50 protein-coding genes, 4 tRNA genes and 1 pseudogene (1 of these 55 running past the window's edge) are annotated in these 57185 nt (G+C 67.1%); 41 read left to right on the plus strand and 14 right to left on the minus strand.

Annotated features, from left to right (window positions below):
• The first annotated feature begins 110 nt into the window (after positions 1–110).
• The 10 genes from ACFVWR_RS07280 to ACFVWR_RS07325 all read left to right on the plus strand — a co-directional run bounded on the left by ACFVWR_RS07280 (position 111) and on the right by ACFVWR_RS07325 (position 16900).
• A complete protein-coding gene (locus ACFVWR_RS07280; protein ID WP_387209564.1) occupies positions 111–2825 on the plus strand; it encodes a hypothetical protein in 2715 nt (904 codons plus the stop codon).
• The gene (locus ACFVWR_RS07285) at positions 2822–4759 is read left to right on the plus strand and encodes a hypothetical protein (protein WP_387209566.1); all 1938 of its coding nucleotides are present in this window, start codon (positions 2822–2824) and stop codon (positions 4757–4759) included. Before ACFVWR_RS07280 ends, ACFVWR_RS07285 begins: the two co-directional genes overlap by 4 nt.
• Before the next feature lie 65 nt (positions 4760–4824).
• On the plus strand, positions 4825–7500 hold the full coding sequence (locus ACFVWR_RS07290; protein ID WP_387209568.1) for a glycosyl hydrolase: 2676 nt from the start codon (positions 4825–4827) through the stop codon (positions 7498–7500).
• Entirely contained in the window at positions 7497–8768 is a 1272-nt protein-coding gene (locus tag ACFVWR_RS07295) for a CaiB/BaiF CoA transferase family protein (RefSeq protein WP_387209570.1), read from the plus strand. Before ACFVWR_RS07290 ends, ACFVWR_RS07295 begins: the two co-directional genes overlap by 4 nt.
• Entirely contained in the window at positions 8761–9900 is a 1140-nt protein-coding gene (locus ACFVWR_RS07300) for a GDSL-type esterase/lipase family protein (RefSeq protein ID WP_387209572.1), read from the plus strand. The genes ACFVWR_RS07295 and ACFVWR_RS07300 overlap by 8 nt, the downstream gene beginning before the upstream one ends.
• A 73-nt stretch (positions 9901–9973) precedes the next feature.
• Positions 9974–11137 carry an L-rhamnose isomerase gene (rhaI, locus tag ACFVWR_RS07305; protein ID WP_387209574.1) on the plus strand — a complete coding sequence of 388 codons (1164 nt, stop codon included), beginning with the start codon at positions 9974–9976 and terminating at the stop codon, positions 11135–11137.
• Complete coding sequence (locus ACFVWR_RS07310) at positions 11137–13173, plus strand: bifunctional aldolase/short-chain dehydrogenase (RefSeq protein WP_387209576.1); 2037 nt, start codon at positions 11137–11139, stop codon at positions 13171–13173. The genes rhaI and ACFVWR_RS07310 overlap by 1 nt, the downstream gene beginning before the upstream one ends.
• Entirely contained in the window at positions 13170–14612 is a 1443-nt protein-coding gene (locus ACFVWR_RS07315) for a rhamnulokinase family protein (RefSeq protein WP_387209578.1), read from the plus strand. The genes ACFVWR_RS07310 and ACFVWR_RS07315 overlap by 4 nt, the downstream gene beginning before the upstream one ends.
• A gap of 33 nt (positions 14613–14645) precedes the next feature.
• Positions 14646–15713 carry a LacI family DNA-binding transcriptional regulator gene (locus ACFVWR_RS07320; RefSeq protein ID WP_387209580.1) on the plus strand — a complete coding sequence of 356 codons (1068 nt, stop codon included), beginning with the start codon at positions 14646–14648 and terminating at the stop codon, positions 15711–15713.
• Between the two features lie 317 nt (positions 15714–16030).
• On the plus strand, positions 16031–16900 hold the full coding sequence (locus tag ACFVWR_RS07325) for an alpha/beta hydrolase (RefSeq protein ID WP_387209582.1): 870 nt from the start codon (positions 16031–16033) through the stop codon (positions 16898–16900).
• 305 nt (positions 16901–17205) lie between these two features.
• Here ACFVWR_RS07325 and ACFVWR_RS07330 read toward each other — a convergent pair whose 3' ends face one another.
• Entirely contained in the window at positions 17206–18387 is a 1182-nt protein-coding gene (locus ACFVWR_RS07330) for an epoxide hydrolase family protein (RefSeq protein WP_387209584.1), read from the minus strand.
• Between the two features lie 108 nt (positions 18388–18495).
• On the opposite strand from ACFVWR_RS07330, the gene ACFVWR_RS07335 reads away from it, so the two are divergent.
• Both ACFVWR_RS07335 and ACFVWR_RS07340 read left to right on the plus strand, forming a co-directional pair.
• Entirely contained in the window at positions 18496–19098 is a 603-nt protein-coding gene (locus ACFVWR_RS07335) for a TetR/AcrR family transcriptional regulator (protein WP_387209586.1), read from the plus strand.
• A gap of 83 nt (positions 19099–19181) precedes the next feature.
• On the plus strand, positions 19182–20306 hold the full coding sequence (locus ACFVWR_RS07340; RefSeq protein WP_387209588.1) for an epoxide hydrolase family protein: 1125 nt from the start codon (positions 19182–19184) through the stop codon (positions 20304–20306).
• A 269-nt stretch (positions 20307–20575) separates the two neighbouring features.
• On the opposite strand, the gene ACFVWR_RS07345 is transcribed toward ACFVWR_RS07340, so the two are convergent.
• Positions 20576–21238 carry a TetR/AcrR family transcriptional regulator gene (locus ACFVWR_RS07345; RefSeq protein ID WP_387209590.1) on the minus strand — a complete coding sequence of 221 codons (663 nt, stop codon included), beginning with the start codon at positions 21236–21238 and terminating at the stop codon, positions 20576–20578.
• A 231-nt stretch (positions 21239–21469) separates the two neighbouring features.
• Between ACFVWR_RS07345 and ACFVWR_RS07350 the strand changes: the two genes are divergently transcribed.
• The 4 genes from ACFVWR_RS07350 to ACFVWR_RS07365 all read left to right on the plus strand — a co-directional run bounded on the left by ACFVWR_RS07350 (position 21470) and on the right by ACFVWR_RS07365 (position 26198).
• Entirely contained in the window at positions 21470–22096 is a 627-nt protein-coding gene (locus ACFVWR_RS07350; RefSeq protein WP_387209592.1) for an NADPH-dependent F420 reductase, read from the plus strand.
• Positions 22097–22098: 2 nt separating this feature from the next.
• A complete protein-coding gene (locus ACFVWR_RS07355; RefSeq protein WP_387209594.1) occupies positions 22099–22833 on the plus strand; it encodes an SDR family NAD(P)-dependent oxidoreductase in 735 nt (244 codons plus the stop codon).
• A gap of 99 nt (positions 22834–22932) precedes the next feature.
• Positions 22933–23700, plus strand: a complete 768-nt coding sequence (locus ACFVWR_RS07360) for an ABC transporter ATP-binding protein (RefSeq protein ID WP_387209596.1) — start codon at positions 22933–22935, stop codon at positions 23698–23700.
• Positions 23694–26198, plus strand: coding sequence for an ABC transporter permease (locus tag ACFVWR_RS07365; protein WP_387209598.1), 2505 nt, complete (start codon positions 23694–23696; stop codon positions 26196–26198). Before ACFVWR_RS07360 ends, ACFVWR_RS07365 begins: the two co-directional genes overlap by 7 nt.
• A 244-nt stretch (positions 26199–26442) precedes the next feature.
• Here ACFVWR_RS07365 and ACFVWR_RS07370 read toward each other — a convergent pair.
• The 4 genes and pseudogenes from ACFVWR_RS07370 to ACFVWR_RS07385 form a co-directional block, all read right to left on the minus strand.
• Positions 26443–26724: pseudogene (locus ACFVWR_RS07370) on the minus strand (cation transporter); the annotation flags it as partial.
• Between the two features lie 24 nt (positions 26725–26748).
• Positions 26749–26821, minus strand: a tRNA-Phe gene (locus tag ACFVWR_RS07375).
• 59 nt (positions 26822–26880) lie between these two features.
• Positions 26881–26957: transfer RNA gene (locus tag ACFVWR_RS07380), tRNA-Asp, on the minus strand.
• 35 nt (positions 26958–26992) lie between these two features.
• A tRNA-Glu gene (locus ACFVWR_RS07385) sits at positions 26993–27065 on the minus strand.
• A gap of 373 nt (positions 27066–27438) precedes the next feature.
• Between ACFVWR_RS07385 and ACFVWR_RS07390 the strand changes: the two genes are divergently transcribed.
• Together ACFVWR_RS07390 and ACFVWR_RS07395 are read left to right on the plus strand one after the other, a co-directional pair.
• The gene (locus ACFVWR_RS07390) at positions 27439–28737 is read left to right on the plus strand and encodes a peptidoglycan DD-metalloendopeptidase family protein (protein ID WP_387209600.1); all 1299 of its coding nucleotides are present in this window, start codon (positions 27439–27441) and stop codon (positions 28735–28737) included.
• Positions 28730–30046, plus strand: coding sequence for an NlpC/P60 family protein (locus ACFVWR_RS07395; protein WP_387209602.1), 1317 nt, complete (start codon positions 28730–28732; stop codon positions 30044–30046). The genes ACFVWR_RS07390 and ACFVWR_RS07395 overlap by 8 nt, the downstream gene beginning before the upstream one ends.
• Before the next feature lie 95 nt (positions 30047–30141).
• Here ACFVWR_RS07395 and ppa read toward each other — a convergent pair whose 3' ends face one another.
• Positions 30142–30639 (minus strand): inorganic diphosphatase, encoded by a 498-nt coding sequence (ppa, locus tag ACFVWR_RS07400; RefSeq protein ID WP_387209604.1) that lies wholly within the window; start codon positions 30637–30639, stop codon positions 30142–30144.
• Between the two features lie 46 nt (positions 30640–30685).
• On the opposite strand from ppa, the gene tilS reads away from it, so the two are divergent.
• The 15 genes from tilS to cls all read left to right on the plus strand — a co-directional run bounded on the left by tilS (position 30686) and on the right by cls (position 44620).
• Positions 30686–31807, plus strand: coding sequence for a tRNA lysidine(34) synthetase TilS (gene tilS / locus ACFVWR_RS07405; protein WP_387209606.1), 1122 nt, complete (start codon positions 30686–30688; stop codon positions 31805–31807).
• A 16-nt stretch (positions 31808–31823) separates the two neighbouring features.
• Positions 31824–32375: a hypoxanthine phosphoribosyltransferase gene (gene hpt, locus ACFVWR_RS07410; protein ID WP_387209608.1), complete on the plus strand. Its 552-nt coding sequence runs from the start codon at positions 31824–31826 to the stop codon at positions 32373–32375.
• 82 nt (positions 32376–32457) lie between these two features.
• Positions 32458–34464, plus strand: coding sequence for an ATP-dependent zinc metalloprotease FtsH (gene ftsH, locus ACFVWR_RS07415; protein WP_387209610.1), 2007 nt, complete (start codon positions 32458–32460; stop codon positions 34462–34464).
• A 13-nt stretch (positions 34465–34477) separates the two neighbouring features.
• Entirely contained in the window at positions 34478–35053 is a 576-nt protein-coding gene (folE, locus tag ACFVWR_RS07420) for a GTP cyclohydrolase I FolE (RefSeq protein ID WP_387209612.1), read from the plus strand.
• An 8-nt stretch (positions 35054–35061) separates the two neighbouring features.
• Entirely contained in the window at positions 35062–35853 is a 792-nt protein-coding gene (folP, locus tag ACFVWR_RS07425) for a dihydropteroate synthase (RefSeq protein ID WP_387209614.1), read from the plus strand.
• Positions 35846–36232, plus strand: coding sequence for a dihydroneopterin aldolase (folB, locus tag ACFVWR_RS07430; RefSeq protein ID WP_387209616.1), 387 nt, complete (start codon positions 35846–35848; stop codon positions 36230–36232). The genes folP and folB overlap by 8 nt, the downstream gene beginning before the upstream one ends.
• Before the next feature lie 29 nt (positions 36233–36261).
• On the plus strand, positions 36262–36831 hold the full coding sequence (gene folK / locus ACFVWR_RS07435) for a 2-amino-4-hydroxy-6-hydroxymethyldihydropteridine diphosphokinase (protein ID WP_387209761.1): 570 nt from the start codon (positions 36262–36264) through the stop codon (positions 36829–36831).
• Positions 36828–37316, plus strand: a complete 489-nt coding sequence (locus ACFVWR_RS07440; protein WP_387209618.1) for a DUF3180 domain-containing protein — start codon at positions 36828–36830, stop codon at positions 37314–37316. The genes folK and ACFVWR_RS07440 overlap by 4 nt, the downstream gene beginning before the upstream one ends.
• Complete coding sequence (locus tag ACFVWR_RS07445; RefSeq protein ID WP_387209620.1) at positions 37300–37785, plus strand: PH domain-containing protein; 486 nt, start codon at positions 37300–37302, stop codon at positions 37783–37785. The genes ACFVWR_RS07440 and ACFVWR_RS07445 overlap by 17 nt, the downstream gene beginning before the upstream one ends.
• A complete protein-coding gene (locus tag ACFVWR_RS07450; protein ID WP_387209622.1) occupies positions 37782–39494 on the plus strand; it encodes a PH domain-containing protein in 1713 nt (570 codons plus the stop codon). The genes ACFVWR_RS07445 and ACFVWR_RS07450 overlap by 4 nt, the downstream gene beginning before the upstream one ends.
• A complete protein-coding gene (locus ACFVWR_RS07455; RefSeq protein ID WP_387209624.1) occupies positions 39491–40264 on the plus strand; it encodes a Rossmann-like and DUF2520 domain-containing protein in 774 nt (257 codons plus the stop codon). Before ACFVWR_RS07450 ends, ACFVWR_RS07455 begins: the two co-directional genes overlap by 4 nt.
• Before the next feature lie 61 nt (positions 40265–40325).
• Positions 40326–41201, plus strand: a complete 876-nt coding sequence (gene panC, locus ACFVWR_RS07460) for a pantoate--beta-alanine ligase (RefSeq protein ID WP_387209626.1) — start codon at positions 40326–40328, stop codon at positions 41199–41201.
• 34 nt (positions 41202–41235) lie between these two features.
• Entirely contained in the window at positions 41236–42750 is a 1515-nt protein-coding gene (gene lysS, locus ACFVWR_RS07465; protein WP_387209628.1) for a lysine--tRNA ligase, read from the plus strand.
• A gap of 53 nt (positions 42751–42803) precedes the next feature.
• Positions 42804–42977, plus strand: a complete 174-nt coding sequence (locus tag ACFVWR_RS07470) for a hypothetical protein (RefSeq protein WP_387209630.1) — start codon at positions 42804–42806, stop codon at positions 42975–42977.
• 179 nt (positions 42978–43156) lie between these two features.
• Positions 43157–44620, plus strand: a complete 1464-nt coding sequence (cls, locus tag ACFVWR_RS07475) for a cardiolipin synthase (RefSeq protein WP_387209632.1) — start codon at positions 43157–43159, stop codon at positions 44618–44620.
• Here the strand turns inward: cls and ACFVWR_RS07480 are convergent.
• The 3 genes from ACFVWR_RS07480 to ACFVWR_RS07490 form a co-directional block, all read right to left on the minus strand.
• Positions 44606–45013, minus strand: a complete 408-nt coding sequence (locus ACFVWR_RS07480; RefSeq protein WP_387209634.1) for a type II toxin-antitoxin system VapC family toxin — start codon at positions 45011–45013, stop codon at positions 44606–44608. The genes cls and ACFVWR_RS07480 overlap by 15 nt on opposite strands.
• Positions 45013–45297 carry a hypothetical protein gene (locus ACFVWR_RS07485; RefSeq protein ID WP_387209636.1) on the minus strand — a complete coding sequence of 95 codons (285 nt, stop codon included), beginning with the start codon at positions 45295–45297 and terminating at the stop codon, positions 45013–45015. The genes ACFVWR_RS07480 and ACFVWR_RS07485 overlap by 1 nt, the downstream gene beginning before the upstream one ends.
• A gap of 154 nt (positions 45298–45451) precedes the next feature.
• Positions 45452–46432 carry a pirin family protein gene (locus ACFVWR_RS07490; RefSeq protein WP_387209638.1) on the minus strand — a complete coding sequence of 327 codons (981 nt, stop codon included), beginning with the start codon at positions 46430–46432 and terminating at the stop codon, positions 45452–45454.
• Between the two features lie 57 nt (positions 46433–46489).
• Here ACFVWR_RS07490 and ACFVWR_RS07495 point away from each other — a divergent pair, with 57 nt between their 5' ends.
• The 4 genes from ACFVWR_RS07495 (at position 46490) to ACFVWR_RS07510 (ending at position 50905) form a co-directional block, all read left to right on the plus strand.
• A complete protein-coding gene (locus tag ACFVWR_RS07495; RefSeq protein WP_387209640.1) occupies positions 46490–46942 on the plus strand; it encodes a hypothetical protein in 453 nt (150 codons plus the stop codon).
• Positions 46943–47072: 130 nt separating this feature from the next.
• A complete protein-coding gene (locus tag ACFVWR_RS07500; RefSeq protein WP_387209642.1) occupies positions 47073–49598 on the plus strand; it encodes an ATP-dependent Clp protease ATP-binding subunit in 2526 nt (841 codons plus the stop codon).
• A gap of 108 nt (positions 49599–49706) precedes the next feature.
• Complete coding sequence (locus ACFVWR_RS07505; protein WP_387209644.1) at positions 49707–50222, plus strand: amino-acid N-acetyltransferase; 516 nt, start codon at positions 49707–49709, stop codon at positions 50220–50222.
• A gap of 44 nt (positions 50223–50266) precedes the next feature.
• Positions 50267–50905 carry a hypothetical protein gene (locus ACFVWR_RS07510; protein ID WP_387209646.1) on the plus strand — a complete coding sequence of 213 codons (639 nt, stop codon included), beginning with the start codon at positions 50267–50269 and terminating at the stop codon, positions 50903–50905.
• A gap of 146 nt (positions 50906–51051) precedes the next feature.
• On the opposite strand, the gene radA is transcribed toward ACFVWR_RS07510, so the two are convergent.
• On the minus strand, positions 51052–52413 hold the full coding sequence (gene radA, locus ACFVWR_RS07515; RefSeq protein ID WP_387209648.1) for a DNA repair protein RadA: 1362 nt from the start codon (positions 52411–52413) through the stop codon (positions 51052–51054).
• A 133-nt stretch (positions 52414–52546) separates the two neighbouring features.
• Here radA and ACFVWR_RS07520 point away from each other — a divergent pair, with 133 nt between their 5' ends.
• The gene (locus ACFVWR_RS07520) at positions 52547–53473 is read left to right on the plus strand and encodes an alpha/beta fold hydrolase (protein WP_387209650.1); all 927 of its coding nucleotides are present in this window, start codon (positions 52547–52549) and stop codon (positions 53471–53473) included.
• On the opposite strand, the gene ACFVWR_RS07525 is transcribed toward ACFVWR_RS07520, so the two are convergent.
• Complete coding sequence (locus tag ACFVWR_RS07525) at positions 53463–54299, minus strand: SGNH/GDSL hydrolase family protein (RefSeq protein ID WP_387209652.1); 837 nt, start codon at positions 54297–54299, stop codon at positions 53463–53465. The two genes, ACFVWR_RS07520 and ACFVWR_RS07525, sit on opposite strands and share 11 nt — an antisense overlap.
• Positions 54300–54404: 105 nt before the next feature.
• On the opposite strand from ACFVWR_RS07525, the gene ACFVWR_RS07530 reads away from it, so the two are divergent.
• A tRNA-Ser gene (locus tag ACFVWR_RS07530) sits at positions 54405–54494 on the plus strand.
• 389 nt (positions 54495–54883) lie between these two features.
• Entirely contained in the window at positions 54884–55411 is a 528-nt protein-coding gene (locus ACFVWR_RS07535; RefSeq protein ID WP_387209654.1) for a hypothetical protein, read from the plus strand.
• 333 nt (positions 55412–55744) lie between these two features.
• Here the strand turns inward: ACFVWR_RS07535 and ACFVWR_RS07540 are convergent, their stop codons facing one another.
• Positions 55745–56332: an AAA family ATPase gene (locus tag ACFVWR_RS07540; RefSeq protein WP_387209656.1), complete on the minus strand. Its 588-nt coding sequence runs from the start codon at positions 56330–56332 to the stop codon at positions 55745–55747.
• Positions 56329–56982, minus strand: a complete 654-nt coding sequence (locus tag ACFVWR_RS07545) for a bifunctional 4-hydroxy-2-oxoglutarate aldolase/2-dehydro-3-deoxy-phosphogluconate aldolase (RefSeq protein WP_387209658.1) — start codon at positions 56980–56982, stop codon at positions 56329–56331. Before ACFVWR_RS07545 ends, ACFVWR_RS07540 begins: the two co-directional genes overlap by 4 nt.
• 91 nt (positions 56983–57073) lie before the next feature.
• Here ACFVWR_RS07545 and ACFVWR_RS07550 point away from each other — a divergent pair, with 91 nt between their 5' ends.
• Positions 57074–57185, plus strand: partial view of an ABC transporter substrate-binding protein gene (locus ACFVWR_RS07550; RefSeq protein WP_387209660.1) — the 5' portion only. It continues 1202 nt past the right edge of the window; only the first 112 of its 1314 coding nucleotides appear in the window; its start codon is at positions 57074–57076; the stop codon falls past the right edge of the window.

Below are 57185 nucleotides of genomic sequence, written 5' to 3' on the forward strand. Positions count from 1 at the left end.
GCGCAGCCCTTCGAGCCCGGCGGGCGGGACGACCGAGGAGAGTGCGGCCCGCACCTCGCCCTGGCCCGCCGTCTTTCCACCACTCGTCGCGTATGAGAAGGAAGAACGTCATGAAGAGAAGGATGATCGCGCTCGCGTCAGCCGGGGCACTGCTCGCCTTGACGCTGACAGGAATCAGCCAGCCCGCCTGGGCGAGCAACACCACGTACTACGTGAACAATCAAGCAGGCTCCAACTGCAGCGACACCGGCTCTGCCACCCTCGCGCAGCCCTGGTGCACGTTTACTCCGATCAACGCGCACGGAGCATTCGGGCCGGGTGACCGCATCCTTCTCGCGAAGGGCGCCACCTGGAACCAGCAGATGAATCTCTCCGGCACGGGTACATCGACCAACGGCATCTCGGTCAGCGCCTACGGCACAGGCGCCAACCCGGTCATCAGCAGGAACGACTCGGTCGACGACCGTGGCATCAAGCTCGTCGACGGCGACTACTGGAGTTTCAGCCACCTCGAGGTGGCCCATGCCGCATCCGGCATCCTGGCGTTCTATGACACCACAGGCCACAACGGCTTGAGCTTCACCGACGTCTACGTGCACGACATCAAGGGGCTCATCTTCTTCACGAACGGCTCCACCAACTCTCAGGTGCCGAGCGCGATCGCGGACAATGTGCGCAACTCGTCTGGAATCCAGATCACCGGAAAGTACACCACCTTCTCCGCCAGCGACTATTTTCTCAAGGGCGTCCGGATGGACGAGATCAGCGGTGACCACAACCTCAACACCATCGGCATCGACATGCTCGGGCCGATGGAACAGCTGCAGTCCAACGTCGGAGGCAGCGGCGGAGCCGGCGCCAACATGGTTCAGAATGTCGTCATCGACCACCTCACCAGCCACGACGACAACTGGGGCTGTGACGAAGCGCTCCGCCTGTTCACTGTGAAGCACGCGGTCGTCATGAATTCCGCACTCAACAACGAAGCTCCTTGCGCGAACGCCGGAGGCACGACAGCAGTCATTCTCGGGCACCTCGAAGACGTCTCCATCGTCAACTCCGAGTTCACCAATGTCATGGATACGGGCTCGAACGACGAGAACGCCCTCGACTTCGAGATCTTCAACAACAATGTGAGGGCGCGCAACTCTCTGTTCCAGAACACCGCGGGCTCCGCGATGTCGTTCCTCCGCTTGGGCGGCCGCCCCGGCGACTACTCCACGAACAACGAGTCGTCGTCCAACGTGATGATCAACAACGGTGCGGTCAAGGGATTCGGACCCGTTCTGGCACTCAACCTGGCCAGCTCGACCTCGTTCATCACCGGCACGATCAAAGACAACATCAACGTCAACTCGAACTTCCTCTTCGATCAGGGCGGCGGTTTCGCCGGGTTCTCGACCACGAACAACCAGACGCTGGCCAACGGTTCGGGTGCCGTGTACTTCGCCGCGGCAGACTTCAGCGGCACTCAGGGCGAGAACGGATGGTCGTACCAGATGTACAACGGGTCGGCATATTCCAACCTGGTCTACAACACGGCGGCCGAGAAGTGGACGCCGGCTGGGCAGTCGGTTCCTGAGATCCGGCAGTTCGACCAGCACCCCGACACGACGAGCACCGGTTGGGTCGCCCGGGCATGGACGGCGCCGACCAGCGGCACGGTGAGCCTGCGCGGGCGGATCCTCAAGTCGGACAACACCGGGGGCGGAAACGGGATCCTCGCAAGGATCACGAAGAACGGCAGCCAGATCTGGCCGGCGACTGGCACCCAGACCATCGCCGCGGGTGACGAGTACACCGGGGTGGGCTACGCGCTCGACGGCGTGTCCGTCAACGCCGGGGACGTGCTTCGGTTCGAGACGAACGAGAACGGCGAGTCCTCCAACGACAAGGCGAGCTGGACGCCCAGCGTGGCATACGTCTCGACGCCGAGCGAGGCGTACGACTGGGGCTTCAACGCCGGTCACGAAGGAGGGTGGGGCGTCTTCGGCGCGACGGTGAGCAGCGCGACGGGTTCCGACCCTCACGCCATCAACCTCACGTCGACGGGCACGGATCCGCGCCTGCAGTCCCCTGACCAGCTGCACCTCAACGCAGCTGCCGCCACGACCGTGACAGTCAGGATGAGCAACGCGACCAGCAACACCGCTGGACGGATCTACTTCACGACCCCAGCGTCGCCGTCGCCGACCGAGGCGATGTCGGTGCCGTTCGCGGTGGCGCCGAACAGCGGATACACCACGTATGCCGTTAACATGGCGGCCAACCCGCTGTGGGCGGGCGAGATCAAGTCTCTGAGAGTCGATCCGATCGAGGCGGCGGGCGCGGTGAACGTCGACAGTGTCTCCGTCACCGGGACCGGACCGCTCTACATCAACAGGGTGCTCGACGCCGGCTTCGAGGACCCGTCGGCGAACTTCTACAGCTATGCCCCCGCCGGCGTCTGGCAGTACCTCGGCTCGGCCGGCGTGCAGCGCAACACGAGTGCGTTCAGCGGAACGCAGAAGGCGCCGAGCGGGCAGCAGACGGCGTTCATCCAAGGGACCGACTCCGTGAAGCAGACGCTGAACCTATCGGCCGGCTCCCACACGGTGACCTTCTCCGCCGCTCAGCGCACGAACAATGGCGGTGCGCAGGCCCTGAACTTCTTCGTCGACGGAACGAAGGTGAGCACCTCGGCGTTCGCGATGGCCTCCGGCGGAGCGTTCCAGAGCTTCACGACGCCGAGCTTCACGACCACAGCGGGGTCGCACACGATTCAGTTCACGGGCGCCAACGTGGGAGACAACACGGCGTTCGTGGATCAGGTGGCCATCAAGTGACAGCTCGCTGGGTCTGGAGGAGCGAGGGGAGCCTCGCGCCGACGAACACGTTCACCTGGTTCCGGGCGACCGTTGAGTTGGACGAGCCTCCGGTGGATGCGTCTGTCGGCTTCGCAGCGGACAGCGCAGCCCAGCTCCGGCTGAACGGGCAGGCCTTGCGCCGCAAGGTCACCCGCCTCCACGAGCCGGAGCTGCGAGCGAAGAGCGTACAGGCGGCGCCCCTGCTGCGCCAGGGGCGCAACGTCGGTACCGTGCTCCATCACTATTGGGGTGCGGTCACCACTTTCCAGAGAACCAGCAACGCACACGCCGGCCTCTTCTTCGACAGCTCCTGGCTGGTGAGCGGTGAGGGCTGGCAATGGAAGGCCGCCGAGGAGTTCGAGCGGCACGACGGCCAGTTCCTCGGGCTCGCGGAGGCGGCGGCGCGCCTGCGCTTCCCCGTTAATTGGAACGCGAAAGTTGCCCCCGACCTGCGAGCGGACTCCGGCTTGCTCGCCGTGAGCGGAGAGGGCTGGGAGCGGGGCGTGGTCGTCGACGACGGCCCCTGGCCGGCTGCGCGGGAACCCGTCGAGACGCCGGCGCAGCGGGAGAGCGAGCAGCTTCCTCTCGCCGTGCTGGCGGCCGGCCGAGCGGAGCGTGCCGCCGACTCGGGTGAGGCGCCGACCTCGCCCTCCGTGCTGGCCGCATCGCGCGTGCTCCCCGACGAAGCGATGCGCGTCCACGTCGGTGGGCTGACCGACCGTCAGGAGGTGGTCGTCGGCGGACGAGAAGGGGAGACCCGCTATCTCACCGTCGACTTCGGGCGGCCAGGGCACGGGTTCCCGTTCCTCGAATTGTCGGCCGATGCTGCTGCCGATGTCCAGGTCGACCTCGGCTACGGTGAACTCGCGATCTCGCCATACGACGGCCGTGACCTCGTCACCGAGGACGGCTGGGTCGATGTCGACGGGGTCGCAGCGCGCGGCTACTCCGACCATCTGCGACCGGCAACCGAGCGCAGACGCTACGAATTCCCCGATGAGCGCACGGCCCGCTGGATGACGGTGCACCTCACCTTCGCTGCCGAAGGGTCAGTCGTCCTCCACAGCCTGGGCATCGTGAAGTCGCAGTACGCGCCGCGAGGGTCGTTCCGCTCGGGCGACGAGCGGCTGGACCAGATCGTCAAGCTGTGCGAAATCCACGCCGAAGTGACGATGTCGGATGCCTTCGTCGACATCCCTGGACGGGAAGACGGCCAGTGGATCGAGGATGCTCGACCGCGCGCACAGCTCGCGGAGCGCTGGTACGGCGACACGCGGCTCAGACGGCTGGCGATCAGGACCCTCGCGGAAGGGCAGAGGGCGGACGGTCAGCTCCATCCCTTCTTCCCGAGCAATTTTCCGGCGTATCCGGCGCCGTGGGACTGGTCTGTGCAATGGGTCGCGATGCTCTACGACGACTTCGTCTGGCACAGTGACCTCGACTTCCTGGCGAGCCACTGGCCGACCGTGCTGCGCTTCTGGGACAGGCTTCTGCAGGATGTCGGCGACGACGGCGTCTGGCGTTCCGCTTCGGTGCTCGGGGATGTCCGCAACTCGGTGCTGCCGCAGGAGGGCACGTCGAGCGGGCTGGTCACCCCCTGGATCATCGAGCGGCTCCGGTGGAGTGCGGACATGGCCGACGCGCTGCGGGATGCTCGACACGCGTCGATGTGGCGGGCCGCAGCGGAGCGCATGGCCGAGAGCTTCCGTCAGCTGCACGTCGTCCGCGCGCGCGACGAGGTGTCCGCCATCGTGGCCGATGGCTGTGTCGCGACGCTCGTGTTCCCGCACGAGTTCCACGGCCTGCGGCTTCAGGATGTCGATGGGCCAGGCGAACCGTTCGCCGGCTCGGAGAGCGTGACACTGGCGGGCTCCGGGCGATACACCTTCGAGAGCGTCGGGCCGCTGTGGTGAGCGCGAGGCTCGAACCACTCAGTCCTCAGCGATTCGCCGAGCCGGAGCCTGACGACCGTCCAGGCGTGCGCTGGTGGTGGCAGAGCCGGGTGCCCGTCGAAGAACTGATCAGACAACTCGGCGCGATCTCCGACGCGGGTTTCCGCGAGGTGGAGGTCGCCTTCAGCACGGGAGTCTGGGGCGACGAGTGGCAGCGCCAGGCGCTCGGCGCCGTCCTGGGCGAGGCCGACAGGATCGGCGTTCGCGTCGCGATGACGCTTGGCGCATCCTGGCCGATCAGAACCCCGAACACCGGAGTGGGCACGGAGTTCGTCGCCACGGAGCTGCAGTACGGGATGCTGAGACTCGCCAGCGACACTGCGGGGCCCCTGCGGCTGCCCCTTCCGTTCGACGACGACGGAGCCGGCGGCGGACGCACGCTGACGCTCGAACGCGTGACGGCCGCACGGGTCGTGCAGTGGGCCGATCCACCCACCGTCACCCCCGACGGAATCGTTCCCCCGCTCCACTCCACCGTGCTTCAGATGGACCCGCTCATCGACCTGACGCCGTTCGTGGCCGACTCCATGATTCCGTGGTCACCGCGTGGCGGCGAGTGGGCAGTCTTCGCCTTCTGGGCACGCGACTGCGTCCAGGGCGCGACGAGCTTCCTCGACCGTCGCGCGGTCGCCGCCGCTGCCCGGTATATCGAGAAGCATCAGGTCGGCGCCGGCAATGTCGAGCTGTTGCGCAAGACGGGGTCGGAGTTCTTCGAGGACTCCCTGGAGTTCAACGCCGATTCATTGTTCTGGACGTCTGGCATCGTTGAACGATTCATCGACCGTCACGGATACAACCCGACGCCGTACCTCCCTGTTCTGTTCGCGCACGGGATGTGCCGCTACTGGGTGCCGAACGAGGAGCCTGTGCCCGACTTCGAGTTCGATACAGGGTCCGGCGCGCGAGTGCGCCGCGACTACCACCGCCTGTTGACCGACCTCTACATCTCCGAACGCCTGCTCCCGTTGCAGGCGTGGTCGGTCGATCACGGGATGCGGCACAAGGCGCAGGTCGCCTTCGGGCAGAACCTCGAACCGGTGCGGAGCAACCGCGAGTTCGTGCGGGTCGGCGGCCGGGCGGAGGGGGAGTCGCTGAACTCCGGCGATCGGGCCCCGATGAGCCGCTCCGATGCCACCTGGCGCTTCGCGCTGGACTGGCAACGGTCCGTCGTCGGTGGTGCGCACCAGGGCGGCGCCGTTCGCGTCAGCACGGAACTGGGAGCCCAGTTTCGTGCGGCCTACGCGCTGACTCTCGGGGACCTGCAGCAGTTGCTCGCAAAGGAGTGGGCAGCCGGGCTCACCAAACCGTTCGTCCACGGCGTCGCGACGCAGGCGCCGGGCGTCGCGTGGCCGACGCAGACCCGCTTTCAGAACATCGTCTCCGACAGCTGGAACGACCTCCACTTCCCCGAATGGGCCAACTGGCGCCCGCTCACCGACTACTGGGCTCGGGGCACAGTCGTCCTCGAGACGGGTGTGCCTCGCACGGACATCGCCATCCTTCGTGACGGCTTTCTCACGACGGCCGCGCGGGGAGTGATCGACGACACGCGGGACGCCACCGCACCTGACCGCCTTGCCGACACCGAGGCACTCGAGCGGGCGGGCTTCACCGTGCAGTTCGTCGATCCGATCGGGCTCGCCGGCCAGGAAACGGTCGGAGACGACAGGACGCTGTTCCCCGACGGACCTGCCTACCGCGGACTGATCGTGGATGAGCGGTCCCTTCCTCCCGAGACGGCCGAAGCGATCGCACGCGCAGCGGAGCACGGCGTGCGCGTCGTCATCGTCGGTGAGCCGCCGTCCGCCGATTCGGGTTTCGCAAACGGTGCGGCCGGCGACGAACGCGTGCGCGTCGCGATCGCCCGCGCTCTCGCGCATCCCTCGACGGTGCGGGTCGATCACCAAGCATCGGCGGCGGATGCCTTCGCTCGGCTCGGACTCGTCCCCCGCGCAGAGGCCGGTGGCGAGCCGCTGCTCACCCAGTGGCGCGAGGCCGGGCGGGTCCGATACATCCTCGCCTACAATCCGCTCCCGGGTGCGGTGACCACACGATTGTCGTTCGAGGGCGTCGGCCGCGTGCGCGAACTCGACCTGACGAGCGGTCGCATCGTCCCTGTTCCGCACACGGCGCTGCGGAGTCGCACCGCTGTCCCGACGCTCATCCCCGCCCTCGGCGTGCGGCTCTTCGAGTTGGACGTGTCCGTCGAACCAGAGCAGATCATCGCCGAGCCACCGGTGGAGCAGACCGTCGTGCAGCTCGAAGGCTGGCGCCTCGATGTCGTCAGTGAGGAACCGGGCGGCCCCCGCGACATCGGACTCGACGGTGTCGGCCCAGGGGATTGGCGCACTGTGGAGGCGCTGTGCACCGTCTCCGGAACCGGGCGGTACACCGCTCGCGTCGCGCTTCGGGATGCGCGGCTCGCCAACCAACACGCCGTAATCCTTCTCGGCGGCCTCGCCGGATCGGCGGTGGTGCGCATCGACGGCCGGATCGCCGGAACGGCCTATGTGGACGACACGGTCATCGACCTCGGCGACTCCCTGGTGCACGGTGCCGAGCTCGAGATCATCGTCAGTACGCCGCTCCGCAACGCGGTGATCGCGAGCGGCATCTCACCGCACATAGGTCGTGAGACGTCCCGCGCGCAGGGCTTGATCGGTCCTGTCACGATCCTCGTCTCCGAGCGGAGCGGCTCATGACGATCGCAGCGCGGGCGGATGCTGACGGGACCGCGCCCGGATCGTTGGCGGGTCTCCTGGTCATCGACCTCAGCCGTGCACTGGCGGGACCGCACGCCGCCATGATGCTCGGCGACCTCGGCGCCCGTGTGATCAAGGTCGAAGCGGAGGGAACGGGCGACGACAGTCGCGGCTGGGGTCCGCCGTTCGTCGGCACGGCAGATGACCCGCAGGCGACCTACTTCCTCGCCTGCAACAGAAACAAGGAGTCGATCTGCCTCGACCTCCGGTCGGACGATGGTCGACGGACGCTGGAGCGTCTCGTCGCGCGCGCCGATGTGCTGGTCGAGAACTTCAGAGCGGGCGTCATGGATCGACTCGGTCTCTCGACTGGGCGACTTCACGCGCTGAATCCGCGCCTCGTCGTCCTGTCGATCACCGGTTTCGGCCATGACGGACCAGAGGGCGGCCGCGCCGGCTACGACCAGATCGCTCAGGGCGAGGCAGGCTTGATGTCGATGACGGGGTCGGCGCCGGACGACCCTCAACGGGTAGGCGTGCCGATCGCCGACCTGTTGGCCGGGATCTATGGTGCGTACGGTGTGCTCGCCGGGCTGCATCGGCGGGAGGCAACTGGTTGTGGAGAAGTCGTGCGCACCTCTCTGCTCGCCGCTCTGGTCGGGGCGCACGCCTTCCAGGGCACGCGCGCGACGGTGGCGGGCGACACGCCGCGGGCGCAGGGAAACCACCACCCTTCGATCGCGCCGTACGGGCTCTTCGCATGCCAGGACGGCTCCGTGCAGATCAGCGTAGGCAATGACAAGTTGTGGCACCGGTTCTGCGAAGCGTTCGGGCTCGATCCCGCGGCCCCCGGCTTCGAGACCAATGCGGAGCGGGTCGGTCAGCGCGCAGAGACGACCCGAATGGTCGAGCGAGCGTTCGCCGCATATCCCGCGGAGCGATTGCTCATCCTCCTCGACGAAGCCGGGATCCCTGCGGGTCGCGTGCGCACCCTGGACGAGGTGTACGCCTGGGATCAGGTCGCCTCCCAGGGCCTGCTGGTCGAAGTGGAGCACACGATTCTCGGCACGATCACCCTGCCGGGGCCGCCGCTGAGATTCTTCGAGAGCGACGGGGGCGGCGAGACGGAGACCACCCGCCGACAGCACGAGCCTCCGCCGGCGTTGAACCAGCACGAGGAGCTTATCCGGGCCTGGCTCGACCGGACGGAGCCGGGAGGTCAGGGGTCGGCGATCCACCCCGTACGGAACGAGTCGATCGATGTATGAGCTCACGCGAACGTCCATCGCGAAGGCGCTGGCCGGTGCTCCGGGCGCCGCCGTGCTCGGCTGGGGAGTATCGGTCACGCGGCTACCGGAGTGGGCCAGTCGACAGAGCGGGAACAAGCCTGCGGTCGACTCGTCGGCGAGCAAGCCGTCCGGAGCGCGTTTGCGGTTCAGCACGCGCGCGAGCTGGATCGAGCTGACGGCGATCTTCACGGTCGTGACGGACGGGAGCGCGAACGCCCGAATGGCCGAACCGGTGCTGGCCCTCACGACCGCGACGACCGAGCAGGTCGTTCCGGTGCGCGATGTCGTCGTCCGTCTCGTCCCCGCGGGCGCTGTGCTCGAACTGAAGGAAGAGGGGGCGACCTCCATCCGCTTCGACGTGCCAGAGGCCGGCGGCGAACAGGCGCTCTCACTGTGGCTGCCGCACAACTGCGCCGTCGTCATCACCTCCATCACCGCGGACGAGCCGCTGAAACCCGCGCGTCCGTCCGGACCGCTCTGGACCCACTACGGAAGCTCGATCAGCCAGTGCGACGGGACCTCGACTCCGCTGGGCGTCTGGCCCGTCATCGCGGCCCGCGAGCTGGGCCTCGATCTCACGAGCTTTGCGCTCGCCGGCCAGGCGCACCTCGATCAGTTCGTAGCACGCGCTCTCCGCGAGGTGCCGGCGGATCTGATCTCCCTCAAGCTCGGAATCAACATCGTGAATGCCGCGTCGATGCGGTTGAGGGCCTTCGTGCCGGCCGTGCACGGCTTCCTCGACACCGTCCGTGAGCGACAGCCGTTAACGCCGATCCTCATCATCTCCCCCATCTTCTGCCCAGCCCATGAGGACGCCCCCGGCCCGTCGATCGGCATCGACGGGTACGCGTATTCCGCCGGACTCCCTTTCGTTCCGGGCGACGGGCAGCTGACGCTTCGCGAGATCCGCCGCCTGTTGATGGAGGTCGTGGAAGAGCGCTCGGCCTCGGATGCGAACATTCACTATCTGGATGGTCTCGGGCTTTTCGGCCCCGAGGATGCGGACCTCCTGCTCGACGGCCTGCACCCGAACGAAGAAGGGTATCGGCTCATCGGCTCGAGATTCGTGGACGCAGTCGGCGCACAGATTGCCGGGTGGGTCGAAAGATGAGGGCGGCTCGATGCTAGGGTGAAACGATTCATTGACCCAGGTCCCGGTCAGCTCCACGGAAGAAAGCGAAACAATGACATTCACCGACGACACCGGCTCGCAGCTCGCGCAGCAGGCGATCGAGTTGCCCTCGTGGGCTTTTGGTAATTCGGGAACCCGATTCAAGGTGTTCGGGTCCGCGGGGACTCCACGGGACCCGTTCGAGAAGATCGCGGACGCGGCGCAGGTGCATCAGTACACGGGTCTCGCCCCGTCGGTGGCGCTGCATATTCCGTGGGACGTCGTGGAGTCGTTCTCCGATCTGCGGAAGCATGCGGAGGACCACGGTGTGTCGCTGGGGACGGTGAACTCGAACACTTTCCAGGACGATGACTTCAAGTTGGGGTCAGTGACCCACAGTGACCCCGCGGTTCGGCGGAAAGCGATCGATCACCACTTCCGGTGCATCGACGTCATGGGCGAGACCGGCAGCCGCGACCTCAAAATATGGTTGGCGGATGGGACGAACTATCCGGGCCAGGACGACATCCGGGCCAGGCAGGACCGGCTGGCCGAGTCGTTGGCTGCGATCTATGCCCGGTTGGGTGATGAGCAGCGAATGGTGTTGGAGTACAAGTTCTTCGAGCCGGCGTTTTATCACACGGATGTGCCGGACTGGGGGACAAGCTACGCGCACACCGTCGCCCTCGGTGAAAAGGCCTTCGTCTGTCTCGACACCGGTCATCACGCCCCGGGCACGAACATCGAGTTCATCGTCGCCCAACTATTGCGCCTGGGGAAGCTGGGCTCGTTCGATTTCAACTCGAGGTTCTACGCGGACGACGACCTGATCGTGGGGGCGGCGGACCCATTCCAGTTGTTCCGGATCCTAGCCGAGGTGGTGCGTGGGGGCGGGCTGAACAATCCAGAGGTGGCGTTCATGCTCGATCAGTGCCACAACATTGAGAAGAAGATCCCGGGCCAGATCCGGTCCGTGCTGAATGTGCAGGAGATGACGGCCCGCGCCCTTCTGATCGACCGGGATGCGCTCTCCGCCGCCCAGGCCGCCGGGGATGTGCTGGGTGCGAACGGCATCCTGATGGACGCGTTCTACACGGATGTGCGCCCCGGTCTCGCAGAGTGGCGGGTATCCCGCGGGTTACCGGCGGACCCGATGACCGCGTATGTCGCATCCGGTTACCAGGAGAAGATCGAGGCGGACCGCGTCGGCGGCGCCCAGGCAGGGTGGGGCGCCTGATGACCAACGACACAGCGAAAGCGCTCATCGGCCGGTCGAACCGGCTCGGCGCGGACCCTCGCAACACTAACTACGCCGGCGGCAACACGTCCGCCAAAGGCACGGACATCGACCCTGTGACCGGGGAGCCGGTCGAACTGTTGTGGGTGAAAGGCTCGGGCGGTGACCTAGGCACCCTGAGCGAGGCGGGTCTTGCGGTGCTGCGGCTGGACCGGATGCGCGCGCTCGCGGGTGTGTATCCGGGGGCGGAGCGGGAGGACGAGATGGTGGCGGCGTTCGACTACGCGCTGCACGGCAAAGGTGGGGCGGCACCGTCGATCGACACCGCCATGCACGGCCTTGTGGGCGCAGCGCACGTCGACCATCTGCATCCCGACTCCGGGATCGCGTTCGCGACCGCCGCCGACGGCGAACGGCTCACCGAGGACGCGTTCGGCGGCCGGGTGCTGTGGGTGCCCTGGCGGCGCCCCGGCTTCCAACTCGGGTTGGAAATCGCCGAGCTGCAAGCGGTCAACCCGGACGCGATCGGCTGCATCCTCGGCGGCCACGGCATCACCGCCTGGGGCGACACGTCGGAGGAGGCCGAAACGAACTCGCTGTGGATCATCAAGGCCGCCACCGCATACATCGCCGAGCACGGCAGGCCGGACCCGTTCGGAGGGCAGCTTCCCGGCTTCACGCCTCTGCCCGCCGAGGAGCGACGCGCGAAGGCCGCCGCTCTCGCGCCGACCATACGCGGACTCGCCTCGCATGACCTCGCGCAGGTGGGGTCGTTCACCGATGCCCAGGTCGTGCTGGACTTCCTCGCCTCCGAGGAGCACTCAAGACTCGGCGCTCTCGGCACCTCGTGTCCCGACCACTTCCTGCGCACCAAGGTGAAGCCGCTCATCCTCGACCTGCCGGCGACCGCCTCCATCGAGGAGTCCATCGCCCGGCTGAAGGCACTGCACGTGCAGTACCGGGCCGAGTACCAGGCGTACTACGACCGCTATGCAACGCCCGCGTCTCCCGCGATCCGCGGAGCAGACCCCGCGATCGTGCTCATCCCCGGCGTGGGGATGTTCTCCTACGGCGCGAGCAAGCAGACCGCCCGCGTCGCCGGTGAGTTCTATGTCAACGCCATCAACGTGATGCGCGGAGCCGAAGCACTCTCCACCTACGCGCCGATCAGCGACGCGGAGAAGTTTCGCATCGAATACTGGGCGCTCGAAGAGGCGAAGCTGCAGCGGCTGCCGATGCCTAAATCGCACGCCACCCGCGTGGCGCTCGTGACGGGCGCCGCATCCGGGATCGGCAAGGCCATCGCCACCCGACTCGCGGCGGAGGGCGCGTGCGTCGTCATCGCCGACCTCAACCTCGAGAAAGCGAAGGCCGCGGCCGCCGAGCTCGGATCGACGGATGTCGCGATCGGCGTTCAGGCGGATGTCACCAGCGAGAAGGACATCCTCGCCGGGATCGATGCGGCGCTCCTGCAGTTCGGCGGGCTGGACCTGGTGGTGAACAACGCCGGTCTCTCCATCTCGAAACCACTGCTGGAGACCACCGCAGCCGACTGGGACCTGCAGCACAACGTCATGGCGAAGGGTTCCTTCCTGGTCTCTCGCGCCGCGGCCAAGGTGCTCATCGAGCAGGAGATGGGCGGCGACATCGTCTACATCTCGTCGAAGAACTCGGTGTTCGCTGGTCCGAACAACATCGCGTACTCGGCCACGAAAGCCGACCAGGCGCACCAGGTGCGGCTGCTGGCTGCCGAGCTCGGCGAGCACGGCGTGAAAGTCAACGGGATCAATCCGGACGGCGTCGTGCGTGGGTCCGGGATCTTCGCGGGAGGCTGGGGAGCAAAACGCGCTGCGGTCTACGGAGTGCCCGAAGACGAGTTGGGCCAGTACTACGCCCAGCGCACTCTGCTCAAGCGGGAGGTATTGCCCGACCACGTGGCCAACGCCGTCGCCGTCCTCACCGGAAGCGACCTCACCCACACGACCGGGCTGCACATCCCTGTCGACGCGGGCGTCGCCGCCGCATTCCTCCGATGACGGAAGCTGGCGTCGTCGCCGCCATCGACCTCGGGGCCGCCAGCGGCCGCGTGATGCTCGGCTACGTCGGAGACGACGAGCTCCGCCTGGTGCCTGTCACCCGTTTTCCCAACATTCCTGTGCGCACCATCGACGGTCTCCACTGGAACATCCTGGAGCTCTACAACGGCATCGGCGCCGGACTGAGCGCTGCCGCACGCCTGGAGCCCGAGGTCCGCAGCATCGGCATCGACAGCTGGGCCGTCGACTACGCACTGCTCTCCGGTGGGCGGATGTTGGGAAACCCGTATCACTATCGTGACGAACGGTCGTCGCGCGGGGTCGCAGCAACGCACGAGCGCGTGCCTGCCGCCGACCTGTTCCGGCGGAACGGCCTGCAGTTCCTGCCGTTCAACACGCTCTACCAGCTGGTCTCCGACCAACAGGGCGGCTGGCTGGACCACTCGGACACGATGCTCCTGATCCCCGACCTGATCGGCTACTGGCTCACCGGCGAGCCGACCGCCGAGCGCACGAACGCGTCGACCACCGGGTTGCTCAACATCCACACGCAGCGCTGGGACGAGCAATTGCTTGATGTGCTCGGAATCCCCTGGTCCCTCATGCCGCGACTCGTTGATTCCGGCACAACGATCGGGATGCTCGAGGCCGGTGCGGCGAACAGGCTCGGCTTCCGTACCCCGCCCGCCGTCACCGCTGTCGGCTCGCACGACACGGCCTCTGCGGTGGTCGCCGTCCCGACGCGCACGGAGAACTTCGCGTACATCTCGAGCGGCACTTGGTCGCTCGTAGGAGTCGAGCTCGACCATCCGGTGGTCACCGAGGCGAGCAGAGAAGCGAACTTCACCAACGAGCGCGGCGTAGACGACCGTGTCCGGTTCCTGACGAACGTCTCGGGCCTGTGGCTGCTCACGGAATCGATCAGGACGTGGGAACGCGAAGACTCGACCAGGATCGAGCTCGCCCCCCTGCTGCGGCAGGCCGCCGACGTCACTGATCCGATGCCGCGCTTCGACGTGGGCGACCCCGTGTTCATCGCGCAGGGCGACATGCCCCTGCGCATCGCCGAGTGGTGCACGAACAGGGGGCGCCGGCCTCCGCAAACGCGTGCTGAGTTCGTGCGCAGCATTCTCGAGAGCCTCGCGGACGCATACGCCGACGCACTCGAACAGGCGAGCCAGCTGTCTGGACACCGCATCGACGTCATCCACATCGTCGGGGGAGGGTCGCAGAACGAACTGCTCTGCCAGCTCACCGCCGACAGGGCAGGCCGCCCGGTCATCGCGGGGCCCGTCGAGGCCACGGCGATCGGCAACGTGCTCGTGCAGGCGCGATCCCAGGGGCTCATCCACGGGCCACTGGAAGTGCTCCGCAGTAGAGTCGCCTCCGCCACGTCGCTGCAGCGTTTCGCACCGAGGACAGTGGGTGCTTTGCGATGACGACCATCGTGATGCGGAGGCCGTGATGACGTCATGAGCTCACGTGTCGGCGGAAGGGTTCCCGGGATCACCGACGTCGCCCGCCTGGCGGCCGTGTCTGTCGGGACGGTCTCGAACGTGCTCAACAACCCGAGGAAGGTCGCGCCGCATACGCTGACGCGGGTTGTCGACGCGATCGAGACGCTCGGATTTGTCCGCAACACCAATGCGCGCAACCTCGCACAGGGGACCTCCCAGGCGATCGGACTGTCGCTGATCGACATCAGCAACACGCTGTTCGTCGACATCGCGCGAGGCGCCCAGGAGGCTGCGGCGGAAGCAGGGCTCAACCTGCTGCTCGCCAATGCCGACAACGACTTCGAGACCCAGAACAAGAACCTCGCCTTCCTGGACGGCGCACGCGTCGACGGGATGCTCCTGGCGCCCATGCAGGACTCGCAGGCCAGCATCGAACGGGTGCGCCGACGGGGCCGTCCCGTCGTCGTCATCAACTACGTCTCTGACGTGCAGGACGCCTGCACTGTCTTGGTCGACAACGAACTCGTCGGCTACCTGGCCGCACGTCACCTGTTGGATCTGGGACGCACCAGGATCGCCTTTGTCGGCGGCAGCGACGACCTGCAACCCGTTCACCTTCGCCGTGCAGGAGCTAGGAGGGCGATCGAGGAGGAAGCAGGGCGCATCAGCCTCGAAGAGCTCTCGACGAGCGACCTCAACGAGGCCGGTGGACGAAAGGCGGGCATCACACTGGCCGAGCGGCCACCCGACACTCGACCGGACGGCGTGATTGCCGTCACCGATCTCGTGGGCGCCGGCGCTATCGAGGAGCTCTATCGGCGCGGGATCGCGGTTCCCGGTGACATCGCGGTCATGGGCTGCGACTACAACTCCGGTGCCTGGGGTGGCTCCGTTCCGCTGACCACCGTCAGTATGCGCGGATACGACATCGGCCGTGAGTCGGCTCGCCTCCTCATCGAGGAGATCACGTCCCCGCCTGCGGCGCACATCCATCGGACCGTGATGCTCCAACCCGACCTCATCGAACGGGAGAGCACCGTCGGACGACCGCACCCAGCCCGGGGGAAAGGACGAGGCTTGTGACGGACCACACCGATGACACGATCGACCCGGAAGCCTCACCGGCCCCGACCACCCTTCGAGCGGACGGCCTCTCCCCGTCATCGCCCAGCGACCGGCCACTCAGAATCGTCACCACCGATCGGCCGCGCCTGTCGTGGGTGGTGCCGCTCGTCCGCACGGGACAGAAGCAGCCCGAGTACCGGGTCGTTGCAGCGTCGCACGCGCATCCGGCGAGAACTGCGGCATTGTCTGGGGCGGGCGCGCGCAGCTCGAGGTCGCCCCCGGCCGCTATGTCGGTCACCCCTATTGAATCGTTCCATTCCAGTGAAAGGCGCTCCATGCTCGGATCGATCACCCAACTCGTCATCCCCGGCCCGTCCGGACCGATCGGCGCGCGGCTCTACGCGCCCACGGCATCCGGTGCTGCGGAGGGGGACGCGCCCCCGCCCGCGCTCGTCTGGCTGCACGGAGGCGGGTTCTCCGGCGGCGATCTCGACATGCCGGAAGCGCACTGGGTCGGGACGGCGCTGGCCGAACGCGGGCACCCCGTCGTCACGGTCGACTACCGGCTGGTGACGGACACCGTGCGCTATCCCGTCCCATCGAACGACGTCCTCGCCGCGTGGGCTTGGGTGCTCGACCACCGCTCTGAACTGAACATCACAGGCACGGTACACCTTGGTGGGGCCAGCGCGGGAGGCAACCTCGCCGCAGGAGCGGCGCTGCGTCTCAGGGACAAGGACCCCAGCGCAGTGAGCGCGGAAGTCCCGAAGACCGTGATCCTGGCTTACCCGACTCTGCACTCCGTCCAACCGGAACCATCGGACGAGCTGGCCGCGCACCTGCAGACGATTCCAGTGGAGCGCCGGAACGCTCCCGGCTACGTGAAAGCGATGTACGCCCGCTTTCTGCCTGCGCTGGATGCGGACGCCGGGCCGGCGCTCTATGCCGCGGTTCCCGGCGCCGCCGATCCGAGCGGACTGCCGCCCATCCTGATCGCTGGGAGCACGGTCGACATGCTTCGCGCATCGGCGGAAGATTTTGTCGCATCGCTCGCCGCGCACGGCGTCCAGCACGAGTATTTCGTGGAGGCGGACACGGAGCATGGGCATCTGAATCGGCCAGAGGCGCCGGCAGCGACGGCCACGATCGACCGGTTCCATTCCTGGCTGTCCAGCCACGCCGTGCGCGGGGCAACGGACAGCTGACAATTCGCAACCCAGCTTCCGCTGCACCAAGCACGCCCCGGATTGAGCGGGCTGGTGCGGTCGCATCGTGGACTGGACGCCGGGTCGCCAAGCTCAGGCGGACAGCCTGCCGAACACCTCGTTGGATGCCGACGGGTACGTCTGTTCGTGGTCTGATTCTCAGAGATGGCCGTTTCCCGATCCCGCACTCTGCGACGGCTCTTCACTTCTAATGCGATGTACATCCTGCGCGCCTGGCGCTATGTCGCATGGACGGGCGAAGCCCTGCGCAGGCGCCGAGCTCGGCGTGAAGTGACGCTCGACCGTCACGACCCGGTCTGCAGTGCCCCTCGCAATGACCGGAGGCCGACCCGGATCTCGTCGACCAAGATCTCAGGCTGTTCAAGGGCGGCGAAGTGTCCGCCCTTGTCGGCCTCGGCGTAGTGGATGAGGTTGGTGTACTTGTCCTCGATCCAGCTCCGTGGAAGCAGCGGGATGTCCTTCGGGAAGACTGTGACGGCGACCGGGAGCGTCAGTGCCGGACCGGCCATCGTTGCCGCACGGTTCTCCCAGTAGATGCGCGCTGAGGATGCCGCCGAGTTGGTGAACCAGTAGAGCGAGATGGTATCGAGGATTGTCTCAAGGGGGATCGCATCCTCCGCAAAGCCTGCATTGTCCGTCTTGGACTGGAACTTTTCGTAGATCCAGGCAGCCTGACCGGCGGGCGAGTCGGCCAGCGCGAACCCCGGTGTTTCCGGCTTCGTGCCCTGCAGGTGGTTCGATCCGCCAAGCACGCCGCCGTACAGGGTAAGGGTGTCCATAGCGTGCTGCTCCTCCGGGGACAGCTTCTTGGGGATCTCCTCGGGGAATGCGTACGGCGTGTTGAGATGGATACCGAGCAAACCGTCAGGCTGCGCCTTCGCGAGCATGGTCGTCACCACGGAACCCCAGTCGCCGCCGTGCGCCGCCCAGCGGGTGTACCCGAGCCGGCGCATCAACTCTGTCCACGCTGCGGCAATCCGATCCACGTTCCATCCGATACCCGTCGGCTTGCCGGAGAACCCGAAACCGGGCAGCGACGGGATCACGACGTCGAATGCGTCCTCGGCCCGGCCGCCGTGAGCGACGGGATCGGTGAGTGGGTCGATCATCCGCAGGAAGTCGATCACCGAGCCCGGCCAACCATGGGTCAGGAGCAGCGGCATGGCGTCGGGGTGGGGAGATCGTACGTGGATGAAGTGGATGTCGAGGCCGTCGATTTCCGTGAGGAACTGCGGGTGACGATTGAGTGCTGTCTCGAAGCGGCGCCAGTCGTAGTCGTGCTCCCAATGGTCGACCAGCGCCCTGGCGTGATCCGACCGCACCCCCTGGGACCAGTCGGCGACCGTTTCCGGATTCGGCCAGCGAGTCCGCCGGAGCCGGTCCCGGAGGTCGCGGATGTCGTCGTCCGGGATGGCGACAGAGAAGGTCCGAACGGGTGTGGCAGTGTCAGGCGGTTGAGTGGTCACGCGGGAACCTCCTGGGGTGTCTGAAGCATGGGGTCTCAATGCACATACATGTGCAACGGAACACTCTGGACCCTACTCGGTTGCACAACTATGTGCAACCATGGGCTTATGGCGTTGGATGCGGCTCGTGAGCGGGCAATGCAGGAGACCAGGACCCGGATCCTCGACGTCGCGCGCGACCTGCTCGGACAGCATCCGAATTCAGGGATGGGCGAGATCGCTCGTGCCGCCGGCGTCGTCCGTCGGACCGTGTACGGCTACTTCCCCGCACGCGGCGACCTCGTGCGAGCCCTTGCGACCCAGGCAGCGGGCGAGATCTCTGCCGTGTTGACCGACGTCGATCGCCCCGGGCTGTCCGCGGATGAGGCGTGGGCACGGTTCGTCCGGGAGCTGTGGCCGCTCGCGCACCGGTACCGCGTGCTGCTGGCGCTGCGCCGCGGCGACCACGGCGACGAGATCCACGCTGTGTTGCGCTCCGTCGACGCAAAGCTCGCGACCCTGATCCAGCGCGGCCAAAATGACGGCGTGATCGGTACCCACCTACCTCCCGACGTCCTCGCACGCCTCAGCTACGCGACGGTATTCGCGATCGCCGACGACCGGCGCGGCGATCCGACTCTCGATGCCCGTGCAGCGACCATTACCAGCCTGTTGATGCTCGGCGTGACAGCCGAACGCGCGCATGAGATCCTGCGTCGCGCCTCGCTCTGAGGACGAGCAGCGCATCGAGCGACAGTGCGTTGCGGGGCAAGATGGGGAAGCACAGTGCGTGCCGGCCCTGACTACGGAGAATCATGACTAACCTTTTCGACATCCGGGTGCCTGCCGAGGATGTGGATGACCTGCGGAGCCGGATCCGCCGTACGCGATGGTCGCCGACCTGGCCGGTCGAGGGATGGGAAGCAGGGACGGATCAGGGCACGTTGCGTCGCCTGGCCGAGCGTTGGGCGAACGACTTCGACTGGGACGCCCGTCAGCGTGAGATCCGCGCGCTACCCTGGGCGAGCGTCTCGCTGGACGGGACACCGCTGTCATACCTCCGCTTCGACGCGGAGCGGCCGGGCCGCCTTCCTCTCGTTCTGACCAACGGCTGGCCCAGCTCAGCCCTCGAGCTCGTCGACCTCGCAAGGCGTCTCGCTTCGCCCTCCATCCATGGAGGAGATGCGGCGGACGCCGTGACGGTCATCGTGCCCGCCCTGCCGGGGTTCCCGTTCTCGCCTCAGCGGCCCACCCTCGATGATCAGACCCATGAGCTCTGGCACCGTCTGATGACCGACGAACTGGGCTTCGAGAGATACACCGCGCACGGAGGCGATCTCGGAGCGGGCATCACCTCGCGCCTCGCCGAGAGCCATCCGGACTCCGTCGCGGGCATCCATCTCCTCGCCGTCGCGGGCCCGCCCCAGGTCGATGCGGCGACGGTGACCGCCGAGGAGCGCGCGTACCTTGACGAGGTGCAGGCGTGGACGGCGGCCGAGGGCGGGTACCAGCATCAGCAGCAGACTCGCCCGCTCACTCTCGCCCCTGCCCTCTCGGACTCGCCGGTCGGATTGCTGTCCTGGATCCTCGAGAAGCACCGCGCCTGGAGTGACAGCGGCGGCGACGTCTCACGCCGCTTCAGCGACGACTACCTCTTGACTCTCGCGTCGCTGTACTGGTTCAGCGGCTCCATCTCCACCTCGCTCCGCCCCTATTTCGAATACGCATCCGGGCACACGATCCGAGTGACGAGAGTGGATGTGCCCACCGCCGTCGCGGTCTTCCCACACGACCTGACGCATCCGCCTCGCAGCTGGGCGGAGCGAACCTACAACATCGTTCGGTATGCCGTCATGCCCCGCGGTGGCCACTTCGCCCCGCACGAAGAACCCGGACTCCTCGCGGCTGACATCACCGCGTTTCACCGCCTCCTGTCCTGACCGAACCCTCCGAAGGGAGATGCGGCACAGGGTTGCGCCCCTTCTACGGAGCGCCATGACGTCGATCCGAATCTGTTCTAGCTCGACGGCCGCCGGCTGTACGGTGCGGATGACGCGGACCGATCGCCGTTGTCGGACGCGCTGCATCCGGATGCCGAGACCCACCGCCTGATAGGGGAGCGGTTTGCGCAGCTGACATTAGCGGAAGGCGGCCTGTTCGCGGATGGTGGCGCGCTGGGTCTGTTGCGCAGCTCAAGGCTGCGTGGTGTCTAATCCGCCGTGCTGAGATGGACCATGGCGTCGTAGAGCTGCTCGTCCGTCATCGGCGGCTCCGGGAGCGGATGCGCAGCTTGCGCTCGATACGCGTCGAGCATGAGGTGGAGCTGGCGCTGCCATGCATTGGGCGCGGAGGCGCTGGTGGCGTCGATCATCCGGCCGTTGGACCAGATGAGATTCACGATGTCGGCCAGCGTGATGTCGGGGCGTACCACGCCGGCTTCTTGGGCTCGGGTGAGCACGTCGTCGATCTGTCGACACATCTCGTCGTGTATGCGCTCGGTTTCCGGACTGCCGGGAAAGCGGCGGGAGAGGAAGTCGTTGAAGCCTCGGTCGCCCGCCTGCACGCGGAACAGATTTTCCAGGTAGGAGACGAAGCCGTCCCACGGATCGTCGACCTCCAGAGCCTTCTCGGACCCGTCGAGGAACTCCCGGAGGCGGGGCTCGAAGGCGGCCAGGAGAAGGTGCAGGCGGGTGGGGAAGTGGCGGTACAGGGTTCCGATGGCGACCCCGGCCTGGCGGGCGATCCTCTCCAATGAGGCATCCACCCCGCGGGCGGCGAACTCACTGCGCGCGGCGGCGACGAGCCGGTCATAGCGCTCCTGCGCGTCGCGTCGCCGGGGCATCCGGGTGCGCACGACGTCGTTGATGCTCATCTGGCCGATTCTACCTTCGAAACCGAGGGTGCCCTCCGGTTTGTGCAGCAGCGCCGCACGAGCGTCGAGAGCAGAATGCGCTGCGCCAACATTCTTGCCATCGTCCGGAATAGATGAGGCACCCCTCCGGTTCCAGTCACTAACCGGAGGGGTGCCTCACTCTAGCGTTCGAGTCGAACGCTCAGCGAGTACCCACGGCGAACCGAAACAGACACCAACAAGGAGCACCTCATGACAAGCGTCAGCATCATCGGCTCGGGGAACATGGCAAGCGCTATCGGCACCCTGGCCCTCAAGGGCGGCAACACCCTCGAGATCATCAGCCGGAATCCGGACAAGGCCGCAGCCCTGGCACAGGCGCTCGGCAAGGGCGCTACGACGGGAAGGTGGGGCGCGAAGCCGAGTGGGGACGTCGTCATCCTGGCGGTGCTGTTCGAAGCCGCCGTGTCGGTGGCCAGCGAGTTCGGAGAGGCACTGGCCGGCAAGATCGTCGTCGACATCACGAATCCCTTCAACCCGAGCTCCACAGGCCTGGCCATCCCTGAAGACACGTCCATCGCGCAGATGGTCGCTGAGGCGGCTCCTGCGAGCACACACGTCGTGAAGGCGTTCAATACGCTCTTCAGCCACGTCCTGGCCGCTGGCGACCCCGTGGATGTGTTCATTGCCGGCGACGACCCGCAAGCCAAGGCGAGTCTGTCGGCGTTCATCACAAGCCTCGGACTTCGCCCCCGGGACGCCGGCGACCTGAGCATGGCGCACTGGTTGGAGAGCGCGAGCCTGCTGGAGATGGGCTTGGCCCGGAACGGTCTGGGGTTCGACATCTCCCTCGGCGTCAACCTCGGAAGGACGAAGTAACCATGGGAAAGCTCGATGGCAAGGTAGCAGTGATCACAGGCGCGACAAGTGGCATGGCGTTAGCCGGTGCCAAGTTGTTCGTCGAAGAAGGAGCTCACGTCTTCATCACCGGTCGGCGGAAGGACGCGGTGGATGAAGCCGTCAAGCTGATCGGCCGAAACGTCACCGGTGTGCAGGCTGATTCGGCCGACCTCGCTGATCTTGACAGGCTGTTCGAGACGGTCAAGCAGGAGAAGGGCTCGGTCGACGTGCTGTGGACGAGCGCCGGAGGGGGCGACCAGGGCAGACTCGGCGAGATCACCGAGGAGCAGTTCGATACGGCGTTCGCGCTGAACGCGCGCGGCACGCTGTTCACCGTCCAGAAGGCGCTGCCGCTTTTCAACGACGGCGGCTCGATCCTCATGACCGGGTCGAACGCTTCGCTGCGGGGCTACCCCGACTGGAGTGTGTACGCAGCGAGCAAGGCGGTGCTGCCCGCCTACGCACGGGTATGGGTGGCGGAGCTCCGGGACAGGAGGATTCGAGTGAACGTGCTGACCCCCGGCCAGGTGGCGACGCCGATGATGGGCGACGCGCTGAGTGCCGAGATGAAGGTGGCGTTCGAATCAGTGATCCCCCGTCGAGAGATGGGCCACCCTGACGAGATCGCGTCCGTCGCGTTGTTCCTTGCCTCGGACGACTCCAGTTACGTCAACGGAATGGAGCTGGTCGCCGACGGCGGAACCACAGTGATTTGAGAGCGCTGCGTGAGGGCCGCCGTCGTCGACAGGTCGACCACGGCGGCCCATTGATACAACCCACGTACCACTGATCCAGCACAAGAAGGAGCACGCGTCATGCCCACGATCGGAACAATTGACAACGCATCGACGGCCATGGGCCAAGCCGTACGGCTCGAGGCGGTCGTCAAGAAATACGGCACCGGCCCATCGGCCGTGACCGCGTTGCGCGGCGTCGATCTCAGCCTGGCGCGGGGGTCGTTCACCGCCATCATGGGACCATCCGGTTCGGGCAAGAGCACCTTCCTGCACACGGCCGCGGGTCTGGATACTCCGACGAGCGGGTCTGTCTGGATCGGCGACACCGATATCTCCCGGATGCGGGCCAACAAGCTCGCGAAGTTCCGGCGTGAGCATGTGGGGTTCGTGTTCCAGGCGTACAACCTGCTTCCCGCACTGACAGTGGAGCAGAACATCACGCTGCCGTTGCTTCTGGCGGACAAGCGCGTGGATAAGGGCTGGCTCGACCGCCTCACCCGCTCGGTCGGCCTCGATGAGCTTCGACAGCGACGCCCGGCGGAGCTCTCCGGTGGTCAACAGCAGCGGGTCGCCATCGCGCGCGCCCTGATCACGCGTCCGGATGCCGTGTTCGCCGATGAGCCGACCGGTGCGCTCGATTCGCGAACCGGCCGACAGGTGCTCGAGCTGCTCGCGCAGATGACACGCGAACTGGCCCAGACCATCATCATGGTGACCCACGACCCGGCGGTCGCATCACGCGCCGACCGCGTCATCTTTCTCGCCGACGGCGCGTTCGCCGGCTCGTTGGAAGGCGCGACGACGCAGCAGATCGTCGATCGCATGACCGAATCGGGGAAATGGTGAACACGCTCACCCGGGCGGGAATCCGCGAGAACACGGGCACGTTCATGGGCGTGTTCGTGGCCGTGCTCACCGCAACCATGTTGGCGACCGGGCTCGGCGTTCTGATCGAATCCGGTTCACGCGGCGGGGTCGACCCCGAACGCTACACCGCCGCCGACGTGATCGTGGGGGGTGCACAATCGTTCGAGACCCCGGAAAAGGCGCGGTACCCTCTCCCCGAGCGCGTGCCGCTTCCCGCCGACGCTCTCAGCGCGATTCGGGCTCTTCCGGATGCCGAGCGTGTCGTGGTGGACCTGACAGTTCCGCTCTCATGGGACGGATCGCTGATCGAGGCTCACAGCTGGAGTTCTGCGGCGTTCACCCCGTATGAGATCAGGGACGGGCGTGCTCCCCATGCAGCGGATGAGGTCGCCATCGACAGCAACCTCGCAGCACGCACGGAACTCGGCGCGAGCATCACGCTCGCCCACGGCGGCATCGACCGCGATTATCGCGTCGTCGGGATTGCTGCTGCCGCTTCAGAGGACCAACCGGGTCGTGCCGAGCATGTCTTCCTGACGGATTCTGCGGCATCCGCTCTGGCGCCGCGCGGCGGCTCGGCCGACGTCATCGGAGTATTCGGACGTGAAGGCGTCTCACCGAGCGATTTGGCGAATGACATTCGCGCGGAAGTGCCCGGCACCGCCACATATACCGGGTACGAGCGCGGGGCCGGCGAGTTCCTGGACGCGGGCGCCGCACGAGCGACACTCGTGGCGATCGGTTCGTCATTCGCCGGCACAGCAATCCTGATCGCCTTGTTCGTGGTCGCAAGCACGCTGTCGCTGTCGATTCAGCGACGAAGGCGGGATTTCGCTCTGATGCGAGCCATCGGATCGACCCCCTTACAGGTTCATGGAATCATCGCCAAGGAGGTGCTCCTCGTCGCAGGCGCCGGTGCACTCGTCGGGGTGATCCCCGGTTTCCTTCTTGCCGTCTTGATGCGGTTCGGCTTCGCGGAGGCGGGGGTGATTCCGCAGGACTTCGCCCTCACGCTCGGCCCGATTCCTGCGCTGGTCGCCGTCGTCGTCATGGTCGCGGCGTCGCAACTCGCCGCCGCGGTCGCGGCACGACGGCCCGCGCGCATCAACCCGATCGAAGCATTGCAGGAGGCGTCGACCACGCCGAGCCGGGTAGGGCGTGGCCGCACGATCACCGGGGTCATCCTCGGAGTCATCGGTCTGCTCGCAAGCGCCATTCCGTTGTTCGTCCCCGGTACGATCGCCGTCGCCGGGCCGGCCGCGGCGGCTTTGTTCCTCGTTGTCGCCGTCGGGCTGCTCGGCCCGCGCCTGGTGCGCGGCGCCATCACGGTGTTCGGTGGACCGCTACGGCATCTGAGATCGCCCTCCGCGTTCCTCGCGTCGGCCAATGCGCGCAGCAACTCGCGTCGACTGGCCGCGGCGATCGTTCCGTTGGCTCTCGGCATCGGCCTGGGCCTCGTGCAGGTGGGTACGCAGTCGATCGTGGCAGCCGAGGCAACCGCACAGTCACGGGCTGGGGTGACGGCCGACCTGGTGGTGACAGGCGGAGCATCCGGACTCTCCGATGACGCCGTCACGGTGATCGCCCAGACGCCGGGCGTCACTGCGGCCAACCCGGTGGCGCTCAGCCAGATGATCTTCAGCTTCGTGCAGCTCGGCGATCCAACGTCCGACCAGTACGCGGTGCAGGGGGTCGATCCGGCAGCAACCGCTGCGACGATGGACTTGGGCGTAGTGGCCGGCAAACTCGAGGATCTGAGCGGCGAGCGGACCATCGCGCTGAGTTCCGATGCGGCACAAGCGGCGGGGGTGGGTGTCGGCGACGAAATCCGTGGACATCTCGGCGACGGAACCGAGGCCACCTCGACAGTCGTCGCCGTCTACACCCGGGGCCTGGGTTTCGGCGATGTGACCATGACCAACCCCGCGTTGCTCGCCCACACCACAAGCGGTCTGAGCAGCTATGTGCTCGTGGGCACGCAGCCTGGGCAGGCCGCGCAGGTGCGGGAGGCGCTGGATGCAGCGGGATTCAGCGTGGCGAATCGCGACGAGCTCCGCGCGGCAGGCGATACCGCGCGTGGTGCGAACTCGCTCGTCAACCTGATCGCGCTGGCGGTCATCCTCGGCTACATCGCCATCGCCGTCGTGAACACCCTGGTGATGGCAACCGGGGAGCGGCGACGGGAGTTCGCATTGATGCAGCTGGTCGGATCGACACGCAGGCAGGTGCGGGCCATGATGCGCACAGAGTCTGTGATGGTCGTAGTGCTCGCCGCAGTGCTCGGAGTCCTTATAGCCGGGCCACCGTTGATCGGGATCAGCTTCGGCATCTCGGGACAGCTGCTGCCGAACGTCTCGCTCGTCGACGCCTTCGCGATCATCGGCTCGTTGAGCATCATCGGCCTCATCTCGCTCGCCGTCGCGACGCGGGCCGCGATGCGGAGCGCGCCGATCGTCGAGATCGGATCTCGCCAGTAGCGTCCGCCCGGGCGCCGGGGAATCAGTGAGGCGATTCCTCGGCGCTGATGTCGGTGACAGTCGCGCCGTAGGCGTTGATCAGGGCGTCCGCGTCGACGAAGGCGACACGACCGCTCGTTCCCGTGCCCACGGCGATACGGCGGCCCACCAATTCGCTCCTCGGCGACGACCGGCCTGCCGATGCGACGAAATCCTGCCCCATCGTCCTCGGCAAACGATACGAGGACGGGGAACTGACCGACCCGGCAGGCCGCCCGGTCGACACGAGCTCCGGTTCAATGCCGTCCATGAGACGGCGGCCGATGCTCTTCGCCGTGCCCCACAGCAGCACGACGATAGCGATCGAAATAGGCAGGCCTACAATCGGGTCGGCGAGCGGGAAGCCGAGCATGGCGCCGAACGCACCCAAGACCACCGTCAGCGACGTGAACCCGTCCATCCGGGCGTGCACACCATCAGCAACGAGCGCAGCCGAGCCGATCTTCTGGCCGACCCGGATTCGGTAGATGCAAGAAACCCCCGCCATGTAGAAGCTAGGCGAGGGTTTCAGTGGCTCCGACCGGCATCGATCCGGTGACCTTTCGATTTTCAGTCGAACGCTCTACCAACTGAGCTACAGAGCCGAAGCCACTTGGTGGCCTCTAGACGGAAGCCCTTCCGATGAGGGAAGGGCTTCGCGCCGTGGCGACCCTGACGGGACTTGAACCCGCGACCTCCGCCGTGACAGGGCGGCACGCTAACCAACTGCGCTACAGGGCCTCATAGTGAAGCTGTTCAATTATATGTTGTGCCAGTGACCCCAACGGGATTCGAACCCGTGCTACCGCCGTGAAAGGGCGGCGTCCTAGGCCACTAAACGATGGGGCCGGACAGCCTGGGACTGCTTTCGCGATCCGCATGACCACCGACGCATAAGCATACGGAATCCCCGGGGCAAATGCCAATCGACCTTGTATCCCGGGTAGGTCGCGGGTTTCGGATACGGGCGGGCGGCATCCTGCTGTCCCGCGAAAGGCCCGCGAATCGCCACGGTTTCGGTGCGCACCCGGGATACATTCGCAAGCGACGGCCGCCCGGGCCGTCCGTGCGCTGCACGCGATTCCGCCGACGACCGCGCCCTCTCCTGCCCACCGACACTGGGCCTGAAAAGGGTTTGTTGCTAAAGTGACACCTGTTGTCTACGGGACCCGTGTGACTCATGTGACTGAAGCCGCGCACGAGCATTCGGGTTCGAGGAACGATGAAACGTAACGAAACGGTCTCCCCCCAGCCCCGTCGAGCGAGCCCGCACGGGCGGGCAGCGGTGCCCGAACGCTCCGCTCGCCGCCGCACGATCCGCTCGGTGCTCGCGGGTGTGACCATCGCGGTGATCGCCGCGGTCGGCGCCGTAGCGGCCCCGGCTTACGCCGACTATCCGAGTTGGCAAGACGTGCAGAACGCCAAGTCGAACGAGGCTGCGGCGGCGGCGCAGGTCACCAACATCAACAACCTCATCTCGCAGCTCAAGGGCGAAGTCGCGGCCACTCAGGCCGAGGCGGTCAAGCGCGGTGAAGAGCTCGAGACCGCTCAGGCCGCCTTCGACGACGCGACGATGCGGGCCAACGAGATTCAGAGGCAGGCCGACGCCAGTCAGGCCAAAGCGGATGCCGCCAGCGAGCAGGCCGGCAAGCTCGCGGCCCAGCTCTACCGCACGGGCGGGCGCAACCTCACCGCCAACCTTTTCCTGAGCGGAAACGGCGCGGGCTCCAGCAGCCCCGACAAGCTCCTCTCCGATCTCGGCAGCATGTCGAAGCTCGTCGAGCAGTCCGACCAGGTCTACACCGACGCCAAGACGGCGCAGAACACCGCCAAGGCGCTCGCCGATCACGCGAAGGTCGCGAAAGCCGAACGCGAGAAGCTCCGCATCGCCGCGGAAGCCGCTCTCCAGGCCGCCGCCGAAGCGGCCAAGGCTGCGCAGGCGAAGCTCGCCGAGCAGCAGAAGCAGATCGTCGTCATGCAGGCTCAACTCGCTGCGCTGCAAGACAAGACCGCCAAGACGGTCTCCGGATACCAGGCAGGTGTCGCCGCTGCGGCAGCCGCTGCCGCCGCGAGCGGTTCGGGCGGGCTCCCGGGCGGCTACGTCGGGCCGCAGGGCTGGGCGGTTCCCGCCGCGGGCCCGATCACCGACGGATTCGGCTCTCGTCCGTCGCCGGGCGGCGTCGGCAGCACGTACCACATGGGGATCGACATCGGCGCGAGCTGCAACGCACCGATCTACGCCGCGTTCGGCGGCAGCGTCGAGTACGCCGGCCCGAACGGAAGCTACGGCAACTTCGTGCTGATCAACAACGGGAACGGCATCCAGACCGGCTACGCCCACATCCGCAACGGCGGAATCATGGTCGGAATCGGACAGAACGTCAGCGCGGGTCAGCCGATCGCGCGCGTGGGAACGACCGGAGCATCCACCGGGTGCCACCTGCACTACGAGGTGCGCATCAACGGCGAGAAGATCGACGGCATCCCCTTCATGAGGGAGAGGCAGGCACCGCTTGGCTGACAACAGACCTGACGACAAGTCGAAGGCGTCGCGCGTGCGGCCTGGCATCGCCATCGGAGCCGGCGTGATGGGGGTCGTCACCGCCTCCATCGGCGTCGTCACGCCTCCCGCCTTCGCCGACGACTACCCGTCGTGGAACGACGTGCAGCAGGCCAAGGCGAATGTGACCAACCAGCAGGCGATGATCGACAACATCACCAAGCTGATCAGCGGGCTGCAGTCAGCAGTCGACGCAGCCCGTGTCGAGTCGGAGAAGGCGGCCGAGAGCTACTTCCAGGCGAAGGATGCGCTCGACGCGGCCACCGCCAAGCAGGCCGACCTCGAAAAGCAGGCGGGGGAGGCCGCGAGCAAGGCGAAGACCTCCCAGATGCGTGCCGGCCTTCTCGCTTCGCACCTGGCCAAGTCCGGCGGCGGCGATGTCTCTGTCGACCTGATGTTGAAGGGCGGCGGCTCCGGTTCAGCCGCCGACAAGCTGCTCTACCAGCTCGGCACGATGAGCAAGCTCACCGCGCAGTCGAAGGATGTGTACGAGCAGGCCACGAAAGACAAGAACACGGCCGAGGCGCTGACCGCTCAGGCCAAGGTCGCGAAGGCGGCCCGCGCCGACCTCGCGACCCAGGCGAGCGACGCGCTCGCGGCCGCGCAGGCCGCGCAGACGAAGGTGCAGTCCGCGCTCGCCGCTCAGCAGCAGAAGTCCACCGAGCTGGTCGCCCAGCTGGCCACACTGAAGAACTCGACGGCCACCACCGAGGCCGCCTACCTCAAGGGTGAGCAGATCAAAGCGAAGGAGCGCGCAACGGCCGAGGCGGCGGCTCGCGCGAAGGCCGAACAGGACGCCAGGAACAACGCCGGCAACAGCGGCAACTCGGGCGGCGGCAACTCGGGCGGCGGCAGCAACGCCGGCGGCGGAAACAGTGCACCACCGCCCCCGAACGGCAACGTCGTCGAGACGGCCATCTCCTACGCCTACGCCCAGCTGGGCAAGCCGTACCGGCTCGGCGGCGAAGGCCCCGGCACGTACGACTGCTCGGGGCTCACGATGAAGGCGTACAGCTACGCGGGCGTCTACATCGGCACCCACTCGGTGAACAACCAGTACTACAACGCGTCAGCCAAGGGTCGCATCCTGCCGTACAGCCAGCGCCAGCGTGGCGACCTCATCTTCTGGGGCAGCAGCCCGGGCGAGCTCTACCACGTGGGTATCTATCTCGGCGGCGGCATGATGATCGCGGCCCCCACCGAGGGCGACGTCGTCAAAGTCCAGTCCGTCTGGGGCTCCCCCTACTACCAGGTCGCCCGCCCCGGCTAACCCCGCGCCCCAAAGCAATCGACTACAGGAAGAACGCTCCCGAATCACTGATTCGGGAGCGTTCTTCCTGTAGTCGATTGCTTTGGCGGGGGTGTCTAGTGGGAGGGGGACTCGGCGGCGAGCTTGGCGAAGCCTGCCTCGACGATGGCCTCGGCCTCGGCGGCGTCGCCCCAGCCATCGATCTTGACCCACTTGCCCGGCTCGAGGTCTTTGTAGCGGGCGAAGAAGTGCTCGATCTCCTTGCGGGTCTGCTCCGGAACATCGTTGATGTCCTGGATGTGCTGCCAGCGCGGGTCCTTGTAAGGCACGACGACCACTTTCGCGTCGCTTCCGGCCTCGTCGCTCATGTTGAGCACGCCGACCGGGCGCACCTTGACCCCGACACCGGGGAAGACCGGGTACTCGAGCAGCACGAGAGCGTCGACCGGGTCTCCGTCGAGGCCGAGCGTGTTCTCGAAGTACCCGTAATCGGTCGGGTAGACGAAGCTGGTGAACAGCACGCGGTCGAGGTAGACGCGACCGGTCTCGTGGTCGACCTCGTACTTGTTGCGGCTCCCCTTGGGGATTTCGACGACGACGTCGTATTCGGCCATGACTGTTTCTCCCTCGTGTTGAAAAGACTTCGAATAACGTTACTGGATGCGCGTTGACGGTTCCCCGGATCTTTCCCAGCCCGAGCCCGAGCCCGAGCCTCACCCCGACCCGGCGGCAGGCAGGCGCCCCCGGCTGACTCCGGCGATCGCGGATGTGCGCCGAGCCGTGAGAGAGGCGCTGGCGGCGGCCGCCGCGCTGCCCGAGCCCGACGCGCACGACGACCACGGGCCCGAGCGTCCGCATCCGCTGACCCCAGGCGCACTGGTCATGGTCGGACTGAGCGGCGGCGCCGACTCGCTGGCACTGGCCGCGGCGACCGCGTTCGAGGCTCCGCGGGCCGGGTTTCGCGCCGGTGCCGTGATCGTCGACCACGGCCTGCAGGCGGGCTCGGCGGATGTTGCGGCCCGGGCCGCAAGGCAAGCGGCGGAGCTCGGACTCGACCCCGTGATCGTCGAGACCGTCACCGTGTCGCGCGGGGAGTCCGGGCCCGAGGCCGACGCGAGGGCCGCCCGGCATGCCGCATTCGACCGGGCGCGGGCGGCGGCGGGGCCCCAGCGCATCCTGCTCGCCCACACCCTCGACGACCAGGCCGAGACGGTGCTGCTGGGTCTGGCGCGCGGCTCGGGACCGACGAGCCTGCAGGGGATGCTGCCCGACACCGGGACCCTGCTGCGACCGCTCCTGGCGATCCGACGGGAGACGACGCGGGCTTTCTGCGACGACAGCGCGCTCGTGGCGTGGGACGACCCGCACAACGACGATCCCGCCTACGCGCGGGTGCGGGTGCGGGCGGCGGTGCTCCCGGCGCTCGAACGCGAGCTCGGCCCGGGCGTCGCCGAAGCTCTCGCCCGAACCGCGGATCAGCTGCGCGAAGACAATGAAGCGCTCGACGGTCTCGCGCTCGACTGGGCGCTCGAACTCGTCAGCCAGACCGACGACGGCCATGTGGCCCTGGATGTGCGGGGGCTGGCCTCCGACCCGCCCGCGCTCCGGCAGCGCATCATCCGTCTGGTCGTCTCCGCCGAGTTCGGTGTGTCGCTCAGCCGCGCGCACACCCTCGCGGTCGCCGACCTGATCACGCACTGGCACGGCCAGAAATCGCTCAGCCTTCCAGGCGTTAGAGTTGTCAGGCAGAACGGACTGCTCATCTTTTCTTCTCAGACTTAAGGACAGCACCGCCCCCATGGAACTCACGGACGTTGAAGACGACCTGACCGAGATTCTCATCACAGACGAGCAGATCCACTCCCGGATAGCAGAGCTCAGCCGCGACATCGAGCGCGACTACGCGGGCAAGGACGTGCTGCTCGTGGGCGTGCTGAAGGGCGCTGTCATGGTGATGGCCGACCTGGCGCGCGAGTTGAAGCTCCCGGTGACCATGGACTGGATGGCGGTCAGCTCTTACGGGTCGGGCACGGCGTCGAGCGGCGTGGTGCGCATCCTCAAAGACCTCGACACCGACCTCAACGGCAAGACCGTTCTGATCGTCGAAGACATCATCGACTCGGGCCTCACCCTCTCGTGGCTGCTCGCCAACCTGCGTTCGCGTGGCCCGGAGTCCATCGAGATCTGCACGCTGCTCCGCAAGCCGGATGCCGCGCGCGTCGACATCGACGTGAAGTACGTCGGTTTCGAGATCCCGAACCAGTTCGTCGTCGGCTACGGACTCGACTACGCCGAGAAGTACCGCAACCTGCGCGGTGTCGGCGTTCTGGCTCCCGCCGTCTACAGCTGAAACAGAGGCGCTCGAGCGCACGTGTCGCCCAAAGCGAACACGCAGCCGCCATACAGTCCCCGCGCGATACCCTTGCTTCACCATGAACGCCAAGAAGATCTTCCGCGGGCCTTTTCTTTACATCGTGCTTGCCATCGTCGCCGTCTGGATCGGCTCGAGTCTGATCACGATGTCGGGATTCAAGGGAGTGTCGACCCAGAAGGGGCTCGAGCTCCTCAAAGACGACAAGGTCGCCAGCGCGAAGATCGTCGACGGTGAGAATCGCGTCGACCTCACCCTGACCCAGGCCGACAAGACGCTCGGCAGTCAGGTGCAGTTCTACTACGTCACCCCGCGTGGCCCCGACATCGTGAAGGCCGTCGACGACGCCAACCTGTCGAAGGGCTTCGACGACGAGGTTCCGCAGCCCAACTGGCTGCTGTCGGCCCTCGGCTTCCTCATTCCCGTTCTGCTGATCGGTGTGTTCTTCTGGATCATGCTCTCCGGGATGCAGGGCGGCGGCAACAAGGTCATGCAGTTCGGCAAGTCCCGGGCGAAGCTCGTCACCAAGGAGAGCCCGAAGGTCACCTTCGACGACGTCGCCGGCTCCGACGAGGCGATCGAGGAACTCGAGGAGATCAAGGACTTCCTCAAAGAGCCGGCCAAGTTCCAGGCGGTCGGCGCCCGCATCCCGAAGGGCGTGCTGCTGTACGGCCCTCCCGGAACAGGCAAGACCCTGCTCGCCCGCGCCGTCGCCGGCGAGGCTGGAGTGCCGTTCTACTCGATCTCCGGGTCGGACTTCGTCGAGATGTTCGTCGGTGTCGGCGCCAGCCGTGTGCGCGACCTGTTCCAGCAGGCCAAGGAGAACTCCCCGGCCATCATCTTCGTCGATGAGATCGACGCCGTCGGTCGTCACCGTGGCGCCGGCCTCGGCGGCGGTCACGACGAGCGCGAGCAGACGCTCAACCAGCTGCTCGTCGAGATGGACGGCTTCGACCCGAAGACCAACGTCATCCTGATCGCGGCCACCAACCGTCCCGACATCCTCGACCCGGCGCTGCTGCGTCCCGGCCGTTTCGACCGTCAGATCGGCGTGGACGCGCCCGACATGGTCGGCCGCAAGAAGATCCTCGAGGTGCACGGCCGCGGCAAGCCGCTCGCGGCATCCGTCGACCTCGAAGTGCTCGCTCGCAAGACGCCCGGGTTCACCGGCGCCGACCTGGCGAACGTGCTCAACGAGGCCGCACTGCTCACCGCGCGCTCCAACGCTCAGCTGATCGACAACCGCGCCCTCGACGAGGCCGTCGACCGCGTGATCGCCGGGCCGCAGAAGCGCACCCGCGTGATGAAAGACCAGGAGAAGCTGATGACGGCGTACCACGAGGGTGGACACGCCCTCGCCGCCGCCGCGATGCGCTACACCGACCCGGTCACCAAGATCACCATTCTCCCGCGAGGGCGGGCCCTCGGCTACACGATGGTCATGCCCCTCGAAGACAAGTACTCGGTCACCCGCAACGAGCTGCTCGACCAGCTGACGTATGCGATGGGCGGCCGCGTCGCCGAGGAGATCGTCTTCCACGACCCCACCACCGGCGCCTCGAACGACATCGAGAAGGCGACATCCATCGCCCGCAAGATGGTCACCGAGTACGGCATGAGCGCCGACATCGGTTCGGTCAAGCTCGGCCAGGCCAACGGCGAGATGTTCCTCGGCCGCGACATGGGTCACCAGCGCGACTACTCGGAGTCCATCGCCGAGCGCGTCGACGGCGAAGTGCGAGCCCTCATCGAGAAGGCGCACGACGAGGCCTGGGAGGTCATCAACCAGAACCGCGCCGTGCTCGACCGCCTGGCTGCGGAGCTGCTCGAACAGGAGACCCTCGATCACAACCAGATCGCCGAGATCTTCAAAGACGTGGTGAAGCTGCCCGAGCGTCCGCAGTGGCTCTCCAGCGACAAGCGCCCGATCTCCGACCAGCCGCCGATCGACTACCCCAAGGCCAAGGCGCCGATCGACGCCGGTGCGGTCGACGGCGGAGTCGACTCCGAGCCGCCGGCGAAGCCGAAGCGCGCCCCCGTTCGCAAGCCGCGTCCGGCAACGGCGTAGAGCCGTCGCGCGCATGACCGGTTTCGATCGTTCGCGCATCGAGGCGGCCGTCGCCGAGATCCTCGCCGCCATCGGCGAGGATCCGACGCGTGCTGGCCTGCAGTCCACGCCCTCCCGCGTTGCCGACGCCTACCAGGAGTTCTTCGCCGGGCTCGGTCAAGATCCGCAGGCCGAGCTGGGCGATCCGATTCCTCTCGAGGGGGCGGATGCGGAGACCGTGCTCATGCGCGACATCCGGTTCCGCTCGGTCTGCGAGCACCACTTGCTGCCGTTCCTCGGTGTCGCGCACGTCGCCTACCTGCCGCACGACCGCATCGTCGGGCTGGGGCGCATCCCTCGCATGATCGAGGCGCTCGCCGCCCGACCGCAATTGCAGGAGCGTCTCGGCGAGCAGATCGCCGAGACGCTGGAGGCCGGGGTCGGGGCGAAGGGTGTGCTCGTCGTACTCGACGCGACCCACGAGTGCGTGACCACGCGCGGCGCCCGGCAGTCCGACAGCTCGACCGTGACCATCGCCTCCCGCGGCGCCCTCGCCGAGCCGGCGGCCCGCGCTGAGCTCATCTCGCTGATCGGGCGTGGCATCGCGTGACGCTCATCATGGGCGTCCTCAATGTGACGCCGGACTCGTTCAGCGACGGCGGGCTCTGGCTCGAGCCGCAAGCGGCCATCGCCCACGCCGTCGATCTCGTCGAGCAGGGCGCCGACATCATCGATGTCGGGGGCGAATCGACGAGGCCTGGAGCAAGCAGTGTCGACCCCGTCGACGAGCAGGCCCGCGTTCTGCCGGTCATTCGAGCGCTGAGCGAGCGCGGCATCACCGTGAGCGTCGACACCATGCACGCGTCGACCGCCCGGGCTGCAGCCGATGTGGGAGCCGCGATCATCAACGACGTCTCCGGCGGCCTCGCCGACCAAGGGATGCCGCAGGCGGTGCTCGACACCGGCCTGCAGTACGTGGTCATGCACTGGCGAGGGCTGCTCGACAGCAAAGATTCCCGCGCGACCTATACCGACACCGTCGCCGAGGTGCGTTCGGAGCTCTCCAGCCGTCTCTCCGACCTCGTCGGCGGCGGCATCGATCCTGCCAAGCTCATCGTCGATCCAGGCCTCGGCTTCTCCAAGAACGCCCGCCACAACTGGCAGGTGCTCGGTCATCTCCACGACATCGAGACGCTCGGCTATCCGGTGCTCATCGGAGCATCCCGCAAACGCTTCCTCGGCGCTCTCCTCCCCGACAACGCCACTGCGGCGGACAGGGATGCGCCCACGGCCGTCATCAGCGCCCTCGCCGCTCAGGCCGGCGCCTGGGCGGTGCGCGTGCACGACGTGGCCTCGACCCGCCTCGCCCTCGATGTCGTGCGGGCATGGCAAGGTGGAACCGATGACTAAGCCAGCTTCGACCAACCGAAACGACTCGATCATCCTCACCGGGCTGCGAGTGCGGGCCAATCACGGCGTCTACGACTTCGAGCGCGAGAACGGGCAAGAGTTCGTGGTCGACGTGACCGCTTGGCTGAACCTCGCGGGCGCCGCTGCCAGCGATGACGTCGAGGCGACGGTGCACTACGGCGAGCTCGCCGAAGAGGTGGCGGCCGCGGTGCGCCGCGACCCCGTCGACCTGATCGAGACGGTCGCCGAGAGAATAGCCGCGGTGGTTCTCGCGCACAGCGCCGTCACGGCCGCCGAGGTCACCGTGCACAAGCCGCAAGCGCCGATCGAGGTGCCGTTCGAGGATGTCGCCGTGCGCATCCTGAGGGAGCGTTCGTGACCGGCGGCGTGCATCCCAAGCCGCAACGGATGCGGCCCGCCGTGCCCGCCGTGCTGGCGCTCGGCGCTAATCTCGGCGATCGCGCGGCGACCATCCGGTCGGCCGTCGAGGCGCTCGGCTCGCTCGCGGGTGTGCGGGTGCTGCGCGTCTCCGGGCTGTACGAGACGCCCGCCCTCAAACTGACCGGGGTCGATCACGACGCCCCGGCCTATCTCAATGCGGTCGCACTCATCGAGACGACCCTGCTGCCGCACACGCTGCTCGACGCCGTGAACGGTGTCGAGAACGACTTCGGCCGGGTTCGCGACGAGCGCTGGGGCGACCGCACCCTCGACGTCGACATCGTCGACTACGACGGGCGCGAGTCCCACGACGAGCGGCTGACCCTGCCGCATCCGAGGGCCGCCGAGCGTGGGTTCGTGCTGGTCCCCTGGCTCGACGCCGACAACGATGCGCGGCTCACCGGCCACGGACGCGTCGCCGACCTCGCCGCCCGTGCCGCTGACCGCGAGACGGTCGTGCCGTACGCTACGAGTTCCGTGCCGGGTTCGATCGACGAGGTCGCTGAACGTTCCGGTGAGCGGGGAGGAGCCCGATGAGACGAACCCGAATCACCACGATCCTCGCGCTCGCCGTCGGTGGCGCCGTCGTCGGCTTTCTGCTGCAACTGGCGTTCGCCGGCGCCGGGCTGGCCGTCTTCATCCCGCCCGTCACCCTGCCGATCACGCTGATCGCGATCGCCGTGATCGTCGTGGCGTTCGCGGTGCCGATCCGCCGCGCGACGCATCCGACCCACGGCCGCACCGCTCGGCGCATCGATCCCTTCCGGGCGATGCGCATCGTCGTGCTCGCGAAGGCGTGCAGCCTCGCGGGCGCCTTGCTCACGGGAGCCGGCGTCGGCATCCTGGTCTACCTACTGAGCCGTGCGGTCATCCCAGCCGCCGGCACGATCGGCCTGGCCGCGACGGCGACCGCCGGGGCGGCCATCCTGCTCGCCGCGGGCCTCGTCGCCGAGTTCATGTGCACCCTTCCCCCGGACGACGACGAAGACAAGCCGGAGAGTGCTCATGCCCAATCGTCTTGACCTCTCGGTCGGAGACTGGCGGCGAGTGTCGCCGAAATACGTCGTGGTCGTGATCGTCGGCGCGCTGGTCTCCGGCGTCGTCGCGGCCGCGGTCGCGACCTTCCTCTGGCTGGTCGCGCGCTGGGAGTGGGGCTGGCTGCTGCTGGCCGCGGTGGTGGTCAGCACGGTGATCGGCCTCATCATCGCGCCGCGCCGGGCCCGATCCATCGGGTACCGGATGCGTGACGACGACCTGCTGTTCCGTCGCGGCATCATGTTCCAGCGCTTCGTCTCGGTGCCGTACGGGCGCATGCAGCTCATCGACATCAACCGCGGCCCGGTCGGCCGAGCTCTGGGCCTCGCCGACCTCAAGTTCGTCACCGCGGCGGCATCCACCGGCGTGGTCATCCCGGGGCTTCCGGAGGCGGAGGCGTCCGACCTGCGCGACCGGCTCGTCGAGCTGGCGGAGAGCAGGCGGGCGGGACTGTGAGCGAGCTTCCCGGCGGGCCCCTCAACGCCGTGGAGCGCGCGGCGGAGAGGTTCACCGACGGCGAATGGCACCGGTTGCATCCGGCCACGCCCCTCTTGCGCGGCGGCATCGTGTTCGTGGCCGTTCTCGGTTTCGTGCTCTCGAATCTGCGGGAGCGCATCGTCAACTTCTTCGTGGGCGCGCCGAACTACGGTGGCGACCCGCTCGACGAGCTCTACGACCGCGGGTGGGAGGGCTGGGCACTGCTCGCCGTGGCCGTCGTGCTCATCCTCTGCATCGGCGCGTTCTACCTGTCGTGGCGGATGCACACCTTCCGCATCACGGGCGACGCCGTCGAGGTGCGCAGCGGCATCCTGTTCCGCACGCAGCGGAAGGCACGGCTCGACCGCATCCAGGGCATCAATGTCGTGCGCCCGCTGTTCGCCCGCATCTTCGGCGCGGCCAAACTCGACATCTCGGTCGCCGGTCACGACGCCAACGTTCAGCTCTCGTATCTCGGATCGTCGCTCGCCGACGGGCTGCGGGCGGACGTGCTGCGGCGTGCCTCCGGGGTGAAGGCGGCCGAGCAGGAGGCGACGGATGCCGGCGGCACCACCGGGCCGGGCGTCGCGGCTCCGGGGCTCGTGGGCCGGCGGGTGAACGAGTTCCTCGCGCCCGAGCTCGATCCGAACGCCGCCCCGCCCGAGTCCGTCGTCAAGATCCCGCCGCTGCGGCTGCTCGGTTCGCTCATCCTCAGCGGGTTCACCATCTTCCTGCTCATCGTGATCGGCTTGCTCATCGTCGGGGCGTCGACCGGCCGGCTGTGGCTGCTGTTCGTGGTGCTTCCGGGACTGCTCGGCTCGGCGAGCTTCTACGTGAACCGGTTCACGAAGTCGGTGCGGTACTCGATCGCCGGCACCCCCGACGGGGTGCGGGTCGGGTTCGGCCTTCTGAGCACCAGCAACGAGACGCTTCCGCCCGGCCGCATCCACGCCGTCGAGGTGATGCAGCCACTGATGTGGCGGCCGTTCGGCTGGTGGCAGATCCGGATCGACACCGCGGGCCATTCCCGGGAGAAGGGCGCCGCCGGTCAGCCTGCGACGACCATGCTGCCCGTGGGAGACGCCGCCGACGTCGCCCGGGTGCTCTCTCTCGTGCTGCCTGCTTTCGCCACCGAGGAGCACCGGGCGGTGATCGCGGCGGGGATGACCTCTCGCGGACGCGACGACTTCGTCGGAAGCCCCCGTCGCGCCGCGTGGATCCGCCCGTTCTCCTGGCAGCGCACCGGCTACAGCATTCTCGACGGGGTGATCCTCCTGCGCCGAGGCGCTGTGTGGCGCAGCCTCTCCATCGTGCCGCTCGCCCGGCTGCAGAGCCTCGAGATCGCGCAGGGGCCGGTCGATCGGATGCTCGGCCTCGCCTCCACCCGCTTGCACACGGTGTCGGGCCCGGTGCGGCCGAGGCTCGCGGGCGTCGACGCGGTGCAGAGCGTCGACCTCTTCGAGACCGTGTCGGCCGGCGCGATCGCTTCGGCCCAGACCGACACCAGCCACCGCTGGGCGGCGATCGACGTGTCCGCGGTTCCGCCGGTGCAGTCGGCGGCGGTTGGTGGGGTGGATGCGTCGGAGGCTGGCGCGGGAGCCGGCGGAGACGATGGAACCGGTGGCCTGGACGCCGGCAGTAGACACGGTCGAGACGGCAGCACCGACAAGGGACAGGAATTCGAGTGATTGAACGCTCAGGTCGACTGGGACTGGGAATCGTCGGCGCGGGCCGGGTAGGACCGACGCTCGGAGCCGCGCTCGCCGGCGCGGGCCACGCGATCGTCGGCATCTCCGCGGTCTCCGAGCCGAGCCGCGAGCGGGCTGAGGCGATGCTGCCGGGCGTGCCGATCCTCGACGTTCCCGTGCTGGTCGAACGCAGCGAACTGGTGATCCTTGCCGTGCCCGACGCCGAGCTGCCCGGACTCGTCGCGGGTCTCGCAGCGACCGGGACATGGCAGCCGGGCCAGATCGTGCTGCACACTGCGCCCGGTTTCGGGGTCGGGGTGCTGGCGCCCGCCATGGCGGCGGGCGCCATACCGCTCGCCGTGCATCCCGCGCTCGAGTTCACCGGAACCAGTCTCGACCTGGCACGCCTCGCCGAGAGCTATTTCGCGGTCACCGCTCCCGGCCCCGTGCTGCCGATCGCGCAGGCCCTGGTCGTCGAGATGGGCGGCGAGCCGGTGGTCATCGCCGAAGCCGACCGCCCTGCCTACGCGGAGGCCATCGCGACGGCGACCTCGTTCCCGCGGGCGATCGTCGAGCAGTCGACAGAAATCCTGCGTGGCATCGGGGTCGAGAACGCCGGGCCGTTCCTGAGCTCGTTGGTGCGCTCATCCGTCGACAACGCCCTGAGCCGCGGCGCGTCCCCGTCGGCACTCGACATCGCGTCGGTTCTCGACGAGTTCGGCGAGTCCCGCCGGCGCCAGGGCGACACAGGCTTCGGCAGCGACGAGTAGCCTGGACGTCCGGCCGTGTCCGTGAGCGTTCCGTCGGGACGCGCCGGCCGTAGGGGAGCAGATGCCTGACGTCGTCACCACGATCGCGGAGCTTCGGCGCAGGGTCGCCCAGGCGCGGGAGACCGCACTGCGCGAAGGCAGTTCTGACGCGCCGGATGCCCGGGTCGTGCTCGTGCCGACGATGGGCGCGCTCCACGAAGGGCATCTCCGGCTGGTGAGCCGGGCGCGCGACCTCGGCGGGATCGTCGTCGTGTCGATCTTCGTCAATCCGCTCCAGTTCGGCCCGACCGAAGACCTGGAGCGGTATCCGCGAACGCTCGACGCCGATGTCGCCCAGCTCGACGGCCTCGCCGACCTGGTGTTCGCCCCGACCGCCGCCGAGATGTATCCCTCTGGAGCGCCGGAGACCCGCGTCACGGCCGGAGCGGTCGCCTCCCTCTACGAGGGCGAGGTGCGTCCCGGCCATTTCGACGGGATGCTGACCGTCGTCGCCAAACTCTTCAACATCGTCGCTCCTGACGTCGCCGTGTTCGGGCAGAAAGACGCTCAGCAGGTGCACCTGGTGGGCCGGATGGTCGGCGACCTCGATCTGCCCGTCACCATCGCCGTCGTCGACACCGTTCGCGAACAGGACGGGTTGGCGCTGTCGAGCCGCAACCGCTACCTCGACGACGATCAGCGGGCCGCCGCCGTCGTGCTGTCCCAGGCGCTCGCCGCTGCTGCGGCCGCCGCGCCGAAGGGGACGGATGCGGTGCTCGCCGCTGCCAGGGCGCGTCTCGCCGCCGAGCCAGCCGTTAAGCTGGACTATCTCGTGGTCGTCGACCCGGAGACCTTCCTCGCCGTCGACGCCGAGCACCACGGCCCTGCCACTGTGCTCGTAGCCGCCCGCTTCGGAACCACCAGGCTCATCGACAACGAGCGCATCAGCATCCTCTGAGCCGCAGCTCTCACCCTTCGAACGAAAGACGACAATGACGGAAGCGCAGACCACCGAGCCTGAACTCTCTGCTGACGAGATCAGCGAGCAGAAGGCGGTTCGCCTGGCCAAGCGCGAGCGCCTGATCGCGGAAGCGGCGACGCCCGGCGGCGGCGCGTATCCCGTGTCGGTTCCGGTCACCACGACGATCCCCGCGGTGCGTGAGCGCTTCGGCCACCTGCAGGCCGACGAGACCTCCGGCGAGATCGTCGGTGTCGCCGGCCGGGTCGTGCATCTGCGCAACACCGGAAAGCTCTGCTTCGCCGTTCTTCAGTCCGGAGACGGCACCCGCCTTCAGGTGATGGTGTCGCTCGCCTCTGTGGGGGAGGAGTCGCTCGTCGCCTGGAAGGAACTCGTCGACCTCGGCGACCACCTCTTCGTGTCCGGTGAGGTCATCTCCAGCCGCCGCGGCGAGCTGTCGATCATGGTGACGGAGTGGGAGATCGCGGCGAAGGCCATCCTGCCGCTGCCGAACCTCCACAACGAGCTGAACGAAGAGACACGCGTTCGCAACCGCTACCTCGACCTGATCGCGCGCGAGCAGGCGCGCACGAACGTCGTGAACCGCGCGAAGGCCGTCGCCAGTCTGCGTCGAACGTTCACCGAGCGCGAGTTCATCGAGGTGGAGACCCCGATGCTCCAGGTGATGCACGGTGGCGCCTCCGCTCGTCCGTTCGTCACCCACTCCAACGCGTTCGACACCGACCTGTACCTCCGCATCGCCCCTGAGCTGTACCTCAAGCGCGCGGTCGTCGGCGGCATCGATCGCGTGTTCGAGATCAACCGCAACTTCCGCAACGAGGGCGCAGACTCCACGCACTCGCCCGAGTTCGCCATGCTCGAGGCTTACCAGGCCTACGGCGACTACAACTCGATCGCCGACCTCACGCAGACCCTCATCCAGAACGCCGCCGAGTCGGTCTCCGGCTCGCACGTGGTGACGTGGGACGACGGCACCGAGTACGACCTCGGCGGCGAGTGGGATCGCATCCGGATGTACGACAGCCTGTCCGCCGCGGCCGGCGAAGAGATCACCCCCGCGACGCCGATCGAACGTCTGCGAGAGATCGCCGCCTCGGAGGGGATCGAGATCGAGCATCCCCTGCACGGCAAGTACGTCGAGGAACTGTGGGAGCACTTCGTCAAAGGCTCTCTCGTGCGCCCGACGTTCGTCATGGACTTTCCTGTGGACACGAGCCCGCTCGTGCGCGCCCACCGCTCGCGGGAGGGCGTCGTGGAGAAGTGGGACCTGTACACCAACGGCTTCGAATTGGCCACCGGATACTCCGAGCTCGTCGACCCCGTCGTGCAGCGCGAGCGGTTCATCGAGCAGGCGCGGCTCGCGGCCGCGGGTGACAACGAGGCGATGCGTCTCGACGAGGAGTTCCTGCGGGCGCTCGAGTTCGGCATGCCGCCGTCGGGTGGCATGGGGATGGGCATCGACCGTCTGCTGATGGCGCTCACCGGCCTCGGCATCCGCGAGACCATCCTGTTCCCGCTGGTGAAGTAGGCGCGGTCGCCGGTGGCCGCTTTCCCAGCCGGGCGCGTTACGATTAGCTCGTTATGAATGACGTCGTCGCAGGTATCGTCTGGTCGCTCGCACCCACCGTTCTGGTCGGGCTGCTCTTCTGGCTGATCATGCGCGCGATCATCCGCGCCGACCGCACGGAGCGCAAGGTCTACTCGCGCATGGAGGCCGAGGAGCGAGCTCGCCGCGGCCTTCCGCAGAAGCCGTAGCGGCAGAAGCCGTAGCCGCAGAAGCCGTAGCCGCAGAAGCCGTAGCCGCAGAAGCCTCGACACAGACCCCGCAGACACAGCGGTCGCCCTCATTCCGCGCTTTCCGGCCCCCGCTTCGATACGGTAGGCCATGAGGCGCGCATCCGGTGCGCCGATGAGGCCGAGGGAGAACCGCACCCATGGATGCAGCCCTCTGGACGACGATCATCGTGGGTTTCCTGCTGGTCGTCGACTTCATCATCCGTGTGATCGCGGTGATCGTGGTTCCGCGCAACCGCAAGCCGACTTCCGCGACCGCCTGGCTGCTCGCGATTTTCTTGATCCCCTACATCGGAGTGCTGTTCTTCCTGCTGATCGGCAGCTACAAGCTGCCGAAGCGCCGCCGCGAGAAGCAGGAGGAGATCAACACCTTCATCATCGAGAGCACCGAGGGTATCGAGCGGGTGCGCCGGGATCACCCGTGGCCGCCCTGGCTCGAGTCGGTCGTGCAGCTGAACCGCAACCTCGGTGCGATGCCGCTCGTGGGCGGCAACACGGCGTCGCTCGACGGCGATTATCAAGCCTCGCTGGATGCGATGGCCCAGGAGATCGCGGATGCGAAGCGGTACGTGCACGTCGAGTTCTACATCTTGTCGTGTGATCAGTCGACCAAGCCTTTCTTCGACGCCCTCGAAGCGGCGGTGCAGCGCGGCGTCGTGGTGCGGGTGCTGCTGGACCACATCGCGTCTTTTCGAACGAGGGACTACAGACACACCCTGAAACGGCTCACGGAGATGGGCGCGAAGTGGCACCTGATGCTGCCCGTGCAGCCGTTCAAGGGCAAGTACCAGCGCCCGGATCTTCGCAACCACCGCAAGCTCCTCATCGTCGACGGCAAGGTCGGGTTCATGGGCTCCCAGAATGTCATCGACCGCAGCTACAACAAGCGCAGCAACATCAAGCGCGGGCTCAAGTGGAAAGAGCTCATCGTGCGGCTCGAGGGGCCGATCGTCGCCGGTCTCAACGCGATCTTCATCACCGACTGGTACAGCGAGACCGACGAGCTGCTCCGACGCGAGACCGAGCCGATCACCGACGACCTCACCGACGAGTCCTTGGATGCGCAGGTCGTGCCGAGTGGCCCTGGTTTCGCCGGCGAGAACAACCTCAGGCTCTTTCTGGCGCTGCTGTACTACGCGCAGGAGCGCATCGTCATCACCTCTCCCTACTTCGTTCCCGACGAGTCGATGCTCACGGCGATCACGACGGCCACTCAGCGCGGAATCGCCGTCGACCTGTTCGTCTCGGAGATCGGCGATCAGGTGCTCGTGTATCACGCTCAGCGCTCGTACTACGAGGTGCTGCTGCGGGCCGGCGTGCGCATCTGGATGTACAAGAAGCCGTACATTCTGCACGCCAAGCACTTCACGATCGATGACGATGTCGCCGTGATCGGGTCGAGCAACATGGATATGCGCTCCTTTCAGCTCAACATGGAGGTCTCCCTCATGGTGCGCGGTCGGTCGTTCGTCTCGCAGATGCGCGAGGTCGAAGACGGCTATCGGCGCGACAGCCGCGAGCTCACCCTCGATGAGTGGATGCGCCAGCCGCTGCGCTCCACGGTGCTCGACAACCTCGCGCGTCTCACCTCAGCTCTGCAGTAGCTGCTCTAGGCTCAGAACCTCGCACTCGCTCGCCGCCGCTTTCGCGAGGCGCTCGTCTGTCGTGACGAGAGGCACCTGCAATCGCTCGGCCAGCGCGACGTACATCGCGTCGTAGGCCGAGACCGTGTGCCGAAGCCTCCACGCCGTCTCCATCAGAGGCAGGTGCCCGTAGCGCTGCACGCGGATGCGGCCGAAGTCGGCGAGCAGACGCTCGACCTTCGCCGAGAGATCCGGCCGGCGGGTGACGGACTTTCGAGCGAAGCTGATCAACTCCGGCGCTATCAGCTCGGGTGCCAAGAACTGCGATTCGAACTCGCGCACGGTCGCATCCGCGTAGCCGCGGAAGTAGAGAAGGTCGATGAGCGCGCTGCTGTCGATCACGGCGAGCGGCATCAGCGGTCGCGGTCTTCTCTGATCCAGCGAACGATCGTCTCCCGGTCGATGTCGTTCTCGACGGCCTCCCGCGGAAGCTCAGCGCTCTCGCGAAGGGAGCCGAGCTGTTCCTCGGTCTGTCGTTCGAGCTCGGCCCACCGTTCGTCGACGCGCATCCTCTCGGCGATGCGGGTGAGTTCGCGCCGGAGGTACTCGGAGTAGGACAGCCCTTTGGCTGCGGCGGCCGCCTTCAACCGGTCGTTGACGCTTGGATCGAGATCCCTGACTTGCACGGTGACTCCCATGGTTCGAGTGTATACGGATGTGCATGCAAACACCAAGATTCTGCATGCATTCGGTACACCCAGTCTGTCGGGCAGCGCGGCTGAGAACCACGCGAGTCTGTTATCTGTGGAGAAACCGTTCCGTCGCACCCTTGTGAGGGAAAGCGACGCTCCGTCAGCCGCGCGGTTTGAGTCGGACGGTCGGCAGTTCGGGCGCCGGCAACGCCGACCCGTCGTAGCCCGCGACCTCGCCGAAGCGACCGGCCGCGTCGCCGCCTGCGATCACATCGGCCTGCCACTCGGCCCGAGAGCGCACGACGTCGTCATGACTGCGGCCGATGAAGTTCCACCACATCACGATCTGCTCGCCGAGGGGACGCCCGCCCAGCAGGATGAGCCGCGCATCCCCATCGCCGACGGTGATGTCGAGCGCGCTGCGCCCGGGTGCGAGGTAGGCCAGATGCGCTCGCGCGACCGGAACGCCCGACACCGACACATCGCCGGCGTCGACCAGCACGCCGTGCTCGAACGACTCGTCGAGAGGAACCCGAACGGTGCTGCCTGCCGGCACGATCAGCTCGGCTCCCAGGAGCGGGCTGAACACGGTCGCGGCCGTGCCGCTCCCCGCCAGCGAACCGACGAACGTGCGCACCTCCGCGTCGCCGAGCCGCCCGACGACCGGCACGTGGTGCTCGAAGAACGGAGCGGTGTCGCGGGATGCCGACGGCAGCGCCACCCACAGTTGAACGCCGTGCAACCTCGTGGTGGCCGCGGTCGACACCTCCGAATGGCTGATGCCGTGCCCGGCGGTCATGAGGTTCAGCTCCCCAGGGCGCACCATCGCGTGGCTTCCGACGCTGTCCCTGTGCTCGATCTCTCCCGAGAACAGCCAGCTGACAGTCTGCAGGCCGGTGTGCGGATGCGGTGGCACCCGCATCCCACCGCTTGCCGACACGTCGTCCGGCCCATAGTGATCGATGAAGCACCATCCGCCGATCAGCGAGCGTCTGCGCTGCGGCAGCGTGCGCCGCACGTTCATGGCCCTCGGTCCGCCGAGCGGCACGTCGCGGGGCTCGAGGATCTCGACTTCGCCCGGGTCCACGGTCGCCGTGGCTGTGGCGACCAGCTCGGCAGGGTCGCTTTCCAGGTTGCTCACACGTGCATCCTAGAACGCGCTCAGCGCCCGTGACAGCGGCCTTCCTAGAATGGGGTCGTGCACCGTCCTCCAACCCCCGCAGCGGCATCGTCCGTCCGCGTTCGCGTTCCCTTCGCCGCCGCCGGAACGGTGCTGCTGGCGCTCGCGCTCACTGGATGCTCCACCACGCAGCACAAGCCCGTCGACCAGTACAAGGGCGAGCCGAAAGGCGTGGAAGCCCCCGCGAGCAGCGCCGGCGGGGCCGCATACGCGGTGTGGATGCAGCAGGGGGAGAGGTTCGCGATCGCCCTGTACGGCAGCTCGACCTGCCCGCCCAAGATCGCCTCCGTCGCCGTGGTGTCGAGCAACCAGCTCAAAGCGACGCTCGAGCCTGCGCCGGGCGGCATCTGCACGCGAGACTACGTGCCGTACACGAACGTCTTCGAGACGCCGAGCGGTATCACCACCACCTCGGATGTGACGATCGCGCTCCCCGACGCCACACTCACGCTTCCCGGACTGCCCGGCTGACGCCGCGCCGCTTGCCTGGGAAGACGGTGCAACCGTCACGCCCACGGCGAACAGGGGCAGATTCGGCGGGTGCGGGTGGTTACTCTCTTTGTATCGATGCCACCCCTGCAACGGCGTCGGAGGAGTAGACATGTTCGAGAGATTCACCGACAGAGCCCGCCGGGTCGTCGTCTTGGCCCAAGAAGAAGCCAAGATGCTGAACCACAACTACATCGGCACCGAGCACATCCTGCTCGGTCTCATCCACGAGGGCGAGGGTGTCGCCGCCAAGGCGCTTGAGTCGCTCGGCATCTCGCTGGATGCCGTTCGCGAGCAGGTGCAAGACATCATCGGCCAGGGTCAGCAGCAGCCGACCGGCCACATCCCCTTCACTCCCCGCGCCAAGAAGGTGCTCGAGCTCTCGCTCCGCGAGGCTCTGCAGCTCGGCCACAACTACATCGGCACCGAGCACATCCTGCTCGGCCTGATCCGCGAAGGCGAAGGCGTCGCCGCCCAGGTGCTCGTCAAGCTCGGCGCAGACCTCAACCGTGTTCGCCAGCAGGTCATCCAGCTCCTCAGCGGATACCAGGGCAAAGAGCAGGTTCAGGTCGGCGGAAACGATCAGGCGACCGCGCAGGCCGGCAGCCAGATCCTCGACCAGTTCGGTCGCAACCTCACCCAGGCTGCGCGCGACAACAAGCTCGACCCCGTGATCGGCCGCGAGAAGGAGATCGAGCGGGTCATGCAGATCCTGTCTCGCCGCTCCAAGAACAACCCCGTTCTCATCGGTGAGCCCGGCGTCGGCAAGACGGCGGTCGTCGAGGGTCTCGCCCAGGCGATCGTGCGCGGCGACGTTCCCGAGACGCTGAAGGACAAGCAGCTCTACACGCTCGACCTCGGCTCGCTCATCGCCGGTTCCCGCTACCGCGGTGACTTCGAGGAGCGCCTGAAGAAGGTCACCAAGGAGATCCGCACCCGCGGCGACATCATCACGTTCATCGACGAGATCCACACCCTGGTGGGTGCGGGTGCCGCCGAGGGCGCGATCGACGCGGCCAGCATCCTGAAGCCGCTGCTCGCCCGCGGTGAGCTGCAGACCATCGGCGCCACCACGCTCGACGAGTACCGCAAGCACTTCGAGAAGGATGCGGCCCTCGAGCGCCGCTTCCAGCCCATCCAGGTGGCCGAGCCGTCGCTGCCCCACGCGATCAACATCCTCAAGGGGCTGCGCGACCGCTACGAGGCGCACCACAAGGTGTCGATCACGGATGGCGCGATCGTCGCGGCCGCGAACCTCGCCGACCGCTACATCCAAGACCGCTTCCTTCCCGACAAGGCCATCGACCTGATCGACGAGGCCGGCGCCCGCCTGCGCCTGTCGATCCTGTCGGCGCCGCCGGAGCTGCGCGAGTTCGACGAGAAGATCTCGGCCGTGCGCTCCAAGAAGGAGGCCGCGATCGAAGACCAGGACTTCGAGAAGGCCGCGTCGCTGCGTGACGAGGAGAAGAACCTCCTCGGCGAGCGTCTGCGTCTCGAGAAGCAGTGGCGTTCGGGCGACGTGAAGACCACGGCCGAGGTGGATGAGGGACTCATCGCCGAGGTGCTGGCCCAGGCCACGGGCATCCCCGTGTTCAAGCTCACTGAGGAGGAGTCCGCTCGCCTGGTGTTCATGGAGAAGGCGCTGCACCAGCGGGTGATCGGTCAGGAGGAGGCCATCGCGGCGCTCTCCAAGACCATCCGCCGCACGCGTGCCGGCCTGAAGGACCCGAAGCGTCCTTCCGGCTCGTTCATCTTCGCCGGCCCCACCGGCGTCGGTAAGACCGAGCTGGCCAAGGCGCTCGCCGAGTTCTTGTTCGACGACGAGTCGGCCATGATCTCCCTCGACATGTCGGAGTACGGCGAGAAGCACACGGTCTCGCGACTGTTCGGTGCTCCTCCCGGATTCGTCGGCTTCGAAGAGGGCGGCCAGCTGACCGAGAAGGTTCGCCGCAAGCCGTTCAGCGTCGTGCTGTTCGACGAGATCGAGAAGGCTCACCCCGACATCTTCAACTCGCTGCTCCAGATTCTGGAGGAGGGGCGACTGACGGATGGCCAGGGCCGCGTCGTCGACTTCAAGAACACTGTGATCATCATGACCACCAACCTCGGCACCAAGGACATCACCGGCGGCCCCGTCGGGTTCCAGGTCGAGGGTGACACTCAGACCGGTTACGACCGGATGAGCGGCAAGGTCAAGGAGGAGCTGAAGAAGAACTTCAAGCCCGAGTTCCTGAACCGCGTCGATGAGATCATCGTGTTCCCGCAGCTGAGCAAGCCCGAGCTGCTGCAGATCGTCGACCTGTTCATCAAGCGCCTGTCGACCCGCCTGCTCGACCGCGACATGACCATCGAGCTCACCGTTCCGGCCAAGGAGCGTCTCATCGAGGTCGGGTTCGACCCGTCGCTCGGTGCCCGCCCCCTGCGCCGCGCGGTGCAGCACGAGATCGAGGACAAGCTGAGCGAGCGCATCCTGCAGGGTGAGCTGAACGCCGGCGACCACGTGCACGTCGACTTCAAAGACGGCGACTTCGTGTTCACCACCGAGGCCCGCAACGAGCCCGTCGGAATCGGCGTCAACGCGACCGCCGCGATCGGCGCAGGTCCCGCAACGCCCGACCTCGCCGCCTCCGGCGAATAAGGCACCGGTCGCTCGTCCGAGTGATACGAGAAGCGGGGTCGCCCTTCGGGGCGGCCCCGCTTTGTCGTCGACCACGCGAGGTGGCGTCGAGTCACTAGGCTTGTTCGGGTGAGTTCCGACCAGCCTCCCTTCACCATCCGCCGCGCGCGCACGAGCGATGTGACGCGCATCCAGGAACTCGTCGAGCCGCTCGTTCAGCGAAGGATCCTGCTCGGTAAAGATGCGGTGGTCTTCTACGAATCGGTGCAGGAATTCCGGGTCGCAGAGACCGACGAGGGCGAACTCATCGGCGTCGGCGCGCTGCACGTGATGTGGCGCGACCTCGCCGAGGTGCGCACACTGGCCGTGGCCGACTCCTGGCTGGGCAAGGGCGTCGGCCGTGCGCTGCTTGCACGCATCGAAGAGGATGCGCGAGAACTCGAACTGAGCAGACTCTTCTGCCTCACGTTCGAGGTCGGCTTCTTCGAGCGCAACGGTTTCGTCGACATGGGAGACGAGACGGTTGACCCGGCGGTGTACGCCGAGCTAGTGCGCTCACACGACGAAGGCGTCGCGGAGTTTCTCGACCTCGCCCGGGTGAAGCCGAACACCCTAGGAAATACCCGTATGTTGAAGCATCTGTAGCGAGTTGCCGCGGGAATCATCCCGGCCGCCGTTATCCTGCAGGCATGTCGACGTTCAAGAATCCTGTCGGCCCGCAGCCGAGCAAAGTCTATTGGCGACGCCGGTTGCTCGTCGGTCTCGGCGTTCTCGCTGTGATCGTCATCATCGTGCTCATCATCGTTCGCCCCGGATCGTCGAGCGGAACACCCGCGGGCACGACGACGACCACGCCGGCTTCGGCCACCACGCCCAAGGCCGGCGCCACGACCATCCCCACGGAGAAGACGTCAGCGAGCGGCGCACCGTGCAAGCCCGCCGACGTGAAAGTCGAGCCGGTGACGGATGCGGCTGCCTACGCCGCCGACCAGATGCCCAAGCTTTCCGTGTCGATCACCAACACGGGGTCAGCGTCCTGCAAGTTGAACGCCGGCACGTCGCAGCAGGTGTTCACGATCACGAGCGGCTCCGAGGTCTACTGGAAGTCGACCGACTGCCAGAGTGACAAGGTCGACGCCGAGGTGCTGCTGCAGCCCGGCAAGACCATCTCGTCGCAGACTCCGATCGACTGGGATCGCACCCGGTCCGACCCGGCGACGTGCCAGAGCACGCGCGACGCCGTTCCCGCGGGTGGAGCGTCGTACCACCTGTCCGCCTCGGTGGGCGGCGTCGAGTCGGCCGACACCAAGCAGTTCATCCTGAACTGACCGGCCCCGGCCCGCGCTGGTCTGGCCTTGTCTGCCCCGGCCCCGCGTCTGCCCCCGGCCGCGCCGCGCCGGTCATTCTGCGCCCCCGGCCCGAAATGTCCGGCGCGACGGATGTCCCACCGGCGCGTCGCGCGATTCTTCCGACGCTAGAACGCGGCGTCGAGTTCGCGTTCGCGCGGGGTGGCCCCGGAGGTGAACGCGATGCGAAGTGCTTCCCGGATGCTCTGGCAGCTCGCGTCGATCCGCGTGGCGTAGCCGAGCCGGGCGGCCTCCGTGGCCCGCTGTTTGCCTCCCGTGACTGGCCGCACCTCGCCGACGAGGCTGATCTCACCGAAGGCGGCGAGGGTGTGGGGGATCGGCTTGCCGTTCGCGGCCGAGGCGATGGCCAGAGCGATGGCGAGGTCTGCGGCGGGCTCGGTGAGCCGGATGCCGCCGACCGTCGAGACATACACATCCAGTTCGCCGAACAGGATGTTCGCCCGGCGCTCCAGCACGGCCAGAAGCATGGCGACGCGGGAGGAGTCGACGCCGTTGGTGACGCGCCGCGGGTTGGGGGCATTGGTCTTCACCACGAGGGCCTGCACTTCGACCGGCAGCGGCCGGCGTCCTTCCATGGCGACGGTGACGCAGGTGCCGGATTCAGGGGTCGTGTTGCGGCTGAGGAAGAGGCCACTCGGGTCGGCGACCTCTTCGATCCCGTCGCCTGTCATCTCGAAGCAGCCGACTTCGTCGGTCGGCCCGAAACGATTCTTGAGCGCCCGCACGAAGCGGAGTGCCGTCTGGCGGTCGCCCTCGAACTGGCAGACCACATCCACGAGATGCTCCAGAAGGCGGGGACCGGCGATCGAACCGTCTTTCGTGACATGGCCGACGAGGATCACGGGCAGGTTGCGGTCTTTCGCCACTCGGATGAGCGTGCTCGCGACCTCGCGCACCTGGCTCGGGCCGCCGGGGAGCCCCTCGCCGTTGGAGCTCGACACTGTCTGCACCGAGTCGACGATCACGAGTTGCGGGTCGACCGCGTCGATCTGCCCGACGATGGTGGCGAGGTCTGTCTCTGCCGCAAGGAACAGCTGGTCGTGCATCGCTCCGGTGCGCTGGGCGCGCATCTTGACCTGGCTGACCGACTCCTCCGCGCTGACGTAGAGCACGCGAGAGCGGGCGCGGGCGGCGCGGGAGGCGACCTCGAGCAGCAGGGTGGACTTGCCGACGCCGGGCTCACCGCTCAGCAGGATGGCCGCGCCCGGAACGATGCCGCCGCCGAGCACCCGGTCGAACTCCGCGATGCCGCTCGGCCAGTGGGTGACGGAGCCGGACTCGATCGTGGTGATCGCCCGCGCGGCGCGCTCCGCTCCGATCGACACCGGTTTGAGCGCACGCAACACGCCGGTCGGCGCCGCCGCCTCGGCAACCGTGCCCCAGGCCTGGCACTCGCCGCATCGGCCGACCCATTTGGCGGTCGTCCAGCCGCACTCGGTGCAGCGGTAGTTCAGCTGGGCTTTCGCCACTGGTCCTCCTCGGTGCGCCCATCGGTTGTATGGACAGGGCAACTGTATGTCTGACCACCGTCATCCGCCGCCAAGGCGCCCGGGCTGTGGGCACTTCCTGGTGAGCGTCGGTGGAGGGGAGCACAATGGTGGCATGGCGAATCTGACCTTCACCCTCGAATCGGGCCGCAAAGTCGGCATCACGACGCTCGGAGATCCGATCGCGGAGCGAATGCTGGTGTTCTGCCACTCGGCCCCGGGATCGTCTGCGTTCGACCCCGACCCTGACGTCTCGTCCCGGCGGGATGTGCACATCGTCGCCTTCGACAGGCCCGGCTACGGATCGTCCGATCCGCTGCCGTTCGGCGAGTGGCCGAGCATCCCTCGACTCGCCGACGACATCGCCGAATATCTGCGCGCCATGAACCGTGACGAGTCGGAGATCGGCATCTCGCGGCCGCGCACGATCGGCATCGCCGGATGGTCCGCGGGCGGACGGGTAGCCCTCGCGTTCGCCGCGCGCCACCCCGACATGGTCGACCGTGTCGCCATCGTCGGCACTCCGGCCCCCGATGAGCACGTGCGCTGGATCGACCCGCAACTGACCGAGATGTCGAATCACCTCGCGACGCTGCCCGCCGATCAGGCGCTCGAGCAGCTGACCGGCATGCTGCAGCCGCAGGCCGATGCCGTGCTCGGGGCCGCAGAAGACGGCGACGTTCCCCTCGAGCTTCTCGGCGCATCCCTCGTCGACGAAGAAGCATTGAGCCGGCGGGGCGCGCGGGATCGTGCGGGCCGGATGCTGAAAGACGCCTTCCGTCAGGGGCCGCGCGGGGTCGCCGCGGACATCCTCAGCTACACGGCCCGCCCGTGGGGTTTCGAGTTCGGCGACGTGGCGGCGAAGACTCTCATCGTGAACGGCCAGGCAGACCCTCTGGTCGGTAACGCCCACGCATCCTGGTACCAGAAGGCGCTGCCCGACGCGCGCGTCGAAATGGTGCCCGGCGCCGGGCACATGGTGGTCATCCCCGCCTGGGAGCGCGTGCTGTCGCACCTCGCTCCCGGAACCGTCAAGGAGTAGCGGGCGCTTCGGCCAGGTCGCCGACGGCGTCGGGGGCGTCGGTGTCGGGGCGTGCGGCCTCGGACGCTTTCGGCCGGCGCGGGAACAGCTTGGTCACCCGTGCGGTGACGGTCGGCAGAAACGCGGACGCCCACACGCGGTATCCGTGGTCGTTCGGGTGGAACAGGTCTTGCGCGAACTGTGTGACGACGCCGCGCAGCCCTTGCCGCTTCATCGTGTCGTGCAGCGGAACGACCGTCAGCCCGCGCTCGGCCGCGACCTGGCGCAGGATGCGGTTGCCCACGGCCACCTTCTTCTCGTTCCACGGCAGGTAGAAACAGGGAAGGTCGGCGACGATCGCGTGGTCGGGCAGAGCTGCGAACACTTTGCGGATGCCGGCCTCGAACAGCGCAGGATCGAACGCCGCGATGTCGTTGGCGCCGATCGCGACGGTGACGACGTCCGGCTGGAAGGTCGCAAAGCGCGGCAGCTGGTCGGCGACCGCGAGAGCCACGGTCGCCCCGGAGACACTGAGGTTGACGACTTGCACGGTGCGACCCGTCGTGGCCCGGATGTGGTCGGCGATCACCCCGACGTAGCTGTTCTTCGGAGCCGAGGCGCCGATCCCCTGCGCGGCACTGTCACCGAGCGCGACGTAGAGCAGCTCGCCCTCGGTCTTGGCCACATCCCGCCACCACTTGGAATGCACGGGAAGGGTCTCGTTCATCGCGGTGCGATTCAGCGCGAGGCGCTCCTGGGCCCGACGGATGCCCGCCCACGCACCGACACCGACCGCAGCCGTCGACAGCCCGGCGGTCACGAGCGCGACGTTCCTCTTCTTCGCCATGCCCGAACTTTACTCCCGGCGGATGCCCCGCCAACCGCATCCGCCCGCTCTCACGGCCACCTCCCAATTGGCGAATCGCCCCCAGGATCGCGTACAGTAGTCGGCGGTACCGTGTCCGAGCGGCCGAAGGTGCAACTCTCGAAAAGTTGTGTGGGTGAAAGCCCACCGTGGGTTCAAATCCCACCGGTACCGCCATAGAAAACCCCTGGTAAACCGGGGGTTTTCTGCTGTTCAGTGGGTTGTTCGCTGCGGTCTTGGTGCGTTTTCATCGGTGCGCAGGCCCTGGCTGACGTCGGCGAGACGCTCGCCGAGCGCGTCGCTGAGCACGCATCGCAGCGCCGTGAGGTCATTGCCGCCAGCCCTGAACTCCACGAGCGCGGGCAGGCAAAATCCAAGAAGCGGCCAATCAACTCAGGGACGCAGCCTGAGCACCACCCGATAACCAGAGATCGACCCATCCCGATTCACAGTACGTAGCCGATGAGCGATCCGTATGTGGCGATCGTTGGTGAGTCGGCGCTGGTGATTGTTCTTCGCGCGAGTCCGGGGTGTCGGGGATGGGCAGCGCGTGGTTGACTTTTCGCATGGCAGTTGCTCCCATGTTCAACGGGGACGCCTTGGTCGCTGAGCTAGACGCCCGCCGTACCGCGTTGGGCCTCGGCTGGCCGGCACTGGCAGAGGAGTTGACCCTGCAGTCAGGCGAGTTGAGGGAGGCACTCAACGACCATGCGGTGTGCCCGGGCGCGCTAGTCCGCACGGTGAGGCGCGGCACGATGTCCTGCCAGTACGCCCTCATGCTGCTGCAATGGCTGGGGCGTGCCCCCGAGGACTTCCTGATCGGACAACGGCGAGAGGTCGGACACACCCGCTTGCCCGCGATCGGCAGGGATGTTCGCCTGCGGTGGGACCTGCCTCAGCTTTACGCCGCCGTGAACGATCAGCGGCGCGAGCGCGAACTCACATGGTCCGCTCTGGCTGTCCAGTTCGGGTGCACACCGAGCCGCCTGACAAACCTCCGCACGGCACGTCTGGCTGACATGGACCTCACCGTGCGCCTCACGCAGTGGCTTGGACGGCCAGCAGCAGATTTTGTGCATCCCGCCACCTGGTGAGGACAACACCCGACAAAACCAGAGTTGTCGCGGTCCGATCAGGGATCCGCTTCCGCACCCGTTCGGGCTGGTGCCCGTGTCAGATGCGGATGAGGAGACAGAGTTGGTGCGGTTGCGTCGTGAGTCGCGTCGGCTGGAGAGGAGAACGAGATCCTGAACCGCGCGGCGGCGTATTTCGCGAACAACGTGCTCTCAAAACATCTTTCCAACTGATCGAGCAGCTGACGCCGAGAAACCTCACCGTTCGCTCGACTCTCCTTCGAGCATCTTCCGGCCTACCGAAAATCGCGTGGACAGCGCATCGGCCGCCCACGAACGGCCGCGATCACAGGGTCAAGCGTGAAGGGCACCCAGGAGCGCGTCGATCTCGGAGAAGTCGTTGTCCTTGTCGTTGGCGACCTGGACGCGCTCAGCGCCCTGCCATGAGCATTTCAGCGATCCGAACGCTTGCCAGTATGCGTCCCAATCGCTGAGTTTGACGCGGTCGCGAGCGCTGGCGCGCTCGATCAGACGCCGCTTGACGGTTTGCGCGGAGGCGACCACCTGAACGACACGGACCGGCACCTCCGGCCAGGAGGCTCCCGCCATGGCGGTGAGGAGGTAGTGAGGATCGGAGAGGTATGCGACGAACGGGGCATCCAGCACCACCGAGTGGCCGAGGCGCAGATTCTGGCCGGCGACCGCGAACAGCGCGTCATATTCGAGCGGCATGACCCGGCGAAGGTAGACGTCGTTCGATTCCCGGTCGGAGGCGTTCTGACCTAGCGCCTCGAGCGCAGCGCCGACCAGAGGGCCGGCTAGGACATCCTTGTCCAGGTACAGTGCGCCCGTGTACTCACTGATGTGGCGAGACACTGTCGATTTGCCGGACCCCGCCCCTCCGAGAGTGATGTACGCGGCCGGCCGCATGGCGGGGCTCATCGTGGACTGCGGGCCCGCTCGATCGCGGCGACGAAGCCTTCCGCAGCCTTCGTGACACGCTTCACGTCACCGTCGCCACGGGCGGCCTTCGTGATCGCGCTGCCGACGCCGACAGCCACGACGCCGGCGTTGAACCATTCACCGACGTTCGCAGTGGTCACGCCCCCGGCCGGAACAAGCGGGATGTGCGCGAGCGGAGCGAGGATCGCCTTGGCGTAGGGCATTCCGCCGGCCTCGGTCGGGAAGAGCTTCACCATGTCCGATCCGGCTTCGGCAGTGTTCAGGATCTCGGTCGGCGTGTACGCACCGCTGATCGTGGCCACCTGGTAGCGATTGGCAACACGGATCATCTCGGGGTTCAGGTTGGGGCTCACGAGGAACTGCGCGCCGGACTGGATGCTCGACCATGCGGCGTAGCCGTCAAGCACCGTGCCGGCGCCGATCGTGACGTCTCGACCTGCGAAACGTTCGGTCAGTCGCTCGATCACCTGCAGAGCACCCGGGATCGACAGTGTGATCTCCAGTGCGCGGATCCCGCCGTCGACCGCGGCCGAGGCCACGTCGAAAGCTTCCTCCGCATCGTCCAGGCGAACGATGAGCACGGCGCCGGAATCGCGGATGGTCGTCAGGGTGTCGAGTTTGTGGAACACGCGACCAGTAAACATGCGAAAAGAAGAAAATGCAACCGATCTCAGCAACCGATCTCATTTCATCGCATCGGACGGTTGACATTCGAACAGCGTGACTCTAGCGTTACTGCAACCGATCTCAGCAACCGATCTCATTGGAGAGATTATGTATCGAAAGCGATGGGGCTTTGCCGTCGCGGCCGCCGCGACCGCAGCAATGGTGC

The organism is Leifsonia sp. NPDC058292, assembly GCF_042880955.1.
Classification (GTDB): domain Bacteria; phylum Actinomycetota; class Actinomycetes; order Actinomycetales; family Microbacteriaceae; genus Leifsonia.

Excerpts from the sequence above, each read along its gene's own strand:
- ACFVWR_RS07500 (WP_387209642.1), top strand. The coding sequence starts at position 47,073 with ATGTTCGAGAGATTCACCGACAGAGCCCGCCGGGTCGTCGTCTTGGCC.
- ACFVWR_RS07485 (WP_387209636.1), bottom strand. The coding sequence starts at position 45,297 with ATGGGAGTCACCGTGCAAGTCAGGGATCTCGATCCAAGCGTCAACGAC.
- ACFVWR_RS07350 (WP_387209592.1), top strand. The coding sequence starts at position 21,470 with ATGACAAGCGTCAGCATCATCGGCTCGGGGAACATGGCAAGCGCTATC.
- ACFVWR_RS07280 (WP_387209564.1), top strand. The coding sequence starts at position 111 with ATGAAGAGAAGGATGATCGCGCTCGCGTCAGCCGGGGCACTGCTCGCC.
- ACFVWR_RS07310 (WP_387209576.1), top strand. The coding sequence starts at position 11,137 with ATGACCAACGACACAGCGAAAGCGCTCATCGGCCGGTCGAACCGGCTC.
- ACFVWR_RS07480 (WP_387209634.1), bottom strand. The coding sequence starts at position 45,013 with ATGCCGCTCGCCGTGATCGACAGCAGCGCGCTCATCGACCTTCTCTAC.
- folK (WP_387209761.1), top strand. The coding sequence starts at position 36,262 with ATGCGGCCCGCCGTGCCCGCCGTGCTGGCGCTCGGCGCTAATCTCGGC.
- ACFVWR_RS07325 (WP_387209582.1), top strand. The coding sequence starts at position 16,031 with ATGCTCGGATCGATCACCCAACTCGTCATCCCCGGCCCGTCCGGACCG.
- ACFVWR_RS07520 (WP_387209650.1), top strand. The coding sequence starts at position 52,547 with ATGGCGAATCTGACCTTCACCCTCGAATCGGGCCGCAAAGTCGGCATC.
- ACFVWR_RS07300 (WP_387209572.1), top strand. The coding sequence starts at position 8,761 with ATGTATGAGCTCACGCGAACGTCCATCGCGAAGGCGCTGGCCGGTGCT.
- ACFVWR_RS07360 (WP_387209596.1), top strand. The coding sequence starts at position 22,933 with ATGCCCACGATCGGAACAATTGACAACGCATCGACGGCCATGGGCCAA.
- ACFVWR_RS07295 (WP_387209570.1), top strand. The coding sequence starts at position 7,497 with ATGACGATCGCAGCGCGGGCGGATGCTGACGGGACCGCGCCCGGATCG.
- ACFVWR_RS07335 (WP_387209586.1), top strand. The coding sequence starts at position 18,496 with ATGGCGTTGGATGCGGCTCGTGAGCGGGCAATGCAGGAGACCAGGACC.
- tilS (WP_387209606.1), top strand. The coding sequence starts at position 30,686 with ATGCGCGTTGACGGTTCCCCGGATCTTTCCCAGCCCGAGCCCGAGCCC.
- ppa (WP_387209604.1), bottom strand. The coding sequence starts at position 30,639 with ATGGCCGAATACGACGTCGTCGTCGAAATCCCCAAGGGGAGCCGCAAC.
- ACFVWR_RS07345 (WP_387209590.1), bottom strand. The coding sequence starts at position 21,238 with ATGAGCATCAACGACGTCGTGCGCACCCGGATGCCCCGGCGACGCGAC.
- ACFVWR_RS07315 (WP_387209578.1), top strand. The coding sequence starts at position 13,170 with ATGACGGAAGCTGGCGTCGTCGCCGCCATCGACCTCGGGGCCGCCAGC.
- ACFVWR_RS07445 (WP_387209620.1), top strand. The coding sequence starts at position 37,300 with ATGCCCAATCGTCTTGACCTCTCGGTCGGAGACTGGCGGCGAGTGTCG.
- ACFVWR_RS07340 (WP_387209588.1), top strand. The coding sequence starts at position 19,182 with ATGACTAACCTTTTCGACATCCGGGTGCCTGCCGAGGATGTGGATGAC.
- ACFVWR_RS07525 (WP_387209652.1), bottom strand. The coding sequence starts at position 54,299 with ATGGCGAAGAAGAGGAACGTCGCGCTCGTGACCGCCGGGCTGTCGACG.
- ftsH (WP_387209610.1), top strand. The coding sequence starts at position 32,458 with ATGAACGCCAAGAAGATCTTCCGCGGGCCTTTTCTTTACATCGTGCTT.
- ACFVWR_RS07535 (WP_387209654.1), top strand. The coding sequence starts at position 54,884 with ATGGCAGTTGCTCCCATGTTCAACGGGGACGCCTTGGTCGCTGAGCTA.
- rhaI (WP_387209574.1), top strand. The coding sequence starts at position 9,974 with ATGACATTCACCGACGACACCGGCTCGCAGCTCGCGCAGCAGGCGATC.
- lysS (WP_387209628.1), top strand. The coding sequence starts at position 41,236 with ATGACGGAAGCGCAGACCACCGAGCCTGAACTCTCTGCTGACGAGATC.
- ACFVWR_RS07355 (WP_387209594.1), top strand. The coding sequence starts at position 22,099 with ATGGGAAAGCTCGATGGCAAGGTAGCAGTGATCACAGGCGCGACAAGT.
- hpt (WP_387209608.1), top strand. The coding sequence starts at position 31,824 with ATGGAACTCACGGACGTTGAAGACGACCTGACCGAGATTCTCATCACA.
- ACFVWR_RS07320 (WP_387209580.1), top strand. The coding sequence starts at position 14,646 with ATGAGCTCACGTGTCGGCGGAAGGGTTCCCGGGATCACCGACGTCGCC.
- folP (WP_387209614.1), top strand. The coding sequence starts at position 35,062 with ATGGGCGTCCTCAATGTGACGCCGGACTCGTTCAGCGACGGCGGGCTC.
- ACFVWR_RS07510 (WP_387209646.1), top strand. The coding sequence starts at position 50,267 with ATGTCGACGTTCAAGAATCCTGTCGGCCCGCAGCCGAGCAAAGTCTAT.
- ACFVWR_RS07365 (WP_387209598.1), top strand. The coding sequence starts at position 23,694 with ATGGTGAACACGCTCACCCGGGCGGGAATCCGCGAGAACACGGGCACG.
- ACFVWR_RS07470 (WP_387209630.1), top strand. The coding sequence starts at position 42,804 with ATGAATGACGTCGTCGCAGGTATCGTCTGGTCGCTCGCACCCACCGTT.
- ACFVWR_RS07440 (WP_387209618.1), top strand. The coding sequence starts at position 36,828 with ATGAGACGAACCCGAATCACCACGATCCTCGCGCTCGCCGTCGGTGGC.
- folE (WP_387209612.1), top strand. The coding sequence starts at position 34,478 with ATGACCGGTTTCGATCGTTCGCGCATCGAGGCGGCCGTCGCCGAGATC.
- folB (WP_387209616.1), top strand. The coding sequence starts at position 35,846 with ATGACTAAGCCAGCTTCGACCAACCGAAACGACTCGATCATCCTCACC.
- ACFVWR_RS07390 (WP_387209600.1), top strand. The coding sequence starts at position 27,439 with ATGAAACGTAACGAAACGGTCTCCCCCCAGCCCCGTCGAGCGAGCCCG.
- ACFVWR_RS07540 (WP_387209656.1), bottom strand. The coding sequence starts at position 56,332 with ATGAGCCCCGCCATGCGGCCGGCCGCGTACATCACTCTCGGAGGGGCG.
- panC (WP_387209626.1), top strand. The coding sequence starts at position 40,326 with ATGCCTGACGTCGTCACCACGATCGCGGAGCTTCGGCGCAGGGTCGCC.
- cls (WP_387209632.1), top strand. The coding sequence starts at position 43,157 with ATGGATGCAGCCCTCTGGACGACGATCATCGTGGGTTTCCTGCTGGTC.